The 55180-nt window shown below is 70.1% G+C and carries 55 protein-coding genes and 5 pseudogenes (1 of these 60 cut by a window edge); 29 read left to right on the top strand and 31 right to left on the bottom strand.

Translation table 11 applies throughout. From position 1 onward, the window contains the following. Nucleotides 1-50: 50 nt before the first annotated feature. Complete coding sequence (tnpA, locus tag ACFY0U_RS25995; RefSeq protein ID WP_388639652.1) at nt 51-467, top strand: IS200/IS605 family transposase; 417 nt, start codon at nt 51-53, stop codon at nt 465-467. 105 nt (nt 468-572) lie between these two features. Here the strand turns inward: tnpA and ACFY0U_RS26000 are convergent. After that, a pseudogene (locus tag ACFY0U_RS26000) lies at nt 573-1078 on the bottom strand (aminoglycoside phosphotransferase family protein); the annotation flags it as partial. 97 nt (nt 1079-1175) lie between these two features. On the opposite strand from ACFY0U_RS26000, the pseudogene ACFY0U_RS26005 reads away from it, so the two are divergent. The 4 genes and pseudogenes from ACFY0U_RS26005 to ACFY0U_RS26020 form a co-directional block, all read left to right on the top strand. Next, a pseudogene (locus ACFY0U_RS26005) lies at nt 1176-1289 on the top strand (IS5/IS1182 family transposase); the annotation flags it as partial. 450 nt (nt 1290-1739) lie between these two features. Further along, nucleotides 1740-2327, top strand: coding sequence for a snapalysin family zinc-dependent metalloprotease (locus ACFY0U_RS26010; RefSeq protein ID WP_388639654.1), 588 nt, complete (start codon nt 1740-1742; stop codon nt 2325-2327). A 353-nt stretch (nt 2328-2680) separates the two neighbouring features. Next, nucleotides 2681-2817 (top strand): annotated as a pseudogene (locus ACFY0U_RS26015) (GDP-mannose pyrophosphatase); the annotation flags it as partial. A 32-nt stretch (nt 2818-2849) separates the two neighbouring features. Beyond that, nucleotides 2850-3488: a YybH family protein gene (locus tag ACFY0U_RS26020; RefSeq protein ID WP_388639656.1), complete on the top strand. Its 639-nt coding sequence runs from the start codon at nt 2850-2852 to the stop codon at nt 3486-3488. Nucleotides 3489-3509: 21 nt separating this feature from the next. Here the strand turns inward: ACFY0U_RS26020 and ACFY0U_RS26025 are convergent, their stop codons facing one another. Both ACFY0U_RS26025 and ACFY0U_RS26030 read right to left on the bottom strand, forming a co-directional pair. Continuing rightward, nucleotides 3510-4322, bottom strand: a complete 813-nt coding sequence (locus ACFY0U_RS26025; RefSeq protein WP_388639658.1) for an acyl-CoA thioester hydrolase/BAAT C-terminal domain-containing protein — start codon at nt 4320-4322, stop codon at nt 3510-3512. A gap of 123 nt (nt 4323-4445) precedes the next feature. Next, the gene (locus ACFY0U_RS26030) at nt 4446-4952 is read right to left on the bottom strand and encodes a diadenosine tetraphosphate hydrolase (protein WP_388639659.1); all 507 of its coding nucleotides are present in this window, start codon (nt 4950-4952) and stop codon (nt 4446-4448) included. A gap of 182 nt (nt 4953-5134) precedes the next feature. On the opposite strand from ACFY0U_RS26030, the gene ACFY0U_RS26035 reads away from it, so the two are divergent. Beyond that, nucleotides 5135-5554: a VOC family protein gene (locus ACFY0U_RS26035; protein ID WP_388639661.1), complete on the top strand. Its 420-nt coding sequence runs from the start codon at nt 5135-5137 to the stop codon at nt 5552-5554. Nucleotides 5555-5817: 263 nt separating this feature from the next. After that, a complete protein-coding gene (locus tag ACFY0U_RS26040) occupies nt 5818-6393 on the top strand; it encodes a dihydrofolate reductase family protein (protein WP_388639663.1) in 576 nt (191 codons plus the stop codon). Here ACFY0U_RS26040 and ACFY0U_RS26045 read toward each other — a convergent pair. From ACFY0U_RS26045 to ACFY0U_RS26055, 3 genes are all read right to left on the bottom strand, one after another. Then, entirely contained in the window at nt 6375-7085 is a 711-nt protein-coding gene (locus tag ACFY0U_RS26045) for a helix-turn-helix domain-containing protein (RefSeq protein ID WP_388639664.1), read from the bottom strand. The two genes, ACFY0U_RS26040 and ACFY0U_RS26045, sit on opposite strands and share 19 nt — an antisense overlap. A 31-nt stretch (nt 7086-7116) precedes the next feature. Continuing rightward, a complete protein-coding gene (locus tag ACFY0U_RS26050; protein WP_388639666.1) occupies nt 7117-7542 on the bottom strand; it encodes a DUF6003 family protein in 426 nt (141 codons plus the stop codon). Between the two features lie 363 nt (nt 7543-7905). Then, nucleotides 7906-9132 carry a hypothetical protein gene (locus tag ACFY0U_RS26055; protein WP_388639668.1) on the bottom strand — a complete coding sequence of 409 codons (1227 nt, stop codon included), beginning with the start codon at nt 9130-9132 and terminating at the stop codon, nt 7906-7908. Nucleotides 9133-9384: 252 nt separating this feature from the next. On the opposite strand from ACFY0U_RS26055, the pseudogene ACFY0U_RS26060 reads away from it, so the two are divergent. Then, nucleotides 9385-9786, top strand: a pseudogene (locus tag ACFY0U_RS26060) (formylglycine-generating enzyme family protein); the annotation flags it as partial. A 16-nt stretch (nt 9787-9802) separates the two neighbouring features. Here the strand turns inward: ACFY0U_RS26060 and ACFY0U_RS26065 are convergent. Beyond that, nucleotides 9803-10657 carry a hypothetical protein gene (locus ACFY0U_RS26065; protein ID WP_388639670.1) on the bottom strand — a complete coding sequence of 285 codons (855 nt, stop codon included), beginning with the start codon at nt 10655-10657 and terminating at the stop codon, nt 9803-9805. 217 nt (nt 10658-10874) lie between these two features. Between ACFY0U_RS26065 and ACFY0U_RS26070 the strand changes: the two genes are divergently transcribed. Then, nucleotides 10875-11717, top strand: a complete 843-nt coding sequence (locus tag ACFY0U_RS26070) for a YhjD/YihY/BrkB family envelope integrity protein (protein ID WP_388639672.1) — start codon at nt 10875-10877, stop codon at nt 11715-11717. A 5-nt stretch (nt 11718-11722) separates the two neighbouring features. On the opposite strand, the gene ACFY0U_RS26075 is transcribed toward ACFY0U_RS26070, so the two are convergent. The 3 genes from ACFY0U_RS26075 to ACFY0U_RS26085 are packed head-to-tail and all read right to left on the bottom strand — an operon-like array spanning nt 11723 to nt 12921. Then, nucleotides 11723-12034, bottom strand: coding sequence for an SHOCT domain-containing protein (locus tag ACFY0U_RS26075; RefSeq protein ID WP_388639673.1), 312 nt, complete (start codon nt 12032-12034; stop codon nt 11723-11725). A 37-nt stretch (nt 12035-12071) separates the two neighbouring features. Continuing rightward, nucleotides 12072-12491, bottom strand: coding sequence for a DUF6325 family protein (locus ACFY0U_RS26080; protein WP_388639674.1), 420 nt, complete (start codon nt 12489-12491; stop codon nt 12072-12074). Between the two features lie 25 nt (nt 12492-12516). Beyond that, complete coding sequence (locus ACFY0U_RS26085; RefSeq protein WP_388639676.1) at nt 12517-12921, bottom strand: SHOCT domain-containing protein; 405 nt, start codon at nt 12919-12921, stop codon at nt 12517-12519. A 427-nt stretch (nt 12922-13348) separates the two neighbouring features. Here ACFY0U_RS26085 and ACFY0U_RS26090 point away from each other — a divergent pair, with 427 nt between their 5' ends. Both ACFY0U_RS26090 and ACFY0U_RS26095 read left to right on the top strand, forming a co-directional pair. Beyond that, nucleotides 13349-15925: a LuxR C-terminal-related transcriptional regulator gene (locus ACFY0U_RS26090; protein WP_388639678.1), complete on the top strand. Its 2577-nt coding sequence runs from the start codon at nt 13349-13351 to the stop codon at nt 15923-15925. Nucleotides 15926-16028: 103 nt separating this feature from the next. Continuing rightward, nucleotides 16029-16226, top strand: coding sequence for a hypothetical protein (locus ACFY0U_RS26095; RefSeq protein ID WP_388639680.1), 198 nt, complete (start codon nt 16029-16031; stop codon nt 16224-16226). Between the two features lie 34 nt (nt 16227-16260). Here the strand turns inward: ACFY0U_RS26095 and ACFY0U_RS26100 are convergent, their stop codons facing one another. Then, complete coding sequence (locus ACFY0U_RS26100; RefSeq protein WP_388639681.1) at nt 16261-16665, bottom strand: SHOCT domain-containing protein; 405 nt, start codon at nt 16663-16665, stop codon at nt 16261-16263. A gap of 179 nt (nt 16666-16844) precedes the next feature. On the opposite strand from ACFY0U_RS26100, the gene ACFY0U_RS26105 reads away from it, so the two are divergent. Next, the gene (locus ACFY0U_RS26105; RefSeq protein WP_388639683.1) at nt 16845-18164 is read left to right on the top strand and encodes a DUF2254 family protein; all 1320 of its coding nucleotides are present in this window, start codon (nt 16845-16847) and stop codon (nt 18162-18164) included. Between the two features lie 21 nt (nt 18165-18185). Here ACFY0U_RS26105 and ACFY0U_RS26110 read toward each other — a convergent pair whose 3' ends face one another. From ACFY0U_RS26110 to ACFY0U_RS26120, 3 genes are all read right to left on the bottom strand, one after another. Continuing rightward, nucleotides 18186-18602 (bottom strand): hypothetical protein, encoded by a 417-nt coding sequence (locus ACFY0U_RS26110; RefSeq protein WP_388639685.1) that lies wholly within the window; start codon nt 18600-18602, stop codon nt 18186-18188. 114 nt (nt 18603-18716) lie between these two features. Continuing rightward, complete coding sequence (locus tag ACFY0U_RS26115; protein WP_388639686.1) at nt 18717-20117, bottom strand: DUF2252 domain-containing protein; 1401 nt, start codon at nt 20115-20117, stop codon at nt 18717-18719. After that, nucleotides 20114-20341, bottom strand: coding sequence for a hypothetical protein (locus ACFY0U_RS26120; protein WP_388639688.1), 228 nt, complete (start codon nt 20339-20341; stop codon nt 20114-20116). The genes ACFY0U_RS26115 and ACFY0U_RS26120 overlap by 4 nt, the downstream gene beginning before the upstream one ends. Nucleotides 20342-20538: 197 nt before the next feature. Between ACFY0U_RS26120 and ACFY0U_RS26125 the strand changes: the two genes are divergently transcribed. Further along, entirely contained in the window at nt 20539-22149 is a 1611-nt protein-coding gene (locus tag ACFY0U_RS26125) for an MFS transporter (protein ID WP_388639690.1), read from the top strand. 235 nt (nt 22150-22384) lie between these two features. Here ACFY0U_RS26125 and ACFY0U_RS26130 read toward each other — a convergent pair whose 3' ends face one another. Continuing rightward, nucleotides 22385-23314, bottom strand: a complete 930-nt coding sequence (locus ACFY0U_RS26130; protein WP_388639692.1) for an SDR family NAD(P)-dependent oxidoreductase — start codon at nt 23312-23314, stop codon at nt 22385-22387. Between the two features lie 73 nt (nt 23315-23387). Further along, a complete protein-coding gene (locus tag ACFY0U_RS26135; protein ID WP_388639694.1) occupies nt 23388-24275 on the bottom strand; it encodes an SDR family NAD(P)-dependent oxidoreductase in 888 nt (295 codons plus the stop codon). 70 nt (nt 24276-24345) lie between these two features. Here ACFY0U_RS26135 and ACFY0U_RS26140 point away from each other — a divergent pair, with 70 nt between their 5' ends. Further along, nucleotides 24346-25278: a LysR family transcriptional regulator gene (locus tag ACFY0U_RS26140; RefSeq protein ID WP_388639696.1), complete on the top strand. Its 933-nt coding sequence runs from the start codon at nt 24346-24348 to the stop codon at nt 25276-25278. Between the two features lie 107 nt (nt 25279-25385). Here ACFY0U_RS26140 and ACFY0U_RS26145 read toward each other — a convergent pair. Next, nucleotides 25386-25748 (bottom strand): annotated as a pseudogene (locus tag ACFY0U_RS26145) (VOC family protein); the annotation flags it as partial. Between the two features lie 30 nt (nt 25749-25778). Between ACFY0U_RS26145 and ACFY0U_RS26150 the strand changes: the two are divergent. From ACFY0U_RS26150 to ACFY0U_RS26160, 3 genes are all read left to right on the top strand, one after another. Then, on the top strand, nt 25779-26390 hold the full coding sequence (locus tag ACFY0U_RS26150) for a TetR/AcrR family transcriptional regulator (protein WP_388639698.1): 612 nt from the start codon (nt 25779-25781) through the stop codon (nt 26388-26390). 331 nt (nt 26391-26721) lie between these two features. Further along, nucleotides 26722-28608, top strand: a complete 1887-nt coding sequence (locus ACFY0U_RS26155) for an ABC transporter ATP-binding protein (RefSeq protein ID WP_388639700.1) — start codon at nt 26722-26724, stop codon at nt 28606-28608. Between the two features lie 242 nt (nt 28609-28850). Further along, entirely contained in the window at nt 28851-29873 is a 1023-nt protein-coding gene (locus tag ACFY0U_RS26160) for an LLM class flavin-dependent oxidoreductase (protein WP_388639702.1), read from the top strand. A 288-nt stretch (nt 29874-30161) separates the two neighbouring features. Here the strand turns inward: ACFY0U_RS26160 and ACFY0U_RS26165 are convergent, their stop codons facing one another. The 5 genes from ACFY0U_RS26165 to ACFY0U_RS26185 form a co-directional block, all read right to left on the bottom strand. Next, nucleotides 30162-30329 carry a hypothetical protein gene (locus tag ACFY0U_RS26165; RefSeq protein ID WP_388639704.1) on the bottom strand — a complete coding sequence of 56 codons (168 nt, stop codon included), beginning with the start codon at nt 30327-30329 and terminating at the stop codon, nt 30162-30164. A gap of 419 nt (nt 30330-30748) precedes the next feature. Then, a complete protein-coding gene (locus tag ACFY0U_RS26170; protein ID WP_388639706.1) occupies nt 30749-31801 on the bottom strand; it encodes an LLM class flavin-dependent oxidoreductase in 1053 nt (350 codons plus the stop codon). 153 nt (nt 31802-31954) lie between these two features. Then, entirely contained in the window at nt 31955-32467 is a 513-nt protein-coding gene (locus ACFY0U_RS26175; RefSeq protein ID WP_388639708.1) for a hypothetical protein, read from the bottom strand. Next, nucleotides 32464-34170 (bottom strand): PHP domain-containing protein, encoded by a 1707-nt coding sequence (locus ACFY0U_RS26180; RefSeq protein WP_388639710.1) that lies wholly within the window; start codon nt 34168-34170, stop codon nt 32464-32466. The genes ACFY0U_RS26175 and ACFY0U_RS26180 overlap by 4 nt, the downstream gene beginning before the upstream one ends. 355 nt (nt 34171-34525) lie before the next feature. After that, nucleotides 34526-34816, bottom strand: coding sequence for a hypothetical protein (locus tag ACFY0U_RS26185; protein WP_388639712.1), 291 nt, complete (start codon nt 34814-34816; stop codon nt 34526-34528). 409 nt (nt 34817-35225) lie between these two features. Between ACFY0U_RS26185 and ACFY0U_RS26190 the strand changes: the two genes are divergently transcribed. Together ACFY0U_RS26190 and ACFY0U_RS26195 are read left to right on the top strand one after the other, a co-directional pair. Further along, nucleotides 35226-36446 (top strand): metallophosphoesterase, encoded by a 1221-nt coding sequence (locus ACFY0U_RS26190; protein WP_388639713.1) that lies wholly within the window; start codon nt 35226-35228, stop codon nt 36444-36446. Nucleotides 36447-36821: 375 nt separating this feature from the next. Then, nucleotides 36822-37202 (top strand): NDP-hexose 2,3-dehydratase family protein, encoded by a 381-nt coding sequence (locus ACFY0U_RS26195; RefSeq protein ID WP_388639715.1) that lies wholly within the window; start codon nt 36822-36824, stop codon nt 37200-37202. A 103-nt stretch (nt 37203-37305) separates the two neighbouring features. Here the strand turns inward: ACFY0U_RS26195 and ACFY0U_RS26200 are convergent, their stop codons facing one another. The 5 genes from ACFY0U_RS26200 to ACFY0U_RS26220 all read right to left on the bottom strand — a co-directional run bounded on the left by ACFY0U_RS26200 (nt 37306) and on the right by ACFY0U_RS26220 (nt 40861). Then, on the bottom strand, nt 37306-37905 hold the full coding sequence (locus ACFY0U_RS26200) for a TetR/AcrR family transcriptional regulator (protein WP_388639717.1): 600 nt from the start codon (nt 37903-37905) through the stop codon (nt 37306-37308). A gap of 122 nt (nt 37906-38027) precedes the next feature. Further along, entirely contained in the window at nt 38028-38549 is a 522-nt protein-coding gene (locus tag ACFY0U_RS26205) for a hypothetical protein (protein WP_388639719.1), read from the bottom strand. Nucleotides 38550-38961: 412 nt separating this feature from the next. Further along, on the bottom strand, nt 38962-39771 hold the full coding sequence (locus ACFY0U_RS26210) for a class I SAM-dependent methyltransferase (RefSeq protein WP_388639720.1): 810 nt from the start codon (nt 39769-39771) through the stop codon (nt 38962-38964). 56 nt (nt 39772-39827) lie between these two features. After that, complete coding sequence (locus ACFY0U_RS26215) at nt 39828-40133, bottom strand: cytochrome P450 (RefSeq protein ID WP_388639722.1); 306 nt, start codon at nt 40131-40133, stop codon at nt 39828-39830. A gap of 317 nt (nt 40134-40450) precedes the next feature. After that, the gene (locus tag ACFY0U_RS26220) at nt 40451-40861 is read right to left on the bottom strand and encodes a hypothetical protein (protein ID WP_388639724.1); all 411 of its coding nucleotides are present in this window, start codon (nt 40859-40861) and stop codon (nt 40451-40453) included. A 407-nt stretch (nt 40862-41268) separates the two neighbouring features. On the opposite strand from ACFY0U_RS26220, the gene ACFY0U_RS26225 reads away from it, so the two are divergent. The 3 genes from ACFY0U_RS26225 to ACFY0U_RS26235 are packed head-to-tail and all read left to right on the top strand — an operon-like array spanning nt 41269 to nt 42788. Next, entirely contained in the window at nt 41269-41610 is a 342-nt protein-coding gene (locus tag ACFY0U_RS26225) for an ArsR/SmtB family transcription factor (protein WP_388639726.1), read from the top strand. A gap of 3 nt (nt 41611-41613) precedes the next feature. Then, complete coding sequence (locus tag ACFY0U_RS26230; RefSeq protein ID WP_388639728.1) at nt 41614-42120, top strand: SRPBCC family protein; 507 nt, start codon at nt 41614-41616, stop codon at nt 42118-42120. After that, entirely contained in the window at nt 42120-42788 is a 669-nt protein-coding gene (locus ACFY0U_RS26235) for a dihydrofolate reductase family protein (RefSeq protein WP_388639730.1), read from the top strand. The genes ACFY0U_RS26230 and ACFY0U_RS26235 overlap by 1 nt, the downstream gene beginning before the upstream one ends. Nucleotides 42789-42830: 42 nt before the next feature. Here ACFY0U_RS26235 and ACFY0U_RS26240 read toward each other — a convergent pair whose 3' ends face one another. Then, a complete protein-coding gene (locus ACFY0U_RS26240; protein WP_388639732.1) occupies nt 42831-43196 on the bottom strand; it encodes a DUF4440 domain-containing protein in 366 nt (121 codons plus the stop codon). Between the two features lie 413 nt (nt 43197-43609). Then, nucleotides 43610-45286: an XRE family transcriptional regulator gene (locus tag ACFY0U_RS26245; protein WP_388639734.1), complete on the bottom strand. Its 1677-nt coding sequence runs from the start codon at nt 45284-45286 to the stop codon at nt 43610-43612. Between the two features lie 154 nt (nt 45287-45440). On the opposite strand from ACFY0U_RS26245, the gene ACFY0U_RS26250 reads away from it, so the two are divergent. From ACFY0U_RS26250 to ACFY0U_RS26275, 6 genes are all read left to right on the top strand, one after another. Further along, nucleotides 45441-45707, top strand: coding sequence for a hypothetical protein (locus ACFY0U_RS26250; protein WP_388639736.1), 267 nt, complete (start codon nt 45441-45443; stop codon nt 45705-45707). Continuing rightward, complete coding sequence (locus ACFY0U_RS26255; RefSeq protein WP_388639738.1) at nt 45704-45871, top strand: hypothetical protein; 168 nt, start codon at nt 45704-45706, stop codon at nt 45869-45871. The genes ACFY0U_RS26250 and ACFY0U_RS26255 overlap by 4 nt, the downstream gene beginning before the upstream one ends. Beyond that, the gene (locus tag ACFY0U_RS26260) at nt 45852-46616 is read left to right on the top strand and encodes a hypothetical protein (RefSeq protein WP_388639740.1); all 765 of its coding nucleotides are present in this window, start codon (nt 45852-45854) and stop codon (nt 46614-46616) included. Before ACFY0U_RS26255 ends, ACFY0U_RS26260 begins: the two co-directional genes overlap by 20 nt. A 112-nt stretch (nt 46617-46728) precedes the next feature. Next, nucleotides 46729-50733, top strand: coding sequence for a CHAT domain-containing protein (locus ACFY0U_RS26265; RefSeq protein ID WP_388639742.1), 4005 nt, complete (start codon nt 46729-46731; stop codon nt 50731-50733). 127 nt (nt 50734-50860) lie between these two features. Beyond that, nucleotides 50861-51415, top strand: coding sequence for a hypothetical protein (locus ACFY0U_RS26270; RefSeq protein WP_388639744.1), 555 nt, complete (start codon nt 50861-50863; stop codon nt 51413-51415). A gap of 138 nt (nt 51416-51553) precedes the next feature. Then, complete coding sequence (locus ACFY0U_RS26275) at nt 51554-51802, top strand: carboxypeptidase-like regulatory domain-containing protein (RefSeq protein WP_388639746.1); 249 nt, start codon at nt 51554-51556, stop codon at nt 51800-51802. A gap of 644 nt (nt 51803-52446) precedes the next feature. Here ACFY0U_RS26275 and ACFY0U_RS26280 read toward each other — a convergent pair. Further along, a complete protein-coding gene (locus tag ACFY0U_RS26280) occupies nt 52447-53787 on the bottom strand; it encodes a ferric reductase-like transmembrane domain-containing protein (RefSeq protein ID WP_388639748.1) in 1341 nt (446 codons plus the stop codon). A 288-nt stretch (nt 53788-54075) separates the two neighbouring features. Here ACFY0U_RS26280 and ACFY0U_RS26285 point away from each other — a divergent pair, with 288 nt between their 5' ends. Beyond that, the gene (locus ACFY0U_RS26285; RefSeq protein ID WP_388639750.1) at nt 54076-54864 is read left to right on the top strand and encodes an SAM-dependent methyltransferase; all 789 of its coding nucleotides are present in this window, start codon (nt 54076-54078) and stop codon (nt 54862-54864) included. 140 nt (nt 54865-55004) lie between these two features. Here the strand turns inward: ACFY0U_RS26285 and ACFY0U_RS26290 are convergent, their stop codons facing one another. Then, nucleotides 55005-55180, bottom strand: partial view of an MFS transporter gene (locus ACFY0U_RS26290; protein ID WP_388640306.1) — the 3' portion only. 958 nt of this gene lie beyond the right edge of the window; the window shows 176 of its 1134 coding nt (coding positions 959-1134); the start codon falls outside the window, past its right edge; it ends in the stop codon at nt 55005-55007.

Consider the following 55180-nt stretch of genomic DNA (forward strand, 5'->3'; position numbering starts at 1 on the left):
ACCTGAAGGAGTACCGGAGCTGCATGACCATCACGATACATACTTGGGTTATGGGCGATATGCAGGAGATCAGAACTGGTCGGCACTGCGCTTTCGTGATGCACGTCCACTTGGTCTTCGTGACCAAGTTCCGGCACCAGGTGTTCGCCGATGCCCACTTGAGGCGTATGGAGGAGATCATGCGGTCGGTGTGTACGGACTTCGAATGCGAGCTGGTGGAGTTCAACGGCGAGGCCAACCACGTCCACCTGCTGGTGAACTTCCCGCCGAAAGTCGCCGTGGCCAAACTGGTCAACTCCCTCAAGGGCGTCTCCTCCCGCCGCCTGCGCCAGGAGTTCCCCGACCTGGTACGCCACTACTGGAGGGCCAACAAGCTGTGGTCCGGCTCCTACTTCGCCGGAACCGTCGGCGGCGCCCCGCTCAGCGTGGTCAGGCAGTACATCGAACAGCAGAACAGGCCCGTGTGAGCACCGTCCGGCTCCGCCGGACCTGAATCCGCGACGCTCCGCGTCGCAACCATCAGACTCGCTTCACCACCGGCCTGAAGGCCGATGCACTACGAATGAATTCCGGTAGCGGGCGGTCATGGCGACGTCCCACACCGCTCGGCCGGGAGCCGCCATGTCGAAATCGATCAGGGCTGTGGCACGGCCATCGCGGAAGACGACGTTTTCCGGGCACACATCGTTGTGGCACAGCATCGTTCCTCCCTCCGGGTCGGCCAGTGATCGGGGCCACTCGACGGCCGCGTCAACCGCGATGGCGGTGCTGGCGTCGTGCAGGCGCCGCAGCAGGCTGCCCACCGATCGCAGCGCGGCCTCGGTCATCACCCAGCGCGGGAAAGGCGGCAGAGCAACCTCACCAGGGATGAAGGTCAGTTGCTCTCGGCCGTTCGCGGTGAGCTGGACCGGCCTCGGAGCCGCGTCGAATCCGCGAGAGCGAGGAGATGGGCATGAAGAGCGCGCGCGGTGGGTGGCGCGGGGCGTTCCACCACGGCACCGTGACGGAAGACCCCGCCCGTGTTCACCATGCCGCCGGCCAGGGCTTCGCCCTCAGCCGTCCCACCCTCACCCGTCATGCCGATCACGCTACCGTCAGGTCCGCGGAGTGGGGGACGGTCCCGAAATGCGCTTCGACCTAGGTCACCTGAGCAGTCGTCAGACGCTGAGGAGGGCGGCCAGGCGGGCGACGCCCCAGCCGTCGAGAGCGTCATGGCCGGCATTCGTGTTCCGCGAAGCAAACCCACAAGACCCAGGGCCCGGCCCGTTACCGACCTTGCGGACCGCGCGTAGCACCCTGCCCCGAGCGCGGCCACCACCGTCCAGGCTCGCAATAGGCGCTTGTTCCATCACCACATCACCCCAGGACCCGCCCAGATCAGACTCGCGCCCCCTGAAGCATCACCCTGGGCGATGACGTCCGCACCGCCTCGGCCAGCCTGCCCCGCGGGGTGCACTCACCGGATCATCCGGCTCTGTGAACGCCAGGCCGTCCTGAGCTTTGCCGGCCGTGCCGGCTTACCGAAGGGACGTTGAACCGCTAACACGCCCATGTGGTACGGAGTATGGCGGAAAATAGGTATGGCAGGTACATGACCTCAAAGGCTTCTGAGGCATACCATCGCAAGGCCCCGGAGGGACGGTCGGGGGTGCGGCCGGCCTCAAAGGACATCCCGTGCCGCTCCTTCGCGTACCCGACCCCACCGGGACCGAATTCCCCCCACGGATGAAGGAGCAGCAATGCCCCTCGGTACATGGCTCAAGGCAGGCACCTCAGCAGCGGCACTGGTCCTCGGCATGGCGAACGCCGCGACGGCCGCCCCCGCACCCTCCCCCGCGAGTGAACAGTCCACCGCGCTGGCGGCAGCGGTGACCCTTCGCTACGACGACAGCCGGGCTGGAGGCTGGGAAGCGGCGATCGCAGCCGGAGTCGCCACATGGAACGCGAACGTAAGCAACGTAAAACTGGTTGAAGCGGCTCCCGGCGCTACGGCCGAAATCGTGATCGTCGCCACCACGGGCTGGCCGCAGGCCACGCTCGGCCCCGTTCGTCCGGGGCGTCAGGTCCGCGTCGAGCTTGGCAGCCAAGCCGTGAGCCAGGGCTACGACAAGACCCGCATCGCCGCCCACGAGTTGGGGCACAGCCTCGGCCTGCCGGACACCAAACCCGGCCCCTGCTCACAACTCATGTCAGGGTCGAGCGCCGGCACGGCCTGCACCAACGCCGTACCGAACGCGACCGAGCGGTCCCGCGTGCAGTCCGCCTATGCAAGCGGCGTCGCCGCGCTCGCACCCATTGACGGCCGGACCCTCATCGACGCGCCCTGAGGCACACTGCCACGAAGCGACCGCACCCCGGGGTCCCGACAAGACCCCGGGATGTCGTCCTTCTTCGACGCTTCGCCTCGTCGAAGCGAGTTGTGTCGAACCGTGGCGCAGGAGACGGCGGTGAGGGGGGAAGAGGTCTCACCAGGCCGGGAATCGTGAGTGTCTGGACGCGGTCGTGACCGTGGCAACACCGACCTCGCGTGCCAACAGGTGACCTCACTGCCGTCCGGGCCCATTGAGGAGCCTTCGGCAGCGGCAACGCACGCTCCGGGTCCGTACCACCAGTCGACGCCAGCGCCGAGAAAGGGCCCCCACCCCTCCGAGATCCCCCACCGCGCTCCGCAGGAGATCACATGACTCCTCAGCTCCGCCCCGGCGTCGACACTGCCGACCACCGCGGCCGCACCCGCCTCGATCAGACCGAGCGCGATCTCGACCGCAACCCGAACGTCGTTGTCCGCGACGTCAGCTGACCTCTCAGGGCTGGCACCCGACTGTCTGCTGCCGCGCCATGTCCCGCACGTGGAGGAGGTCTGGCTGAACGGCATTCCGGCCGACTACGCGACCGCGATGCGCAAGACCTGGCGACCCCACGTACGGCAGGGAATCCAGCTCGACGTCCGCGGTGCCTCAAACCCGACTGGGTGGATCGGTGCAGGCCCTCCTGGTTCCGGGTCTTCATCGCCCTGCTTGAAGACGGCCGCGACTGGCGAACTTCCCGCACTTGATCCAGACTTCGCTCTGTCGGCGGCGCCCGGAACAGACATGATGACCGACGTGACGAATCAGGCATCCCTGGAAGCCGAACTCACGTCGTTCATGGGCGAGTACGAGCGGGCCAACAACAGCCATGACATCGAGCGGGTCGTGCCGTTCATCGCTGAGGACGCCACGTACTGGTTCTCGGACGGCTCGTATCAGGGCATCGGAGAGATCCGGTCCGCGATCGAGAACACGTTCGCGAAGATCCTCCACGAGGTGTACGAAGTTCGGGATCTGGAGTGGCCCGTGCTCACCGCGGGCGTCGCCGTGTGCCGTTATCGGTTTGCCTGGACTGGCGTCGTCGATGGTGAACCGCGCTCTGGCCAAGGGCGGGGCACCAATGTCATCGTCCGGCGGGACGGCGGCTGGAGGATGCTGCATGAGCATCTGAGCTCCTGATCCCCTGCCCTCCAGGCAGAGTCAGTTCCCGCCGCAGAGCGCGTCGAGGACATACGGCCAGGCGGCCGCCCCCAACAACGCGTCCGCTTCGGGTGTGCCGCCGTACGCGAAGTGCGGGGATGCCGAGGCCGGGCTCTCGCCGGGAAAACGTGGGCGGTGGCCCGCATCGTGACGGGCGATCAGACGCACCGAGGCCCCGGCTGAACGCCGGCGTTGTGCCAGTTGTTCGGCGAAGGCGAGGGACGGCCACATCGCGTCATCACCACCAGCGACCAAAAGCAGATCAGCCCGCGCCTTATCCACCGGGATCTCCGCCTCAGGAAGCAGATCGGCAAACGTCCGCTCGCTCAGCTCGTACCATCCGCGGATGGCGACCGGCCCACCGTCCCCCTGCGCGGGAGTCCAGGAATCGTCCAGTGGGACGAAAGGCAACGCCTGCCCTCGCCACGTCCAGGACGATCGCCAAGGACGGTGCACTCCATCGCGCCCCGGCCCGACGTTGCACCAGACCCACGACGTCGGCGACACCGCGACGACGACGTCCACGCGCGGGTCGTGCACCGCCGTCAGCAGAGCCGCCTCGGCCCCCTTCGAAGTGCCCAGGATTCCCACACGCTCCGCGCCGTTCAGCCGCAGGAAGTCGACAGCGGCGGTGAACGTCTCCAGGGGGATCTCACAGATCCCCGGCGACTGCCCCGGACCGCCGAACCAGCGGATCGACACCGCCGCCACACCTTGCCGGGCAAGGATGCGTGCTCTCTCCCGCTCGATCCGCCCGCTCGAACCCGCCAACACCAGGACACCAACTTCACTGCCACCGGCGGGAGCCACCACTACGCCCTCCCAAGGATCGGTCAACTCCCGCTCAAGGACATCCACATGGCCCCCCAATAGCTCCAGCGCAATCCGCCCGCCCAGCCCAGTGGTTCGAGATCCCTACGTCATGACCGGGCCCGCCTACCTGACGGTCAACCGGCCCGCACCGTCAGGCCGTCGACCCAGCCGGTCCAGTTCGCCGCCGATCGCGTCCCGCAGCACATCGTGCCGGGAGCCGAGCCTGAAACGCTCATCACTCCACCGCTCACGCGAATACAGCCACACCGGCCTTCCCACCAGCTCGGCCGGCTCCCACTCGAACCTCGGCCAGACGTGGGCATGCAGGAACGGGTCGGTGTTCCCGAGGATCTCCAGGTTGACCCGGCGGAATCCGCTGTCCAGCCGGCGGCAGGCCCGCTCAACCGCTTCCCCCAGCCGGTCCATGTCGGACAGGAACGACAGCCGCTTGGCCCTCGGCAGGTCAGACAGCCGCTCCATACCGAGTTCATCCGCGAGGAGAACCGAGTACCCGGGCAGGAACTGAACGTCGCCGATCACTGCGAAGCCAGCCTGAAGCCGCCGCAGCACGGTCGGGTTCTCGCCCCGCAGCGCAGACCCGATCCGGTCCGCCCGCCAGTCGCCGCTCATGGAACGAGCCTACCCACGAGCGATCAACACGTGTTCGGTACGCGGGTGGTCAGTACTCCGGATCGCCGTGGTCCGCGCGCGCCAGGGCTCCAGTCCACCGATCTGATGCGGCCTCAAGAAGTGTGCACAGCGCCCCCTTTGCCACCCACTCCCCTTCAGGGTCGCGTTACAGTGGGCCAACCATGCCCGGGCTCTTCGGAATCAACCACCTGACGCTGTCCACGACCGACCTCGACCGTCTGGTGACGTACTACACGCAACTGCTCGGCGCAGCGCTCGCGTTCGAGCGCGCCGCGACCTCTGCTGATCCACGCATCGCAGTGCTCGATGTGGGCGGGGACGACCATCTCATGATCGTCGAGACCGCGACCGCCCCCGCGACCGGCCTCGACCCTCTCCGCAAGGCAGGATGGGGGCTGCGCGTGGGATCCCACGCGCAGCTGTGTGAGGTCCGCGCGCACATCCTGGCTGCCGGGTGGCCGGTCGGGCCGATCGAGACGTTGCCCACCCAGTGGACGATGACGGCCCGGGACCCCGACGGACGTCCCGTGGACATCCGGGCCCACCGTCCGCGCACTCCGTCACCACGGCCCACCGGCTGACCACGGCCGGAGCACCGGAAGCACGACCAGCCCTGCTGATCCGGTCGCAGGAGTCGTCGGCCGGTCTCGCCGACGGCCGGCCGTGCTTTTCGCGGAAACGCGGTCCGCAGGGTCGCGGACCTGAGTGCATGCCGCATGCTGCGCGCGTCCCCACCCTCACGATCCGGGCAGTTTCACTCGATGTCGTTTCCGTCCAAGACGCCCGTCCGGCCGCGATCTAGCCTGTTTTCCCAGGAGCTCGGCCTGTGATGAGGAGACAGCAGATGCGTACCTTGGTCTACACCGGATTCTTGTCGCTCGACGGCGTACTGGACTCGCCCGGCGGGCCCGAGGAAGGGCATCGCAGCGGTGGCTGGGTGGTGCGGGACCTGGAGTTCGTCCCGGAGGCCTGGTCGCTGAAGGGCGAGGAGCTTTCCGACACGACGGCGCTGATGTTCGGCCGTCGCAGTTACGAGGCGTTCGCGTCGGTCTGGCCCGCCTCGGAGGACCACGCCGCCTACAAGGAGCTGCCCAAGTACGTGGTGTCGAGCACGCTGTCGGACGACGCCCTCGTCGATGGGTGGGGGCCGACGACGATCCTGCGCACGACGGAGGACATCGCGAAGCTCAAGGAGGGCGAGGGCGGCTCCATCTACATCCACGGAAGCGCGGAGCTGGCGCGGCGGCTGTCGGAGGCGGGTCTGATCGACCAGTACAACCTGCTGGTCTTCCCTGTCCTGCTCGGTGCCGGCAAGAGTCTCTTCCATCGGGCCGACAGTGACAAGCAGATGCTGTCGCTGCGCGAGTCGGAGAGCTACTCCAACGGGATCCTGAAGCTGGTCTACGACGTCAAGCGCTGATCCAGGTCGAGCGCGATCGCGCCGCCGATGCCGTCCCGCAGTTGCCCGACGGTGCGTCCCACGTAGGTGCGCAGCGCCCGGGCGAGGTGCGGCTCGTCGAAGTATTCGAGTTTGGCGACGACGTCGGCGGCCGTGTCGCCGGCCGCCAGCAGCTCAGCCGCCGTACGGGCCCGCTCGATCTGCCGGACGGTGCCCCGTGTCAGACCGGTGGCGGCTCGGAAACGGCGTTCGACGGTCCGTCCCGACACGGCCGGGTCGTGGCCTCGCAGGACCTCGGCGACGAGCGGGTCACGCACCACGATCCCGGCCTTGACCAGTCGTTCCACCAGTGCCTCGGCGTCATCGGCGTCCGGGGTCCGCCAGCGCGCGCCGTCCAGCCGGAACGTACGGCGTGTGGTGTCGGGGAGTTCGACGCCGCCGTCGACCAACTCCGGTGTGGGCAGGGCCCGCAGCGAGGTGCCCACGGCGAATTCGATGCCGGTGAAGGCGGCGCCCTCCGGGACCGGTGCCGTGCTCGTCCGGGTCTCGGGGCCGGTGACGGCCGCGTAGGGCCGACCGTCCTGTTCCCAGAAGACCAGGCCCCAGCGCACCCCCGCAACGGACGTCATCGTCGTGACCTGCTCGCTGGTGCAGGTCCATACGCTGTCGACCCAGGGTGAGTCGGACCGGCGTATCTCGAAGCGCAGCTCCACGAGCGCAGGATACGCCGCGGGGCCCGACAGCTCAGCCCTCCACAGCCTGGACGATGTCCTGCGGGTCCAGACCGGTGAGTTGCGCGATACGCGGCGCCGGAATCCCGGCAGTGAGCGCCCGGTGGATCAGGGACTGCCAGTCCTGGGTGGTGTCCCGGAAGTCGAGCAGCTCGGACTCCATGTCCGTCACGGATCGGGGCGCACAGGCGTGCTCCACCCGCACCGTCTCCTCCTCGGTCAGGGGCACCGGCAGCCGCTCCGCGTCCTCGGGGATGAGCACCTCGGCTCCGGACGGGACGATCCTGACGCACTCTGAGGAAGCGGGAACCCCGTGCGCATGCAACCATCCCAGCACCGCAGGAGTCTCGGCGCACTCCAGATCACCGACAGCGGCCAAGGCCGCACCCAGACGCGGATGACACTCGGGAAGAACGAACAACAAAGCATCGTCGGCCATGGCCGGCACCCACCTCTGCAAAGAAGCTTGAACGCGGACGTGATGCCAATACCCCCGCAAGGCACTCCGACCCCAAGCGCTCGCCAACTCACCCTCGCTGATGACCAGTTCGACGGCATGCACACACGTCACCGGCCAGGCACAAACGGAGTGCGACGTGCGCTGTGGGCCTCCGCGACCGCTGCCACGATCCACGGCCCCGGGCCGGGCCCGTACGACCTTCTGCGGCACCCGATCCGGGTGCCGCAGCGCCGGTTCCGCGTGCGAGGTGTCGCTGGAAGGTTGCTCGTGGTCCGGGAGGCAACGCCTCTCACAGTGCCCGGAGCGCCCTCCTGACCGGTCTTGGCGGCCGACGGGTATCGCTCACTGGTCGGGCCCCGGGGCGGCAGAGGCAGGGGACGCTGACGCTTGTGTTCTGCGGCCTGCCGCCGCCACGAGTGCGATGAGGGCCAACGCGGCCAGCAAAATGACCACCAGCAACACCACCGTCAGGACCGTGGGGTGGTTCCACAGGGCGAACCACAAGGCCAGGACGAGCAGGACGCCGATCGTGAGCCAGCGACGGTTGTCCGCCGTCCACGTCCCCACACGACCCGTTCGGATGTCGTGGGTGTCCGCCCATCGGGCCGCGGAGTCGGCCGCGCGCTCGGAGGTGGATCGTACAGCGCGCGGCAGTCGGCCCGGCCCGACGAGGTACGCACCCAGTGCGACGACCACACCGAGCACGATCACGGTGCGCAGCGTGACCCGCAGGAAGTGCAGGAGATGGTCGAAGACCGCCGCCGCGGCCGCTTCGGACTGCACCTGCGGGGGCAGGTGGTCCAGGTAGTAGCGGCGCGCGACGACCAGGCCGATGGCGACGATCAGGGCGGCTACGGCGGCGCCCAGGGCGGTCTTCACCAGGGCGCGCCTGCGCCGGTAGGCGAGGAGCACACCGGCCGCCCCGATGATCACCGTCAGCACCGGCAGCCAGGTGCCGACCACATCGAGGGCGTGCGCGGCGCCCTGCATGCGCTTGAGCTGGTCGGACTGGAAGAGCACCATCTGCTTGTCGACGTCCGGGATCTTCTCGGCGGGCGTCACACCGGCATCGACGAGTTCCTGTCTGACCCGGTCGACAGCGGTGCCGACATCGAGGGTGACGGTGCCGTCCTCGACGCCGACCGCCCCGCGTCCCTTGCCGGTGAGGGCGTGCACCACCGTCGCGTGGGCGGCCCGGTTGGCCGAGGTCCACACCTTCTCGAACCTGTCGCTCTGGACAAAGCGGGTCGCCACCTTGTCCGCGGCGCTGTTCACGGCCGCGTCCAGCTGAGGAGCCAGTCCCCGCACCGCTCGGGCCGCGGTCGGCGGCAGGCCCTGCGACTGTAGCCAGGCCGCGAGTTCGGCGGTGGCCCGCTTGCCGTCGACCCGTACGTCGACGGCCTCGACGATGCGGTCGCGCGCAGCGTCCTCGATCGCTGCGTCGGAGGCGAGCGGCTTGACGGTTTCGACGTAACGGTCCGTGTCGAGGGCGATGTCGTGCACCCACACGGTCAGTACCGAGACGGGGACCAGGATGCAGGCGAGGACGATCAGAACCGCCGAGGCCACCTTCCGGGCGATCCTGCCCGGGCCGGCCATGTGCGACGTGCCGCCCTCTGGCGAACCCTCCTCAGCAGGCTCGTGGTGCGCTGGTTCCCGCGGGCTGGTCATCCGTCCTCCAGGGCTGAGGCGCGGCAGGTCGTGGCTGCCGTCGGTATCCATTCCTTCCGATCACCGCGGTTGCTGCATCCGGGGTGCGCCATCCGGAGCCCCCGGGGACGCCTGGGGGCTCCGGTGTCGTCCCGAAACAGCTCGTGTCGGCAGGGGCTCGAGTCCGATGTACGCGTGCGTGCCGAGCACCCGGTCGTCCACGTCTCGTGGAACGACGCCGCCGCCTGTGCCGCCTGGGCCGGAAAGCGGCTGCCGGCCGAGGCGGAATGGGAGTACGCGGCCCGCGCTGGCCTCGAACAGCGACGAGTTGGAGCCCGGCGGTGAGCACCGGATGGGAACGGCGCCTGTCGCCACGTACCCCCCGAACGGCTTCGGCCTGCACAACATGTGCGCAACGTCTGGGAATGGTGCGCGGACTGGCACTCCCCCGCCTACTACGCGCGCAGCTCGCGCGGCCCGTCGTCCGGCATGCAGCGGGTGACCCCCGACGTGTCCTGCCCGTGCCACGCCTCCTACTGCCGCCGCTACCGCGTCGCCGCCCGCACACCGTGACCGGCGCGCTGCCGAGTCATCTGCGACGCACGTACCAGACCAACGCGGCGATCGCGGCGACGGAGAAGAACGCGAGCAGCACCGTGCTCCAGTGCGCGTCGGCGATACGGAGGTCGGCGGCCAGTACGACCACCACGATCACGGCCGGGACCAGGCAGGCCAGCAGGGCGCGCACCGTCACCAGGAGGAAGCCTGGGCGCACGGCGGAGCGCCGCCGCCCCGGACCGGTCGGGGGCAGCACCTCGGTACCTCCGTGCTGCGCGAAGTGCCGCGCGGCGGTCGCGGCGAGTTGGGTGGTCGCGCGCCGGTACATCTCGGCGCACACCGGAACCCAGACGAACGGCACGGCGAAGCCGACGAGGACCAGCGCGATCGTGCCCGCCCACACCGCTGCCCTGCGCACCTTTCCGCGCGGCCGGTCCTGAGGCGTGACCAGACCGAGGAGATACGCCTGTCTCCTGACAGTGCTCCACCAACCGTCCTCGGACCCGCCGCCCTCGGCGGCAGGTCGTGCCTCCCGCAGCGCCGCCTGTGCCCGAGCCACGGTCGGATGGACTCCCTGGATCACGAGCAGATCGGCCACGACCGCCTCATCCGCGGGGTCGCGACCGGACAGGGCCGCGAGTTCGAGCACCATCCGGAGCTGGGCGAGCAGCGCACCGCAGAACGCGATCGGCAGCAGTGCCATGAACGGGCCGCCGAGGAACGATCCTTCCGCCACGGATGAGCGAACGCCCCGGCGGACCACCTGGTGTGCCAGGGCGGCCGGATCCGCCGCGTCCTCCGGCGTCGCGGACCGCCGCTGGGCAGTCCGCCGGGCAGCCGACGGGCCGAGGAACTCGACCGCGAACACGGCCATACGCTCCGGCATGTGACGGGGATCCGCACGGACCGTCCGCAGCAGCCGCCTGGCCGCGCCGGGAGTACCGCCGCCCGCTGACTCGCCGTCCCTCACCCGCCGCACGCTAGCCAACCGAGCACGGCATTCCGCCGCGCCGATGACGGACGCCAGCCGATTCACCCGGATGAAGCGCACCTGACGCGAGCCCGTGAAGGCGGGAACGGCTTCTCTGTGCGAGGAATGGACTGTGAATCGCAAGCAGCTCGGGGACTGGACGAGAGCGGCCCGGGAGATGCCCCGGCGGACGCCGGTGATCGGGCGGATGCTGGGCCGGCTGATCAGCGTGAACTGGATGGACGCCAGTGCGCGGCTGGCGGCCCAGACGTTCCTGGCCGCGCTGCCGCTGCTCATCGTCTTCGCCGCGTTCGCGCCGAAGCCCGTCAAGGACGTGCTGACCGACTCCGTCCAGGCCCTGTTCGGCGACAACGCGCCGGTCGACGACATCGAGGAGACGTTCGCCGCCCAGGGCGTGACGAAGGACGCCTACGGAGGGGTCGGGATCCTCGTCACGCTCATCTCGGCGACCGCGATGAGCCGGGCGCTGCAGAGCGTCTGCGAACGCTGCTGGGATCTGCCCAGGGCCGGCGCGCGGATGGTCGCCTGGCGGTGGCTGGTGTGGCTGCTGGGCTGGATGGCCGCGGTGCTGTTCCAGGCTCCGCTGCGCCATGGCTTCGGCGGCGGCGCCTGGCTCGGTGTGCTGCTCTCGCTGGTGATCGCCGTACTGCTGTGGTGGTGGACGCAGCATCTGCTGCTCGGCGCGCGTATCGGGTGGCTGCCTCTGCTGCCCGGAGCCGTTCTGTCGGGTGCGGGCATGGTGACGTTCGTCTATGTGTCGGGATTGGTCATGCCCGTGACCCTGGAGCGGAGCATCGCTCAGTTCGGGTCGCTCGGCTACGTCTTCACTGTGCTGTCCTGGCTGATCGTGGGCTGCTGTGTGATCGTCGCCGGGGTCGCCCTCGGCCAGGTCATCGCCACCTCAGAGCCGTTCCCGCGGTGGCTGGGCACTCCTGTGGCCGAGGACGAGCCGTAGCTCCGTCAGCCCCTGAGGATGCGGTCCTTCTGGACGGCGAACTCCTCGTCCGACAGAACACCCCGCTCGTGGAGTGCGCCGAGACGTTCCAGGTTGCTGATCTCCTCGTCCGTCAGCCCCGAAGAGGGTGGTGGGCCCGAGGGCTCCTGCGCGGCGGCACCCGCGCCCGGCGCGGCCTGCTGAACGGCGGCGCGCTCGGCCTGGTGCCGGGCGACACGGCCGGAGACCGCGCTCGCGGTGCCGGCGGCCACCGCGGCACGGGCGGCCACACCGACGAGGCCGGGACGTCCGCGACGTGCCAAGGGGCGACCCAACATGGCTCTCACCTTCCCTTTCCTGCCCGGCTGCGCCGCTTCACGCGGCGTCCTGGTACGCCCGCTCCACCACTTCGGCCGGGATGCGCTCATGAGCGACGAGCCGGCCCCCGGCGCGACGGACGGCGCCGGCCATCCCGGCGGCCCAGGTGTCCTCCCACAGGAGGATGGCCGCGGAGGAGTCCGGTACGAGTTCTGCGGCGATCAGCTCGAGATCCTCCTGGCTGAACAGCCCGCCGACCTCGCCCTCGATGTCGTCGAACACCGATGCCTCCATGGGGTCGAGAGCATCGAGCTCGATATAGGTGACGACCCCGTCCGCGTCCTTCTTGACGAAGGTCAGATCGAGGATCCGCACCGTGCCGCTCGCCACGAGGGCCCTCAGTTCCGGTGCGATCTCGCCTCGGAAACGATTGCCGGGAAAGGCGACGACGACGTACTCGACAGGTCCCACATCCATGGCAGTTCCCCTTCCTCGCCCGCCGTCAGCCGGCCAGCACCTTCTCCTTGGCGCGCTGGTACTCGGCATCGGTGATGTCCCCGTGATCGTGCAGTCCGGCGAGCTTCGACAGCTCCTCCACATGCCCCGCGGGTGCGCTCTCGGTCGCACCGACGGCCGCGCGCAGGTACTCGCGGTACTCCTCTTCGCTTCTGCGTGCCGCGCTCACCTCTCGCCGGCCCATGCTCCTGCCCCGGGCGATGAGGTACACGAAGCAGCCGAGGAACGGCAGGACGATGCAGAACACCGACCATCCGGCCTTGCCCCAGCCGCTCATCGAATCGTCCCGGAAGATGTCGGCGAAGACGCGGAAGAGCAGCATGAACCACATGACCCAGAGGAAGACCCACATGATGGTCAGGAACGCGTTCAACAGCGGGTAGTCGTCCATGATCCTCTCCTTGGTGCTACGTCGTTCGGCCCGGTGTCGACCTGCACCCGGTGGATGTCGCCGGAGAACGCGCCGCCGTGACGGATCTCGGGCATGAGCCGTGCCTTCTTTCCAGGGCACCCCGGCAAGGCCGCAATCTCCCTGCCCTCACGGTGCGGGGCGGGGCGGCTGGGCACCTCACCCGCCCCGGGTGAAGAACGGCGCGGTGCTCAGCCTCCCGACGGCAGGCGTTGCGGCTCCCTGGGCATCGGGAGACGATCAAAAGGGAAGGCGGTCTCTCGGGACTGCGAGCTGCGGCGTTGTGGTGAGTGTCATGCCCCGTCCGATCTCCGGCGGCCCCCGTAACACTGATACCGAACGCCTCACGCCGAGTGGTGATCCCCTCCTGGCAGCGCGGTTCAGAGTGCCGGCCCCCGCACACACGTTCGTGCGCAGACCACGGCTCATCGAGCGGCTGGCCCTGGGCGCGCAGACGCCCGTGACCCTCGTCAACGGGCCCGCGGGCGCAGGCAAGACACTGCTGGTGGCCGACTGGATCGCCCTGGAACAGACGCCGAGCCAGGTGGCCTGGCTGACCGTGGACGCCGAGGACAACAGTCCCGGTGTCTTCTGGACGTACGTGCTGGAGGCCATGCGGCGCCACGGTTTCGGTCCGCCCGAATCCGTCGGCAGCCCGGCCCGCCCCGGCGAGGTGGACCACTCGCTGCTCGCCAGGCTCGCTGCCCATCTCAGCGAGCTGCGAGAACCCGTCGTCCTGGTGCTCGACGAGTTCGATCGCGTGGCCGGCTCCACGCAGATCGCCGACGAGCTCCAGTTCGTGCTCCGAAGCGTCGGCGACGGACTGCGCCTGGTCATCATCAGCCGTACGGAGCCGCAGCTGCCCTTGCACCGCTACCGCGCCGCCGGCCAGGTCACCGACATCCGCGGCGCCGACCTGGCCTTCCTGCCCGAGGAGACGTCCGAGCTGCTGTGCAGGCACGGCATGCGCCTCTCGGAGGAGGGCGTGGAGGCGCTGACCCGGCGGACCGGGGGCTGGGCCGCAGGGCTCAGGCTCTGTGTCCTGGCGGCGCAGCAGGCCGAGGACGCGGACGCCTTCCTCAAGGACTTCGAAGCGGGCCGGAGCACGCTCGCCGACTTCCTGCTCGCCGAGGTGCTCGACACGCAGCCGGGCGAGACCCAGGACCTGATGCTGCGCAGCAGCGTCCTCGAACAGATCCACCCGGACCTGGCCAACGCCCTCACGGGCCGCCAGGACGCGGAGCCGATCCTCGCCGGGTTGCAGCGCGCGAACGCGTTCGTCGAGTCCCTCGGCCACTCGTGGTACCGGCTGCACCCGCTGTTCGCCGAGATCCTCCGGGTGCATCTGCGGGTCCGGTGCCCGGGGCTCGAGCCCGAGCTGCACCGCAGGGCGGCCCGGTGGCTCAGCGAGGCGGGACTGTTCGCCGAGGCCCTGCCGCATGCGGCGGCCGCGGGAGACTGGGAGCACACCGCGAACCGGTTCGTCGAGGAGCTGGCCATCGGCCGGCTGCTCACGGGCCTGGACGCCGAACGTCTCGACCGGCTCTTCTCCGCGATGCCCCCGGAAACTCCCGGTCCCGCCGCCGATCTGGTGCGCACCGCTCGTCATCTGACCCGCCACGACGTCGGCCGCGGGCTCGACCATCTGCGCCGCGCCCAGGAGAACCTGCACGACGGCGCGTCCTCGTCCGCGGCGAGGCGGTTCAGCTGTGCCCTGCTGCGGGTGCTCGCCGCCCGGATGATCGGCTCGGCCGACCTGGCCGAGGACGCCGCGAGGGACGTGGCGGCGGCGGAGCGGGCCATCCCCGCCGAGCGTCTGGAACCGCATCCCGAACTGCGCGCCCTGATGCTCACCGATCTGGGCTCGGCCCAGCTGTGGGCGGGACGTTTCGACGCCGCCCGCTCGACGCTGTCCGCCTCCGCGCACCTGAGTGACGGTCCGGCCACCGCGTTCCCGCGGCACGAGTCCCTCGGCCGACTGGCCTTGATCGACTTCCTGCGCGGCTGGCCCGACCGCGCCGACCGGCATGCCCGGGAGGCGGTCGCCGAGGCGGAACACAGCGGCCTGCCACCGGCCGCCCGCACCGGAGTGGCCGAGCTCGTGCTGGCCGCCGTCGCCCTCGACCGCGACGAACTCGGCGCCGCGCACGCCCATCTGGAGCAGGTGCACGCCTCGTCCGTGGCACCGCACGACCCCATCGTGCGGGCCGAACTGACGCTCCTGCGCTCGCGCCTGCTCCTGGCCAAGGGCCGTCCGCGAGCGGCCCTCCACGTCCTCGACGAACTGGGCGAACCGCAGGCGGCCGTCGTGCCCTCACCGTGGGTACGGGACCGGACCGCCGTGTCCAAGGCCAACGCCCACCTTGCCGCGGGCCGCCCCGAGACCGCCCTGGAGGTCCTTGCCCAGGGCGGGACCGCCGGGCCGGAAACGGTGGTGGCCGCGGCCCGCGCCCGCCTCGCCGAGGGCAGCGGGCAAGAAGCACAAAGTCTGCTGGACGCGCTCCCGGCAGGACAGGGCGAGGGACCCGCCATCACGGCCAGGACGCAGCTGGCACGGGCGCAGGCCGCCGATGCGCTGGGAGACGGCTCGGCGGCACAGCGGCTGACCGCACGCGCCCTGTCCACGGCCCGGCCCGAAGAACTGCGGCGCCCCTTCATCGAGGCCGGACCCTGGCTGCGGCACCTGGTTCGCCGCTGCCCGGCACTGACCCTGGGCCACGACTGGCTCACGCCGACGCTGGTGGGGCACTCCGCGGCGCGTCGCACGCACGAGCTGAGCCCCGACGCCGTGACCGAGCCGCTCAGCGAGCGCGAGCACGAGGTGCTGGAACGACTGGCCCGGACCATGTCGACGGAGGAGATAGCCGCCGATCTGCATCTGTCGGTCAACACCGTCAAGACGCATCTGAAGAGCGTCTACCGCAAGCTGGCCGCTTCCCGACGGAGCGAGGCGGTGCGTCACGCCCGGGAGCTGCACCTGCTGTGAGAAGGCGCGGTCACCTGAGGCGGGTGATGCCGCGCCCGGCCGACCGGTTCCAGCATGAAGTGCGGGGGTGGGGCCGACGTACGACTGCGAGAGAGGCGCGCTCATGCGATACGAGATCCGTGTCGACGGGCAGATGTCTCACACGATGACCCAGGCGTTCCCGGAGCTGGAGAGCTTCGTCACGGACGGGCAGACGGTGCTGTTCGGCCAGGTCACCGACGAGGCGCAGCTGTACGGCCTGCTGACACGCTTCCAGTCCCTGGGGTTGCCCGTGGTGGAGATGCGCCGGCTGCCCGAGTGACGCGCCCTTCGCAGGTGCTCTCGCCAGGATGCGCTCATCCGGTGAGCACCTTGGCCTTGGCCTTCTCGTACTCGGCGTCGGTGATGTCCCCGTGGTCGTGCAGGCCGGCGAGCTTGGCCAGTTCGTCCGCCTTGTTCGTGCGGGGTTCCGGGGCTTCGGCAGCCGCCTCGCGCACGTAGGAGCGGAACGCCTGTTCCCGCGCCTGGGCGTGTTGCAGCTCGCGCAGGCCCATGCCCTTGCCCCGGACGATCAGGTAGACGAGGACGCCCAGGAAGGGCAGCACGCAGACGGAGAGGGTCCAGCCGGCCTTGCCCCAGCCACTCAGCTGGTCGTCGCGGAAGATGTCGCCGATGACCCTGAACAGGAGCATGAACCACATCACCCACAGGAAGAACCACATCATCGTGAGGAACGCGTTGAGCAGCGGGAAGTCGGACATAGGGTCCTCCGGTTGCCGGTCCCGCCCAGCGATCGCCGCCGCAACGGGGTGGTGCTGACAGCACCACGGTCCGCCGGTACGGAGCGCCGTGGATCACCCGCCACGGGTGACCCCCGGTCGCCCTGCCGCGGGGAGTGACATGACGCGCGCGAACGGCTCCGGGCTCTTACGGTGATCGCGTGGAGGGTGAGCCGTGGCACACACGAGGCCCCGTCGCCGCGCCCCGCTTCAAGCGCCTGGCTGTGTTCCTGAGCCCGGTCATGGCAGTGGCGTTCATGGCGACGGCGGTCGGGCTGGGGCTGGGTCTGCCGCACTGGGAGGACTCGCTTCCCGACGTGGCGTTGGGCTATGACCCGACGACGGCCGCGACGACCCTGGCGGCGATCGCGGGCGGGATGATCACCCTGTCGGGCTTCGTCATCACCTCGGTGACCCTGGTCATCCAGACCGTGCAGAACATGTCCCCTCGGCTGATCGGGGTCATCGCCCACTTCCACCGGTCGCTGGCCGTCGTGGGGCTCGTGACCGGTACCGCCGTGTACGCCCTGGTCGTCCTGGCCCAGATCCGGCCCGACGAGACACCGCGGATGTCGGTGACGCTGGCGGTCGTTCTCGTCGTCGTCGACACGGTGGTGCTGTTGCAGAGCCTGACCGGGCTCCGGCACCTCGTGACGGGCGGAGGGCTCGCCCGGGCGGTGGGCGAGCTCAATGCCGTGGCGATCGACGCCGCGTTCCCGCGGAACGGGGCGGCGGCAGATCCCGGTACGGCGGCCGGGTGGCCGACCGTGGAAGGGATGGCGTTCGTCCACCGGGGGCGGCCCGGCGTCGTGCAGCGCGTCGACGAGCGGCGGCTGCTGGGGATCGCGGCGGCCTGGGGCGTGCGGGTCTCACTCGACATCGTCCCCGGGGACCGCGTCAGCGCCGGCACGGTCCTGGGGCGGGTGCACCGGCCGACGGAGCAGCCCGAAGCACGTCACACCGGGCAGCTTCACCGCCTGGCCTCCTGTGTCCGCGTGGACCGTTTCCGATCCATCGTCCAGGACCCGGCGTACGGCCTCCGGCTGCTGGCCGACATCGCGAGCCGTGCCCTCTCCCCGGCCGTCAACGACCCCACGACCGCCGTGCAGGCGCTGGACCAGATCGAGGAAGTCCTCGCACGACTCGTCACCCGCCCGCTCGGCGTGACCCTGGTGACCGACGACAGCGGCACGGCGCGGCTGCGCCGGCCGGCCCCCGGGTGGCCGGAACTGGTGAGCCTGGCACTGGACGAGATCCTGCACTACGGGGCGACGTCCTTGCAGGTCCTACGGCGTCTGCGGGCGCTGCTGGACGCCGTGGCCGAGGCGGCCCCGGACCATCGGCGGGCCCCGCTGGTCGAGCGCATCGCCCTGGTGGACCGGCTTGCCCTCGCATTCGGGGATCCGCTTCTCAGGGCGGTGGCGCAGGGAGCCGACCGGCAGGGTCTCGGCGGAGCCTCAGCCCCGCCGGACCCGCTCTAGTCGGTCGAATGCCGGACCGCTCTAGTCGCTCAGATCCTGCCGCCGCACCACGCACAGCGCCCAGATGACGAACCCGTTCAGGGCGATCAGCGTCAGCGACCAGACGGGGTAGTACGGGATGGACAGGAAGTTGGCGATGACCAGCAGCCCCGCGATGCCCACTCCGACGACCCGGGCCCACGTGGCCCCGACGAACAGTCCCGCGCTCACGGCCATGGCGATCACCCCGAGCGCCAGCTGGATCCAGCCCCAGCTCGTCAGGTCGAACTGGAAGACGTAATTGGGGGTGTTGACGAAGACGTCGTCCTCGGCGATCGCCATGATGCCCCGCAGAAGGTCGAGCATGCCGGCGATGAACAGCATCACGGCGGCGAAGAGCGTCAGCCCCGTGGCAGCCGCCTGAACGCCCGACGAACGGTGGTGGGTGGTGGTGGCCATTGCAGTATCTCCGTTTCTCGTACGGCCGCGCGGCCGCAGCCACTCATCACCGAGCATCCACGCGGCCGGCCGGTCCGTCGTCACCCGGGAAGGGTGAGCGGCGCAGGGTGGGAGTCAGGCGGCTTCGGCGGTGATCCGGCCGGTCCGCGCGGCCTCGGCGAATACTTCGAAGTCGCGCTCGTTCTGGTCGGCGTACGCCTCGGCGAACTCCGCCAGGGCACGGTCGAAGGAGCCGCCGGTGCCGAGGTAGGCGGCGATGGCGACCGGATCGGCGGAGCGGGCGTGGGCGCGGGCCAGCGAGCCGCCGCACATGCCCGCGTACAGGCGCAGCATGCCGGGCGGCATGGTCTCGGGCCGGGGTGTGCCCTTCCAGTCGCGCAGCTGCCTGACGTAGAAATCGCGCGGTCGCCCGTCCAGTCCGGTGACGCGTTCCCAGCCGAGGAAGATGTCACTGTTCGCCTGCATCAGCCGCTGCCCGGCGACGACGCGCTTTCCCTGGTTGTCGTATCTGCTGGGCCCGCAGTGCGGGGCGAGGACCGATTCCCCGGCCTCCTTGGCCTGCAGCAACAGCGGATCGCCGTCGTCGCGGCCCTGCATGAGGGCGATCCAGCAGCGGGTGCCGACACTCCCGACCCCGACGACCTTGCGCGCCATGTCGACCAGGTGGAAGTGGCCCAGAAGGTGCCGGCATTCGGTGGAGAGGCTGCGCCCGTAGCGTTCGATGAGCGCGCGCAGGCTCTGTTCGAGTTCCTCGCGCTCGGTGCCCGGACTCAGATCGTCGATGGGGGTGATCAGGGGCGGGTCCGGGGCGATGCGTCGTACGCCGTCGACCACATGGGTCAGCTTGTCGAAGGCCTGGAGACTGTCGCGGGTGCGGGCCTTGGCCATGGCACGGGACGTACGACGGCGGGTCTTCGCGTCCGGCAGCATCGCGTTGAGCTGGTCGGCGTCGTCCTGGGCGTACCAGATGTCCAGCGTGCGCATGCCGGAGAAGAGCTGCATCCGCTCCCGGTACGCCCGCACCGCCTTCTTGACGACGGTGGCCCGCTGCCGGTCGTCCAGACCGTTCGCGCGGCCCGCGACGGCGAAACTGGCGGCCAGCCGCTTGATGTCCCATTCGAAGGGACCCGGCAAGGTCTCGTCGAAGTCGTTGATGTCGAAGACGAGGTGCCGTTCGGGAGAGGCGAACAGACCGTAGTTCAACAGGTGGGCGTCTCCGCACAGCTGGGCCGTGATACCTGTGTGCGGTGCCTGGCCGAGGTCGGCGGCCATGATCGCGGCGGCGCCCCGGAAGAACCGGAAGGGCGACTCCAGCATCCGGCCGTACCGGATGGGCACCAGTTCCGGCACCCGCGTGACAGCCTGCCGCTCGAGGATGCCGACGGGATCCTGCCGCTGCCCGGCCGGGACGAATCGTGCGTGGCCCGACCGCGGTGTGGCGGAACGGGCCGCTCTCCCCCGCGTGGTCCGCTCGGCCACGGTGAGGTCGCTGCCGCCCTGGCCCGTCGCTGTCATCGCGGCCTCCTCGCCGCCTGCGCGTCCGCCTCCGGCAGGCGCCGCATCTCGTCGACGCGCAGTCCCAGGTTCCGGAAACGCAGGAGCAGTCCGTACAGATGTGCCTCGTCCGTCACCGAGCCGAAGAACAGCGTCTGCTCGGGGCCGGCCTCCGTCGCCAGCTCCGGGAACGCCTCGGCCGTGGCCACGGAGACGCGACCGCCGACACGGAACTCGTAACGCATGCCGACACCGCCCCTCTCTTGCCGCGCTGGGATCCTCTTGCTCGCATGCTGCCTGCTCCAAGGCCGTGCCGGATCACCCGCTCAAGGTGACTGGAGGACCTCTTCGCGGGCGAGGAGCCGGGGATCTGCCCCGCCAACCGGTCGACCTTCGTGGCGGGTCGGGCGGAGATCGCCTCGACCGCTGGAACGATGCGTCCATGGCATCCCGGGATGGCGGTCTTGAGGATTCGGCAACCGTACGACTCGTTCTGCTGACGCTCGCGTCCGGCCAGTTCCTGATGGCCCTCGACAGCTCCGTCATGAACGTCTCGATCGCGACGGTGGCCGACGACGTGGGCACGACGGTCACCGGGGTCCAGGGCGCGATCACCGCGTACACCCTCGTGATGGCGATGTTCATGATCCCCGGCGGCAAGGTCGGCGCACTGATCGGCCACAGACGCGCGTTCATGATCGGCTGCGCCGTCTACGGATGCGGATCCCTGACCACGGCACTGGCCCCGAACCTGCCGGTGCTCCTTGTCGGCTGGGCGCTCCTGGAGGGCCTCGGGGCGGCGCTCATCCTGCCCGCGATCGTGGCGCTCGTCGCCGGCAACTTCACCGTCGAACGCCGGCCCGCCGCCTATGGACTCGTTGCCGCGGCGGGAGCCGTGGCGATCGCCGCCGGTCCGATCATCGGAGGCGTCGCGACCACCTACTTCTCCTGGCGCTGGGTGTTCGCCGGCGAGGTCGTGATCGTGCTCGGCATCCTGGCCCTCGGCCGCCGGATCTCCGACGCGCCGACCCCCGGCCGCACGCGTATCGATCTCGTCGGAGCGGTCCTTTCCGCCGCCGGGCTCGGGGTCTTCGTCTACGGCGTCCTCCGCTCGGACGAATGGGGCTGGTTCCGGCCGAAGCCCGACACACCCGCCTGGCTCGGGATCTCGGCGGTCATCTGGCTGATGCTGGCGGGGCTGATCCTGATCTGGCTGTTCCTGCGCTGGGAGGCGCGCCTCGTCGAGCAGCGCAGGGAACCGCTCGTGGACCCGGCGTTCCTGCGGAACCGGCAGCTCACCGGCGGGCTGACGATGTTCTTCTTCCAGTACCTCGTGCAGATGGGCGTGTTCTTCGTCGTGCCCCTCTATCTGTCGGTGGCCCTGGGGCTGTCCGCGCTCAAGACCGGCGCACGCATCCTGCCGCTCTCGCTGACGCTGCTGGCCGCGGCGATCCTCATCCCGCGTCTCCTCCCGGATGTCTCGCCACGGCGCGTGGTGCGGCTCGGGATCCTCGCGCTGTTCGCGGGCGCGGTGGTCCTGATGGCCGCGCTCGACGCGGACGCGGGTGCGGAGATCGTCACCATCCCCCTCCTGCTGATCGGGCTCGGCATGGGCGCGCTGGCGTCCCAGCTCGGCGCGGTCACCGTGTCCGCGGTGCCGGACGAGCGGAGCGCCGAGGTCGGCGGTGTCCAGAACGCGGTCACGAACCTCGGTTCCTCGATCGGCACGGCACTCGCCGGGTCGGTTCTGATCGCCGCGCTGACGAGCTCGTTCCTCGTCAACGTCGAGCAGAACCCGGACATCCCGGATCGGGTGAAGAGCACGGCGAGCGTCGAACTCCAAAGCGGTGTGCCGTTCCTGTCGGACGCTCAGCTGGAGGCGGCCCTCGACGAGTCGGGCATGCGCTCGGACGTGACACAGGCCGCGCTCGACGCGAACGCGGACGCGAGGCTCGACGGCCTGCGCGCCGCGCTCGCGATCCTCGCCTTCACCTCGCTCCTCGCGCTGTTCTTCACCCACCGGATCCCGAGGGCTCAACCGAGCTCGACGTAGCTCGGTGTGCTTCGTATCGGCGGGAGCACACCCTCCCGACGCGGCGGGCGAGTTCCACGCGCCATCGTGCGAATCAGCCTCAACTCGCGGTCCGCGAGGCGCGAGGCGCTCGCGAGACCGGAATACCGGCGGGCCCACGACCTGCGCGGGGCCTGGATGCGCGAGGCGTCCACCGGTGTCCGTTCGGCGCTGCCGGCCCGGCAGGTGCAGCTCGTCCGGCCGGGCGCGTCCGGACTCACGCGGCCCCGGCGAGGAGGTGCTGCGACAGGTCCCACAGGCGCCGCGCTCCCGCCGGGTCGAGGGCGTAGCGGGCGACGCCGTGCAGGGTGCCGGAGCGCCGGTCCACGATCTCGGTCTCGTTGCAGTCCACGAAGTAGCGGCCGCCGACGCCTTCGAGCAGCGGCGAGGTGGCGAGGAGCGCCGACGTGGCGGCGCCCTGTTCGACGGTCTTGATCAGCTCGGCGGGGACGCGGCCGCTGCCCCGGCCGCCGGTGTGCCGTTGCAGGTTCGTGTAGATGGCGCCCGGCATGAGGGCGTTGGCGGTGATGTTGTCGCCGGCCCAGCGGCGGGCCGCCTCCACCGCGAACAGGACGTTGGCGGTCTTGGACTGACCGTAGGCGAGCCAGGGATCGTAGGGGCGGAAGGCGAAGTTGACGTCGTCCCACACGATCGGCGACTGCTGGTGGCCGGTGGAACTCACCACCACGATGCGGGCGTTGCCGTCGGCGGCCAGCGCGCCGTGCAGGCCGGTGGCGAGGGCGAAATGGCCCAGGTGGTTGGTGGCGAACTGCCACTCCCAGCCCTGCTCCGTGTACTGCTCGGGACAGGCCATGACGCCCGCGTTGTTGACCAGGACGTGCAGCGGGCCCTGCCAGGCGGCCGTGAAGGCTGTGACGGACGCGGGGTCGGTCAGGTCGAGGTGCACGGCCCGCACGTCCTGGTTACCGGTCGACCCGGTGATGTCCTTGGCGACGCGTTCGCCCGCCGCCACGTCCCGCACGGCGAGGGTGACGGCCGCCCCGGTGGCCGCCAGGGCGCGGGCCGTCTCCGCCCCGATCCCGGAGGAGGCGCCGGTGACCACCGCGCGGCGGCCGGTGAGATCGATTCCTGACACGACCTCACCGGCGGTGGTGGCGAAACCGAACGGGGTGGTGAGGGCACTCATGAGTGGACTCCTTGCTGAATGGCTGGATCTTGAAGCGCCTACGGGCGCTGCGGACGGACGGCGGCTGGTGCGGTCAGGGGACGAGCATGCGGTCCTGCTGGACCGGCGGCGTGCCGCCGTACCAGGGCAGGACCTTGCCGAAGCGCACCAGCTCGCCGTAGAGCGCGGGATCGACGTGCTCGGCGAAGACCAGGTCGAGGACGGCTTCGGCGGCCCGGGCCGGGGACTGGGCCTGGCTGTAGTCGCTGAACCAGGGGCGCGAGGTCGCGGTGTCGACCATGCCGGGGCAGACGGCGGCGACGAGCGTGTCGTCGGCCAGGTCCCGAGCGCGGCGTTCGGCGGCGACGGCGCGAACGGCGGCGACCTGGGCCACCTTCGAGGGGACGTTCAGCCACAGCGGCCAGCCCGCCTGCGCGGCAGTCCTGTGGTGGATGGCGCCGCGCCACGACTCCACGGCGTACTCGACCTGGTCCAGGCTCGCGCCGTCGAACAAGTGGTGCAGCCGGCCGTCGAGGTGTCCGAGAGTGCCCAGGCTGCTGGCCACGACGAGCAGCCGGCCGCCCGGGCGCAGCACGGGGCCGAAGGAGCGCAGGACCGCGTGCGTGGCGGTGTTGGAGACGTCGATGAACTCGTCGGCCCGCTCGGCCTGCGACTCCTCGGGAAGCAGGCGGGCGACCGCGTTGGAGATGACGACGTCCACCCCTCCGTGCCGGGCCCGCAGATCCTCGGCGAGACGGGCGATGGCCTCGGTGTCCGTGACATCCAGGACCCGGCCCTCGACACGGGCACGGGTGGCGGACAGCTGGGTGACGTCCCTGGCGGCGTCCGCCACCCGCTGCCGACTGCGACCGGTGAGCAGGACCAGGTCCCGCGGGTCCATGCGGGCTGCCAGCCCTTCGACGAAGGCCCGGCCCAGCCCCTGGTTGGCCCCCGTGACGAGGGCAATGCGTGAAGTGGTCATGCGTCCACGCTAGAAACGCCTTATCCATGCGTCCAACGAAAGTTCGGCACAGCTATCATGCGTAAACATCATGGACTTCACGGATGTGTCACTGACTGCGCTGCGTGTCCTGCGCGCCGTGGCCGAACAGGGAACCTTCACCGCGGCCGCGGCATCGCTCGGCTACACCCAGTCCGCGGTCTCCCGGCAGATCGCCGCGATCGAGCGCGCGGCGGGCACGGAACTGCTGGAGCGGCGGCGCGACGGGGCCCGGCTCACACCCGCCGGCCGCGTCGTCATGCGCCGCGCGACGGTCGTGCTCGACGAGATCGCCGCGACCGCCAGGGAACTGTCCGGCCTTCCGGAGCAGACCGGGACGGTCCGACTCGGGTGGGTGCCCAGCGCCGGCGCCGTGCTGCTGCCCCGAGCCCTTGCCGCACTGCGAGAAAGCGACCCCGGACTCGAGGTCACCGGCCGCGAGGGCGGCACCCCGGCACTGGTCCGCGCGCTGCGGGCGGGCAGCCTGGACCTGGCCCTGCTCGCCTCGGCACCACCGTTTCGGGCACCGGACACCGAGTCACCCCCGCTGGCGCTGCAGACGCTCTCCGAACGCCCTCTGCGTCTCGCGGTGCCCGCCACGCACCCCCTCGCCCGCGGCGAGTACGTGGACGTGACCGACCTGCGGGGGCAGCGCTGGATCGCCGGGCCCTCATCGGGAGAGGACCGCCTGATGGGCGTATGGCCGGGCCTGGACGAGCGTCCCGAGATCGCCCACACCGCCCGCGACTGGCTGGCCAAGCTCCACCTCGTCGCCGCGGGGTGCGGACTGACCACCGTTCCCGCCTCGCTCGTCTCCGCCGCACCCCCCGGAGTACGCGTCCTTCCGGTCCGCGGCGGCCCGCAAGAACAGCGGCGCCTGCTCCTGGCCCGCCTGCCCGCCCCGCCCACCCAGGCCGTGACCCGTGTGGCCGCGGTCCTCCGCACGGCGGCGCTCGACGCCCAATCGCCCCTTCCCTCCGCGTGAGTGCGGTGGTGCGCCGGCCCGGACCGGGCCTGCTCACGCGTCTCGATCAGCTCCAGCAGATTGCCTTCCGGGTCGGTGACGTACGCGTAGCGCATGCCCTCACTCGCCCCGGGTGCAGGAGGCGACACCGCGGCGGCGCCGCAGTCCTGCGTCAGGCGGGCGAACGCGCCGTCGAGATCCGGGACTTGAAGCGCCAGGTGGGTGAAGGTCTGCACGGCGGTGGCGGCGAAGGCGTCGGTGTGCGAGACGGGGCGCGAGCCCGACCGTTCGACGAACTCCACCCGCAGGCCGGCCGTATCGCTCAGAACGACGGTACGGACTCCCGCTTCGGGCATCTCCAGGCGCTCTTCCACCTGCGTGAGCCCGAGCGCGTCGGCGTACCAGGCTTCCTGCGCGGCGAGGTCCGCGACCGAGAGGCTGATGTGGTGAAAGCGGGCTATGGGCATGGCGACTCCCTTGGTTAATGGCATTTACCTGGTAAGCGATGTTAACCTATTCCCATGACCCCACCCGCTGCCCGACGTCCCGTCGGCCACCACCACGGCGATCTGCGCAACTCCCTCCTGCAGGCGTCCTTGGAACTGGTCGGCGAGCAAGGCCCCCACGGCTTCACCCTGGCCGAGGCCAGCCGTCGGGCCGGGGTGAGCGTCGCGGCGCCGTACAAGCACTTCGCCGACCGGGACACACTGCTGGCGGAACTGGCCACACAGGGCTACCGCGAGCAGCGCAAGCGCTTCGCCGCGGCCGTGAACGGCATCGAGGACCCCGCCGAACAGTTGGCCTCCTTCGCGGCGGCCTACGTCAGATTCGCCGCCGAGGAACCCGCTCTGTTCGATGTGACCTTCCATGCGGGACTCGACAAATCCCGGTTCACCGAACTGGCCTCGGCGGGCGACGAGGTGGCCCACCTCCTGCTGCCCGTGGCCCGACAGCTCGCCTCGACGCCGGACGCCGCGTTCGACCTGCTGCTCCGGATCGCCGCTGCCGCGCACGGCCTGGCGGTGTTCCTGCGGCAGGGGCTGTTCGGTGCGGGAAGCGCGGCCCTGTCGGACACCGAGGAGAGGGCCGCCCGCACGGCCCGGGCCATCACGGCACAGGGCGCCGGCTCCTGATCCCCCGAGGGGCGGGCCCGGGCCGATAGTCACAGGCCCGAGAAGGGCCCCATTCGTGAGACGGATCCACTGGGCCGCGGAGACGGCACCGGTTGAGGTCACGTGGCAAGAAGCGGACCCACCTCCGTCACAGAGCCGCCCGACCTCCTCGCCGCACGGGCGTTCCCCGGTGCTACGCCCGTCGGGCCAGGCACCTCTTCGGCCCGACGAGCGGACAGGTGGAGCCGAACTCCGCGACAGAGTGTCCGATTATCACCGCTCCGCCGTAAATGCATGGACTGAGAACCTTGTTCGACGGGACACTGCCCGCTTCCTCATCCCCGGGAGTGTGATGGGCACCTCTGACACGTACGGTTCCGCGCCGGGCAAGAGTGCGGTCCTGCTGGCTCTGCGCCACTACAACCTCGAACTCCTGCGATTGCGGTGGCTGGCGCTGCCCGCACTGCTGCTTCCGGCCCTGGGCAACATCGGCATCCGTTACATCGCCCCCTTGCTGATCGCCAAGCTGGCGGGGCAGGCCGCCACCGACGGCGGTCTCACCCTCGACTCCGCATCGCCGTACGTGCTGGGCTTCGGAGTGACACTGCTGCTCTCCGAGGCCGTGTGGCGGGTCGGGCAGCACTGTCTGAACCGGGTGGCCGCGCTGGGCATGGAGCACCTCTACGTCGACGGCATGGACGAACTCCTGGCCAAGGACGCGGCGTTCTTCCACGACAACTTCGCCGGCTCCCTCACCAAGCGGGTACTGAGCTACGGCAAGCGTTTCGAGGACTTCATCGACACGATGACGTACCGGATCGTGGGCAGTCTGGTGCCGTTGCTGTTCGGTGCCGCGGTGCTGTGGACCTACTCACCGATGCTGGTCGCCGGCCTGCTCGTGATGATGGCGCTGACCCTGGTGGCGGCGACGCCGCTGATCCGGCGCCGGCAACGGCTGGTCAACGCGCGGGAGGCGGCGATCGCGCGCGTCTCCGGCCATGTCGCCGACAGCCTCATGAACATGGAGACCATCCGGGCGTTCGCAGCCGAACGACGGGAAGGAGCCGAGCACCGCAGCCGTGTCGCGGAGTCCCGACGGCTGACACTGCGGTCGTGGGACTACGGCAATCTGCGCGTCGACACCGTGATCGCGCCGATGTCCGTCGCCACCAATGTGCTGGGGCTGGTGCTGGCGATCACTTTCGGCGGTCCGGGGCTGGGGGTGGAGGGGGTCATCGTCGCCTTCACCTACTACTCCCAGGCGACCGAGATCATGTTCGAGTTCAACCAGATCTACCGGCGCCTCGAGAGCTCCATGACCGAGGCAGCGCAGTTCACGGAGCTGCTGCTGGATCCGCCCACCGTGCTCGACCCGCCGAAGCCGGAGCCGCTCGCCCCCTGTGACTCCGGCGTCCGCTTCGACAACGTCACGTTCGCCCATGCCGGCGCTGCGCCGATCTTCTCGGGGCTCGACCTGGAGGTGCCGGCGGGTGCGCGGATCGGGCTGGTCGGCCGGTCCGGCGGCGGAAAGACCACGCTCACCCGCCTCCTGCTGCGGATGTCGGACATCGACGGCGGACGCATCCTGATCGGCGGCCAGGACATCAGGCGGCTGCGGCAGAGCGATCTGCGGTCGCTCATCGCCTACGTCCCTCAGGAACCCGCCATGTTCCACCGCCCCCTGCGGGACAACATCGCCTTCGCCCGGCCCGGCGCGACGGAGGAGGAGATCCTCGCGGCGGCCGAGGCGGCCCATGTCACGGAGTTCGCCGAACAGCTCCCCGACGGCTTCAGCACTCTGGTGGGCGAACGAGGGGTGAAGCTCTCGGGCGGCCAGCGTCAGCGCGTCGCCCTGGCCCGCGCCATCCTGCGGGACGCACCGGTCCTGCTCCTCGACGAAGCGACCAGCGCGCTGGACTCCGAGAGCGAGATCCTCATCCAGGACGCCTTGTGGCGACTGATGAAGGGGCGCACGGCGCTCGTGGTCGCACACCGGCTCAGCACCGTCGCGGGCATGGACCGTCTCGTCGTACTGGACCGTGGCAGCGTCGTCGAACAGGGAACCCACGAGGAGCTGCTCGCCGGACAGGGCACCTACGCCAGGCTGTGGAGGCACCAGTCGGGCGGCTTCCTCGGCGACAACGCCCGGCAGGACTCCGGCCCTCAGATCCCAGCGGCCGACTCGGCGCCGGAGGGTGACCACACGCTGCCGTCGCCCGCCGGCACGCAATCCGCGTGACCGGGGCACTCCCACGACGTCGCTCGCCCTGGGCGGCCGCCGAGGCCCGGCCGCCGTACGGCTGCGGGGGGGCGGGTGACATCTGCCTGAGCGGGGGACGCGCGCCCCCGCTCAGGCTGTCGCCTGGCAGGTGTCTTCGGGGAAGGCCATCAGCCGCCCCCGTCATCCCAAGCCACACTCGGGCCCACGGTGCCGCGGCGGCTCCCAGGGAATGAATGCCGACCTTGATTGTTGAAAGCGGCATGAAAAGGATCGGGTTCCTGTCCTTCGGGCACTGGACGCCATCACCGCACTCGCAGACGCGCTCCGCGGCGGATTCCCTGCTCCAGGCGATCGACCTCGCGGTCGCCGCCGAGGAGCTGGGCGCCGACGGCGCGTACTTCCGCGTCCATCACTTCGCGCGGCAGTACGCCTCGCCGTTCCCCCTGCTCGCGGCCATCGGCGCGCGGACCAGCCGGATCGAGATCGGCACCGGCGTGATCGACATGCGCTACGAGAACCCGCTGTACATGGCCGAGGACGCGGGCGCCGCGGACCTGATCTCCGGTGGTCGGCTCCAGCTCGGCCTCAGCCGCGGATCCCCGGAGCAGGTCATCGACGGCTGGCGCCACTTCGGGCATCTGCCGTCCGAGGGGATGACCGACGGCGACATGGCACGCGCCCGCACCGAGCGACTCCTCGACGTACTGAAGGGCGAGGGGTTCGCGCAGCCGAACCCCAATCCGATGTTCTCCAACCCGCCGGGGCTGCTGCGCATCGAGCCCCACTCCGAGGGCCTCCGCGACCGCATCTGGTGGGGATCGAGCTCGAACGCCACCGCCGCGTGGGCGGCCACGCTCGGGATGAACCTGCAGAGCTCTACCCTCAAGGACGACGAGAGCGGCGAACCGCTCCACGTCCAGCAGCGCAAGCAGATCGAGGCCTACCGCGACGCCTGGCAAAAGGCGGGTCACACCCGCGAGCCGCGCGTGTCGGTCAGCCGCAGCATCTTCGCCCTGGTCGACGACCGCGACCGCGCCTACTTCGGCCGCGAGTCCAACTCGAAGGACCAGATCGGCTACATCGACGCCAACACCCGCGCCATCTTCGGCCGCTCCTACGCCGCCGAGCCCGACGTGCTGATCAAACAGCTCGCCGAGGACGAGGCGGTCGCCGCCGCCGACACACTGCTCCTCACCGTGCCGAACCAGCTGGGAGTCGCCTACAACGCCCACGTCATCGAGAGCATCCTGACGCACGTCGCTCCGGCACTGGGCTGGCGCTGATCACAGGGGCAGGGGGCGCCGCCACGCGATGACGTGACGGGCCGGTGTCGCCGTACAGGCCCATGCGCCTCATCGACCGGCCTCGCCGCTCGCACAGCTGCCAGGTCAGCGGGTGGCGGCGATGTCTTGGTGCACGTCTCGGCGATCGACATGCCCGGACAACGGTCGTGGGATCGGCCCCGTTTCACGCTCACACCGGAAGCCTCGGCGAAGTTCCCGGCGTGCGCTTCCGTGCGCTGATCCGCTGACAGAAGGCGATCAGGGCGCGGGCTGTCCCGGTGGGGCGTTTCACGTTGGGAGAGTGGTCGGTGCCTTCGATGAGTCGACCCGCTGGAGGATGTCCACCGAGCGGTGTCCGAGGGCCAGGCTCTGTGCGAGGTCTCCGGCCTTGAGGTGGGCGGTGGCGACGACCGCGAGCCGCATGCCCATCGATCGGGTGAAGGCGTTCGGTGCCATCGGCTCCGCCTGCTCGTGCCAGGCGAAGCACGCCCGGGAGTCGCCGAGGTCGCGGTGGATCTCAGCGGCGTCGGCGGCGAGACGCGGATGGGTGACGAAGTCGAGCCACTCCGGTGCGCCATCGGGGCGTGCGGCGTCGAGGAGGCACTCGGCGGCCGCGAGGGCGGTGCCGGCGGCTCGGCCGTCGCTCGCACGGGCGTGCGCACGGGCTTCGATGAGCCTGATGAACGCCAGGACATGGGTGCTCGCACGCTGCCGTCCCTGATGCCGACCCCGCTGCTCAATGTGCTGGCCCTGGTCGCCGGGTTGCTCGCGCTCCTGCCGCTCGACGGCGTCCCCCGCACGGTTCGTGAACGGGATGCCGCGGCCCCCGGCCTGCCGTACCGACTCCGCACGCCGGCTGCGGCGGTCGGGTCCACTCAGGTGAGGAGTTTCGCGAGCTGGGCCATTTCGGCGGACGGGTCGATCACCGGCTGGATGAGGAGTTCGTCGATGCCGGCCTGTTCCAGGGTGCTGATGCGGGCGTCGAGGTCGTCGCGGGTGCCGACCAGGGCGAGGGTGTTCATCAGGGAGGGCAGGACCAGGTCCCGGTCCTGCGGCGCGATGCGTCCGAGGTAGTTGGGGTAGAGCTTGGTGTGCCGGTCCGGTGCGGTGGGGGTGGTGCCGCGTCGGTCGAGAAGCCGCCGTACCGCCTCGCGTTCCTCGGGGCCGAGTTGCTCGGCGAAGGCGGGTGCGTCGGCGGCGTAGGCCAGCAGCGACAGGACGAGGTGGCCCGTCGCATCCCGGGCCGCGTCGCCGTGCGGGTCCTCGTCCTCGGCGAGTAGGTGCAGCGAGGTGACCACGTAGGAGCCTGTGCGGGGGCCGGGTTCGCGCGGTGTGCCCTGGGCGGCCTGGCGGCGGGCGTCGTGCAGCGCGTGCCAGGCGGCGGGGTCCAGCAAGCCGAAGGAGATGAGGCCGGTGCCGCGGCGGCCGGCGACGGCGGCGGCCTGCGGTCCGAGCGCGGCCACGACGAACTCGATCGGGTCGGCGGTGTTCACGTGCGCCCCGGCGTGCAGGAACCGGATGTCGCGGGACAGGTCCCCTTCGCGGTACTCGGTCGAACGACCCGCGCACAGGTCCTGTAGTGCGACGGTGAACTTCTCCAGCCCGGCCGCCGTGGTCGGCCGCATGCCCAGGGTGCGCCGGGCGGTATTCCCCGTGCCGACTCCGCAGATGATCCGGCCCGGTGCCAGGGCGTTGAGGCTGGCGAGCCCGCTCGCGGCGGCCGGGGCCGAGCGCAGGGCCGGTGAGGTCACGCCGATGCCGAGCCTGATGCGGCTGGTGGCCTTCGCACACAGGCTCAAGGCGACGAAGGGGTCGCCATGGACCATCGGGGTGTCGTTGACCCAGATACTGTGCAGGCCCAACTCCTCGGCCTGCACGGCGAGTTCCTCCACACCGGGCTGCGCGGCGACAACGACACCTGCACGCATCAAAACCCCCAGGTGTGAGGATGGAGTCGAACCTCCCGAACCTCCTCAGCATGGCATGTCCCGCCCAAGTCGTCTGCCTGCCAAGGAACTTCGCGGCGGGTGGGCGGTCTGCCATGCCGTGTCTCGTCAAAACCCCGATGAGTGGAGCCCGGTTCAGTGGTCCGCGCAGCACGGGGTCGGTTCCGGTACCTCGAACGGGACGAGGGCTCCCCCAGCCGCCGGCATGGTCGTCAGTACGAGCTCGCCGTCCTGCCATTGCGGGCGTACGTGGTCGCGTGTCACCAGCAACGTGCCGGGGGCCGGCGAGCCGTGGGTGCCCAGTGTCGTCACGCGGTCGATCGCGGAGCGCGAGAGCAGCTCGGCGACCGTCAGTGTGCCGGTGAGGGTGGCGGCCCCCGGGTAGAGCACCGCGCGGCCCGCCGGGTCGGGCAGACCGTCCCGCACCTCGTGTCCCCGGGCCGTGAGCCGCTCCTGGACGGTACGCAGGAGCGGCTCGGACGGCACGGCGAGAGAGAGGGCGACGCGCGGGCGGTCCCCCCGCACCAGGTGTGTACAGCCGAACGCGCCTTCTGGAAGGGCGAGTTCGGCGGCCAGTTCCTGGAGCAGGTGATCGGCCGCACGCAGATCGCGCACCCCGGGGTCCACCGTGAGGGCGTACTGCGTCACGACGGCAGGACCCAGATCGGGTTGGAGTAGAACCACAGGTCGAGCCACGGGTCGGCGTCGCCCACGACGTCGATCGCCGGACCCGCCGGGTCGACCGCCGCGCCCATCGCTCCGACAGCGGTCCGGTTGCCGTCGCTGCCGCGCAGCCGGACGTACAACGGGCGGTCGACGCGGCCGAGCTGGTAGGTGAGCCGGACCACGCCGGAGGACTTGTCCACCTCGTACGAGCGGACCACCTTCGCCGTCGGCGCGGTGAACGTGTCCTTGTCCGCGACCGGACCCGTGACATCGCCCTGGATGACGTCCACGCGCGCCAGCTTGGGCACGTATCCGGCCCAGTTGGGGCCGTCGGCGAGGGACACGTCGACCGTCAGTGTGACGTTCGTGCCCTTCTTCACGTGCAGGGCGCCGCCCAGCGTGGCCCAGCGGCCGCCGCCCGCCACCCGGGCGTCCAGGCCGCTGAGGAGCTGTCCGTGGTCGACCCAGATCCGGCCCGCGCGGATGCCGTCCATGACGGCGGCGTAGGAGAAGCCGTCGGCGCCGACATGCGTACGGCTGTACTGACCGGGCCAGTAGTCGCCCTGGGTGATGTCGATCTTGCCGCCGTAAACGGGGTCCTCGTACCGCCCGTTGGCGTTGAAGTCCCCACCAGGCCCCCGCACGGCGGTGTCGCCGTAGACCTGGTGGCTGTCGCTGTTGGCGGTGATCCACCACGGCTTGCCCTCGGCGAGGAGGCTGTCCCACAGTCCGCCGACCGTGGCGGTCATCCAGTCGAAGCCGCCCCAGGTGCGGTAGCTCTCCAGCGGGTAGCCGGCGAAGGAGGCTGCGCTGGGGCTGTTGTCGTAGATGCCGCGGGCGCGGGCCATGCCGAGCGGCGCGGGCAGGCCGGCGGCCTGGTGGCCGGGGGCGCCCTCGAAGCCGACGGCTATCTGGCGGCCCGAGCCGGTCGCGTCCCGCCAGCCTCGGATCTCGTGCGGGGAGTCGACACCGCGCCGGGCCGGGTGGTTGGCGAGCATCAGCGCGTCCTTGACCTTGCGCCGCTGTACCTGCTCGGCAAGGAAGTTGAGGCCCGCGACGGCCAGCGCCTCGTTGGCGGGCGTGGAGTCGCTCGCGCCCTTCACGCTGCCGTCGTAGTCGGTCTCGAACTGCTTGAGGACGGCGACCTCGTTCTTGCCGGGGTGCACGAAGACGGTGCCGTGCTCGGCGGCCGGGATGTTCCACTCCAGGCCCTGGAAGACGAGCGTGTCCTCGTAGGCGGCGCGGGCCTCCTTGATGTCCGGGTTCACCTTGTCGACGCCGATCTTGGCGTGCGTGGTGCTGCCGTGGTCGGTGATGACCATCCAGTCCAAGCCGTACCGGGCACCCTGGCGGACCTGGTCGACGACGCGGTACTTGCCGTCGCTGCTGTACTGGGTGTGGATGTGGTGGTCGCCGGCCAGCCACAGAAAGCCGTTGGACCGCCGGCCGCCGGAGCCGGCAGCGGGCGCGGCAGCGGCCGGCGTGGCGCCGGCGAGGACATTGCCGGCGGCCAGTCCCGCGCCGAGCAGGCCCGCCCGGCGCAGCAGGGTGCGGCGGGACTGCTCCTCGGGCGGGAGCGCGTCGTCGGGCACGGAGGGGTCGAAGACCGCGGGCAGGGCGGAGGCCGCCTCGTGCGCGTGACCATGATCGTGGTCGTGTCTGTGGTGGTGATGTCCGTGCCCCATGACGCCTCCTGGTTGCCGCTGCCTTCTGCGGCTGCCTTCCGCGGCGCGAACGCGCCGCGTCTGTGGAGGATCAAGGCGACAGATGAACGGTGGACGAGCGGGGAATGGCCGACGGGCGCCCCGCACACGGCGGATCGTCACTGCGCCCGTGACTCAACGGCCTTGCGGGTAAGGCTGGTTGGCCGAGGCTGCCGCGACAACTGCCTTGAGCAGTGGCGCGACCTGACCGGACGAACCGACACGCTCTCGGTCGCCGACCAGGCCGCACTCCACCGCGCGGGCATCATCATCCGGACCCGACGCCGGCCGAAGTGCCGGCAGAAGGGCACGTACGCCCTGCTTCGTACTTGTCGGCTCAGATGCGCCCGCCGGTCAGACGGGTGATCGGGCCGTGCGTGCGGCGACCCGCGCGGCGGCCCGCCAGGTACGACGTGGCACCCAGCGCCGACACGGCCGCACCGACACCGGCGACAAGAGCCCTGCGGTGGGCGATCAACGTCCACGTCGTCTTGGCCACGGCCGCAGCCTGCCCCGAAGCGTCGATGACGGCCTGGCGGCCGGCTTGGACACGCTCGGCCGTGCTGTTCACGAGCGCCGTGCCCTTTCCGGCCGTACGCTCGGCCACGTCCACAGCCGCCGAGGACACCTCACCCGACTTCTCCGCCGCCTTGTCTGCGGCCTGCGATGCAGGGGCAGTCGCCTTCGCTGTGGCCTGCCGGGCTTTGGCAGAAGCACTCTGCTTGGCTTGGGAATCTTGATTCGCGCCGCTGTTCGATTGACTCATGTACTGCGCGTTGCCGCTCGCGCGGATGGCAAACACGCACGGCCGGGGCAACGGACGCCAATACGCCTCGGCTCCGGCCAACTCCCCCCGCGGCACGGGCGTTCAGCGAGCTCGCCGAGGCCTCTCGCAGTTTCACGCCACAGCGGTATCGGGGCATGAGTGACGGATCACGCCAAAGCAACGGGCGGGTCGCCGGTGTGACGACGGCGCCGTCCGCCATACGGCGCCGCAAGGGGCATGATTCAAGAGACAGAGCATCAGGAGGAGCAGCGTGACCAACACCAGCGACACCCGCCCCGCAGACGGTGAGGCGCAAGCGGCTCGACCGAGCCGACTGCACCGCCTGATGCGCTACATCCCCCTGGTCGCACCCGTCCTGCTGTGGGCCGTGCCCTGCTGGGTACTGCTGTACTCCGGGCAGCACTGGCCGCTGCCCGTCACTCTGGTCGGCACCGCCCTGTTCGTCGTCGGTCTGATCGGTATGCCGCTCGCGATGGCGCGCGGCCACGGCCGGCGCCAGCAGGACCGGGCGGCGATAGTCGGTGACACCCTGCTGGGCAGCAGCTGGGTCCTGTTCACCTGGTCCGTTCTGCTCGGCGTCCTGCTGCGGACAGCCCTGATCGTGGCCGGCGTCGGGGACGGACAGGATCGGGCCCGCATCGTGGCCTGGACCGTCCTCGGCGTGACCGTCGTACTGCTCGCCTGGGGGTACGTCGAGGCCCGTCGCGTACCCCGCGTACGCGAACTGGACGTGCGGCTCCCGCGCCTGGGAGCCGGACTGGACGGCACCCGTGTCGCCCTCATCACCGACACGCACTACGGTCCCCTCGACCGCGCCCGCTGGTCGGAGCGGGTCTGCGAGGTGGTGAACTCCCTGGAGGCCGACCTCGTCTGCCACACCGGCGACATCGCGGACGGCACGGCCGACCGCCGTCGCGCCCAGGCCGCCCCGCTCGGCACCGTGCGGGCCACCCGGGCCCGGGTCTACGTCACCGGCAACCACGAGTACTACAGCGAGGCCCAGGGCTGGGTCGACCTGATGGACGAGCTGGGCTGGGAACCCCTGCGCAACCGCCATGTGCTGATCGAACGTGGCGGCGACACCCTCGTGGTCGCCGGCGTGGACGACGTCACCGCCGAGTCCTCCGGCCTGGCCGGCCACCGCGCCCACCTCGCCGGAGCCCTGGACGGCGCCGACCCAGATCTCCCCGTTCTGCTCCTGGCCCACCAGCCGAAGTTCGTCGACCGGGCGGCAGAGGCGGGCATCGACCTGCAACTCTCCGGCCACACCCACGGCGGCCAGATCTGGCCCTTCCACCACCTGGTCCGCATCGACCAGCCCGTCGTCGCCGGTCTCAGCCACCACGGCCCCCGCACCCTCCTCTACACCAGCCGCGGCACCGGCTTCTGGGGCCCGCCGTTCCGCATCTTCGCGCCCAGCGAGATCACCCTGCTCGTGCTCCGCTCCCCCCAGGAACCCACCGCTCGTTAGCTCGGTCGGGAGCGGTCCACAAGCAGGGGTACGTCGTCCGCGGCGGCGATGGTGTCGGCGTCTGCGGACGGGGGCGACGTTCATGACCGGGCGTCCCGGTGTCGAGGACGAGCCACGATCCCTGGCGGACCGGGCACTGGCGGCAAGGGCCACCCGTCCTGAAGTCTGGCCGCACATGCCTGAGCGCGCTCCTTCCAGCAGGGTGTCGACACAACGACGGAGGCAGCAGTCGATGGACCGAGCCGACGACGCACGCAAGATTCGCAGGGATCACACCGGACCCGTCTGCCCGGTCGGCCGCGGGGACGACGGCACGTGGCAGGTACGCGGCTATCACGCGGCACGGGCCGTGCTGCGCAGCACCGACACCGTGCGGTGCCGCACGTCCTGGTCCAGGCCCGCGCGGAAGGCGGCTTCTTCGACGTGGAGTTGGGGCCCACCGTTCAGTGCCAGCCCGAGAGCCACACGCACCTGCCCGCCGCGAGCCAACCTCACTTCCTGCACCTGGCCATGACCGCGCCACGGTCCCGGATCCGCTACTCCGTACTGCACTCCGAGGAGGGCGGCCGCTTCCTGGAATCGGTGAGCCGCTACCTCATCGTGGAAACCGACGAGTGCGACGCACCGCTCGACGCACCGCCCGGGTTCCGCTGGATCTCGCGAGACCAACTGCCCGCGCTGACCCGGTACAGCCACTACGTCAGCGTCCAGGCGCGGACTCTTCTGCTGTGCCTCAACACGATGGAGGGCGCGTGATTCAGACGTCGCCTCAGGCGGTACGGGCGCGGAATGCCGCGTGACATCACGGTCGTGTGAGCTGATCTGAAGCGACCCACTTGTTCCTGACAGCCCGGGTTCTCTAGGCCGGTTGTCGTTCCACGCCGGCGACGACCGCTGTCACAAGTTTGTTGACGGCTGCCGTGGTCGGCGGGCCGGGGTCGCGGTCCGCGAAAAGGAGATGCCCGCCGCCGACCAGGGAGAGGGTGAGCGAGTCGATATCGGCGCCGGCCGTGATGCGGCCCAGCTCACGCTCCTCGCGCAGGTAGGCGGAGATCGCGGTCGTGGCCTGGGCCAGGATCGCGATGCCACCGCCGGGCATGGCTTGCCGCAGCCGTGCGCGCAGCTCGTCCCGGAAGGTGATGAGCGGGATGATCGCCACGGGAATCGGCCCGAACAGGGCGGTCAGCGCACCCGTCAGGTTGTCGGTCACGGTGCCGGTGCCGGCGGACTCGCGCAGCGCACTCGCCTGTGTCTCCAGCTGAGCGGCTCGGTCGACTACGAGGTCGGCGAGGAAGGCGTCGAAGTCGGCGAAGTGCCGATGCAGTACTCCTTTGGCGCAACCCGCCTCGTCGGTGACGGCGCGGGAGGTCAGCCCGTTCGGCCCATCGCGCAGAAGGACGCGTTCAGCAGCGTCGAAAAGTTGCTGCCGCGCGTCGCGGAGGTGCACTCCAGTCGGCACTCACAGATCCTCTCGCGCATCAACCGGCCAGTACCGCTTTGCTTGAGTGGGCATCCACCCACTCAATTCGCTGCCTGCCCAGATTACAGCGCGAGCAACCAGCACCGCCCCCAGCGGATGGCTCAGTCGTTCGACGGGTGCGTGAAGTCGAGGATGCCGGGCCTTACCAACTCGGCACGCCCTGCGGCCGGGTAGGCGCGCAGGGTATCCGTGATCTCCAATTCGCCACGATGGTCGCCCGGGATCTGCTGGACGTCATCGCTGAGCAGGCTTCTTGTACGGGCCTTCCAGAGGTAGCTCCACGGAAGGGCACGACTGTCCCCGACGCAGTCCCAGGCGTCGCCCGGCCGGTAACCGGAGATGAACGCGGGTACTGCGGTCTGCACCGCCGCGCTGTCTTGGATGTCCAGCAACTGTCTGAAAGGCCCGTTCTCCAGTGCCATCTGCACGGCCGCCTGGCCCTGCAAGTAGCCGTCCAGGAGTGGACTCAGGTCGATCGCACGCTCGATGAAGCCGAGCTCGAACGTCGCCTGAAGGTAGTCCATGCACAGCGCCTCACCCTGGCACCGCTCGGTGATCGGGTTGCCGATGTCCCGGTTGGGGGTCCGCTTGATCCTCTCCAGATCCTCCGCGCTCGACTCCATGCCGAGGTGATAGGTCAGGGTCTTCAGATACCGGACCCCGTTGGTCGACGGGCCCCAGAGGGACAGCTTGAAGTTCTCGGGTCGGACTTCAGATTCGTCAGGTCGACAGCAGCGTCCTCGGTGATCCAGCGGTTCTGTATTCGCTCCCACCGACGGCTGGCCTGGAAAATATGATCCATCTCGCTCCGTTCTGGTGTGATGCATGTCCGGTCGAGCCGGGCCGCTTGGTCCACGCACCTCAATATCCGGGCTGCCGCTAAAGCCGTTCTAACCTCGATCTTTCTTGAAGGACCGTCGACCGAGTCGGCCTCCTTTTCGTTGGCAGGTCGCGCAGGCCGGTGCGGCGCACCGCTCGAGCGCGCTGGCGCGCGACGCAGCCGAGTCGCGCCGGCGCGTACGCGGCGGCGTGCCGTCAGGACGTGGGCAGCGCCGCCGTCACCACGACAGCGGTGTATTTCACGCTGAAGCCGCCGCCCATGGCGTCGACGGCGGCAGCGACCCCCGCGAGCACCTTGTCCAGCTTCTCGGGCGGGAACTGGCTGTGATCTCCCTGTGTGGGCAGCTGGTCCAGCCATTCGTCCTTGCTGTAGACGTACTCCCACTCGAACTGCCACTGCTCGGGCTCACCGAAGACGTCCGCCTGGCGGAGCCCGTCGATGGTCTTGGTCAGCAACGGCGAGCTGCTCGGTGGAGGCGTCGGCATGCTGTAGGCGCGAGTGGCCAGGGCGTCCGGCACCACCCCGATATACACCTCACCGAAGGCTTCGCGTGCCTCTGCCGGAAGTTCGGCGACGTTCCAGAAGGCTGCCAGCCGCCCTCCCGGACGCAGGACCGACGCGGCTTTCGCCGCACCCGCTACAGGGTCCACCCAGTGCCACGCCTGGCCCGAGATCACCCCGTCGAACCGACGTCCCGCCGAATCCCATTCCTCGAATCGCGAGATCTCGACTTCGGTTCCACGGCTCCGCGCGAATTCCGCCATCCGTGCATCCGGTTCCACGCCGAGAACCGAACATCCGGCCGCCTGGAACTGTCGCGCCTCAATACCAGTACCTGCGCCCACATCCAACAGCTGAACGCCCGGGCATGCCTGCATGATACGCTTGACCATGGCATTCGGATAACGCGGCCGAGTCCGGTCGTATCGCTCAGAATCCACACCATAGGATTCGGCGACACGCCGCTGCTGATGGAGTTCACTGCCAATCTTCGGATTCGACACGGCACGACCTTAGTGGGCGCTCGCCCACTAAGTCAATCACGGCTACCGAAAAGGGCTCACCAGACGACCGGCAGCGTGTTTTCGCTGTAGACGATCTCGGCGGCGGGCACCGCCAGCCGCAGGCCAGGGATCGCTGCGAACAAAGTGCCGAAAACCGCCTTGAGCTGGATTCGCGCGAGCTGCGCGCCGACACAGCGATGCATCCCGTGCCCGAAGGCGAGGTGCTCCGCGGCACCCTCCCTCGTGACATCGAAGCGGTCCGGGTCAGGGGACGTCGCCGGGTCGAAGTTGGCAGCCGTGTTCCAGGCGATGACCACGCTGTGGGCGGGAATGGCCGTTCCGCCGAGGTCCGACGACGACACCTATGAGTGCGGGCAGCTGGTTCAGAAAGGCAGTCACCCTCACAGCGTGCCCGTCACGGTGTCCGGCCAAGTGGCGCGTCAGAAGGTACCCGGCGAGAGAAGAGGGAGAAGAGCCGCTACGACCTCCCCAGGCTTCGACGGCTCTTCTCCCACAGGCACGTCCGTCTACCCGGAAGATCCGCACTCATGTCCGGCCGGGTTGCCGAGCTTGGACAGCAGTTGCCACATGCATCTACGGCAGCGCCGGCACGGCTCTCCAGGCACAGCCGCCGTGCTCCTCCTCGACGACGTCCCACACCCTGACGTAGGCCAGCCGGTCAGCCGCCCGAGGGCCGGCCGAAGGGGGCGTTGAGAGGCCGACGGCACACCGGGACGACTCTTGGGGCTCGCGCCGACGGCTGACGGCGGGAGTGGCGCGCAGCATTCCCGAGGCTGCGCCCGGCCGTAGCGAGCGGTGCGTGGCCAACGGCTTGCTGGATGGCGGCGGGCGAGTGGTGGAGGGGATAGAGCAGTACGGGAGGCAGGTCGGGATCGGCCAGGGAGACCGGGGTGTTCCGGCAGAAGTACGAGGGGATGAGGAGCAGCCCGCGGCCGTTGAGGTGGATGTCGCACTCGGTCGGGTACTTGCCGAGCTCCAGGACGGGAGGGCGCCAGCGGATGGATGGCGCCAGCCAGTGGGCGCTGCGGGACGACCGCGTGACGGCGGGCGAGTACCGCACCGCGATCACCCGCTTCCTCGCCTGCGTCGAGGACAGCGGCTACCGCACCGGTGATCCGGTGATCAGCCCCATCGACGGACTGAGCCTGCTGTACGACATCACACCGTCGGGAGACCCGACGACGTACAACGACCGGGTCCAGCGCTGCAATCTCCGCCATCTGTCGATGATCGAGCCCTCAGCAGCTCCGCCCCGACCCGCCCGACTTCGCCGTCATACGCATCTGAGCCCCGAGAGGGCCTGCCCCGACGACCGACGGCGACGAGGACGTCGAGCTGGTCATCGGCTGCGGTCAGGGCGTCGACTCGACCACGTACCTGGCGAGGGGTGCCTCCTGGCCTGCCGAAGTCATCCGACAAGACGCACCCGGCTCCCTCCCGCTTTACATATTCCGATATGGGCATACGATGGCTGTCATGGCACGAGCAGCGACGACATCGGACGCGTTCAACGCGATCGCCGAGCCGCAGCGCCGGGACATCCTTGCGCTGTTGCGGGCGGGTGAGTGGCCGGTGAGTGACCTGGCCGAGGAACTGGGGATGAGCCAGCCGCGGGCGTCCAAGCACCTGCGGGTGCTGCGGGAGGTGGGGCTGGTGCGGGTCCGTGAGGCGGGCAAGCAGCGCCTCTACGGTCTGGACGCGCGCGGGCTGCGGCCGATCCACGAGTGGGTCGGCGGATTCGAGCGGTTCTGGAACGAGAGTTTCGACCGGCTGGACACCTACGTTCAGGACCTCAAGCGGACACAGCAGGAGGAATGACCGATGGCAGCGGAACGGCAAGAAACGCGGGCGGAGTCGGCGACCGCCGACCGGGAGATCGTGATCTCCCGGGTCATCAACGCCCCGCGGAAGCTGGTGTTCGAGGCGTTCACCGAGGTCCGGCACCTGTCGCAGTGGTGGGGTCCGGACGGGTTCACCACCACCACGCGGTCCTTCGAGTTCCGCGAGGGCGGCGAGTGGGACTTCGTACTGCACGGGCCGGACGGGACCGACTACCCCGAGTGGATCCGGTGGCTGCGCATCGCCCCGCCGGAACGGATCGTGTTCCTGCACGGGGAGTCCCGCGACGACCCGAACGCCTTCGAGTCGGTCCTGGACTTCACCCAGGACGGTGCGGCGACCCGGGTCGTGATGCGCACGGTGTTCCCCACCCAGGAGCTGCGCGACGAGGCGGTCCACAAGTACCACGCGATCGAGGGCGGCGAGCAGACCTTGAACAGCCTGGCGTCCTACGTCGGAGACCTCGCGCGGAAGGGGGCGCAGGGCTGATGGCCGGGAAGGTGTTCTTCAGCGTGACGATGTCGCTGGACGGGTTCATCGCGCCCGAGCCGGTGCCCGCCGGCGACGAGCTCTTCGCGGCCGACACGCAGGACGGCCCGGACGTTCGGCGCTGGATGGCGCAGTGGTCGGAGCTGCAGGCGTGGGCGTTCCCGCTGCGGTTCTTCCGGGAGAACCTGAAGCTGGGCGAGGGCGGTGAGGAGGGTCTCGACAACGATGTTGCGCGGGCGACGTTCGAGCGCACCGGCGCGAGCGTCATGGGTAGGCGCATGTTCGACCTCGGCGAGCGGTCATGGCCTGAGGAGGCTCCCTTCCACACCCCCGTCTTCGTCGTGACGCACACCAAGCGTGATCCGTGGGAGCGGCCCGGCGGCACCACGTTCCACTTCGTCGCCGACGGCATCGAGCACGCCCTCGACCAGGCCCGCACCGCCGCCGGTGGCCGCGACGTCCGCGTCGCCGGTGGCGGCGCGACGATCCTGGAGTATCTCAACGCCGGTCTGGTCGACGAGTTCTCGGTCACGCTGTCACCGGTGCTTCTCGGCGCCGGCACCCGCCTGTTCGACGGGGTGGACGCGTCCAGGATCAGGTTGGAGCCGGTTCGGTCGGAGTCGTCGCCGCGGGTGACGCACCTGACCTACACCGTGCACCCACGCTAGCCGCACCCGAGCCCAACCCGGGTGCGGTCGGCGGCTCAGCACTCAGCTGGTCAAAGTCCCCTGGTGGAAGTACATCCGCCAACCCGTCTCCGTCAGACGCCACAACGAGCTCCGCCATGCCCGGCGGCCTTGGTTGTCGGCGAAGTACGTCAGGTGGACGATGCCCGGCGCGAGTACGACACCGGACATCTCACTGACCTCGACAGGAGCATCCGCGGACACCGAGCCGCCGCTCGTCACGGTGAGGATCGACTCCACATCCCACCGGCGCCCAGAGGCGCCGATCTCGGTGAACTCCGGATCCAAAAGCTCCAGGACGCTGGCCGGAGACGCCCGCACCTCAGGGTCGAGAAGCCGCAACTCCCCATCAATGGCTGCCTGCACGGCCTGCTCACTCACATCCTCCATGCAGGAACCCTACAAACACCGCCTCCCGAGCCACGGCGAGTTTTTCGCGCGACGCGGCCACAGAACTTCCGTGGTCGCACCGACCACATACCCGCCACGGCAGCACCCTCTCCACCACCCGCTGAGGGTGGCCGACAAGCCCGACCTCAACCTCTGGCCAGAACAGAAATCGAGGTTCTGTGTCCTGCCGCGCAGGCCGACCGTTTCCACCGCCCCGACAGGGCTGGAACGTCCTGCACTGCTCGTCGGATCGGCGTGCAGGAAGAGCTACCTGTTTCGCACTGCCGGCACGTCATCCTCGCGCGGGCTGTTGATGGCGGCTGCGAGCGCCAGGGTCGCTTGGACCTGCGCGATCCTGATCACCCTCTCGGCTGCAAGTCGACGACCGAGCGAGGCCCGCCCATCTGGTGCGTTCAGGTCAATGAGCTCGCCTGGGTGTGGCCGGCTAGGTTCAGCCACCAGGCGGCCGCCTGCCGGGCAGCCAGGGGGTATTCGGAGCGGTCGCGGATGTCGCGTAGAAGTTCGGTGCGCCCGGCGCGGCCGATCGCGTAGACCAGGCCGTTCAGCGTGGTGGCCGCTGCCGGGTCGCGGCGCTGTGCCCACTGACGTGTGTAGTGGGCGAGGGCACGGGTGAAGAACACGTCGTCGCCCTGATCCGTGTCGATGTGTCCGAGGCTGTGTACGGCTGCGGAAGCGGTGGCGCGCGGCAGTCCGGACGTGAGCGCGAGCCTCTCAACGCTCCCGCGGTGACCGGCGTCGCCGATGATCCGCAGGACGCCGAGGACAGGCAGGGCGCAGGACAGAGTCGCGGCGATGCGCGGGCTGGCCAGTTCCGCGACGGCGGCGTCGGCCAGCGCCCGGCGGTAGGGCGTGGCGGCGAGCAGGAGGGAGGTGTGCAGCCGCACATCGAACACGGGGTGGCAGAACATCTCCGTGACCAGAAGGGCGAGCGTGGCGTCGGTGTGGTCGGGCTCGGTCCCGCGCCGGGCGTGCCGGAGGACCCGTCGTGCCACGCCGGCCAGCTCGGTGGGGGGAGCTCCGGCGGGGAGGGCGGCTGCGGGGGGTCGGTGGGTACGGGGACGGTCGGAGCGATGGCCGCCCACACGGGGATCGCCGAGGGGTGAGGCGTACGAGCCTCTGTGGCTCCGACACACCGGGCCCGCTTCGGCGGGTAACTCGTGCAACGCGCCTGACAGCGCCTGCACCTGGCCGAAGAGGTCCCACTCGGGACCGATGTCGTGGACGGCGTGGGCGAGTCGGCGCAGCTGGTGTGCCGTGAAGTGGCCGTACTCGACCTTGCGGATGCACGCCATCACCGCCCCCTCCAAGGCGCGTTGGCTGTTCGGCCGACTGAGCTCGGCCAGGACTCGGGCGGCGGCATCCGGATGCGCTGTGTTGTCGAGGGCGCAAACCACCTCGGTGGCCGCGTAGTTGGAGCCGTCCCGTGCCATGGAGGCACAGACGGCGATCGCGTGCTGGGCACCCCTGGGGTGGTTCAACAGCCGGTTCAGCGCCTCGAACCGCGCCATCCAGGGCACGTCGTCGGCGATGACCATCTCTGCCACGAGCCGCTCGGTGATCTGGGTCCAGGCGGAGCCGGTCAGCAGCGCGAACCGGCCGATCTCGCACAGCGCCTCGGTGAGCTGAGCCCAGTCCTCACCGCGCATCAGATCGCGTGACAGAGCGAGCTCCAGCAATTCCTGGGCGCGGTCGGCCGCGGCGTCAAGCCCCTTGCCGGTCCGCGGCAGCGGGGGCTGGGACAGCGCGGAGGGAGCCAGATACCGCAGGGTGGTCCGTGCCGTGGTGAGCAGCAGATCTCGCGGGAGGCCCAGGAGTTCCTCGTAGCGGCTCAACGCGGCGGCCGGGGCCGGCACCTGCCCGGTCTCCCACCGTGACAACGCGCTGACGCTGACCGCGTGATCGTAGGAGCCGCCGGAGAACGCGCCGGCGAAGGAGGGCAGGGAGGCGTAGCGGCCGTCCGATCCCAGGAGCCGGTTGACTCGTAGAAGCCACGCCACCCGCCCGCGGGCCCCGACAGCTGCCGGGGGGAACGGGGGGCGGGGCGGCGACTGCGGTGTGGTGTGCGCCATACGCATCAGCGTGACAGCCGGCCAGTAGCCGAAGGGAGGCGTTGGAACAAGTCCCGTTGCACAGTCCGATACGGCGTGCAATGTGACCCCGCGGCGGCCGACGTCTGTCGTATCAATGGACACAACCGGCAGAAATCGACGAGGGGGACGAATCATGCTGTTCAAGTCGGCGGGTCAGAAAGAGTTGGAATCTCTCATCGACGGCCTGGCGCGTTCCTACATGCGCGGTCACACGCGCAACTCGCCCGAGGGCCGCGCGGAGCTCTGCGGGGAGATCGCGCAGTTGGCGGACGAGCTGCGCGACGCGGGCAGGGAGCGAGCCGTGCGCGGGGCGCGGGGCTACCAGTCCGCCCTGTACTTCGGGCTGCCTCCGCACGCCCAGAGGGAGATGGAGCGTATGGTCGCGGAGGCCCTGGCGTGACGGCCTCCACTCCCCAGGAGGGCGAGGTCCGCTTCACCGGGGCCGTGCCCGAGGTGTACCTGGACGGGACATGGAATCCGATGGGGGACGAAGGCGTCATCGCCCCGGTGGACGACGTACCAACCGTCTTCTTCAAGGGCCACGGTGACGACCCCGACGACTGATCCCCAGGCAGGCCGAGCGACGACCGCCGGCTCCTCCCCGCTCGACGCGGTCCCGGACATGCGGGCCACGGCGAAATGGATGCTCGCGGCCCTGGCGGCCGTGGGCGCCGTCCTCCTCGCCGGTGTCCCGCTGACCGCCATGCGGTCAGCGGCCTCCACGGGCCGGCTGCTGTTCGCGCTGGGCGGCCTGGCGGTCGCCCTGGCCGGGGTGGGCTGGGCCCTGTGGGTCACGAGCGAGGCCCTCATGCCACGTCTGGTGTCCTACCGGGACCTCAGCACTCCACGGTTCACGGAGATCAAGACCGCGGTCGAGTCGGATCCCGAGCTCTTTCTGGGACCGTCCGCGCGCAAGGGGCCCACCGCGCTGGACGACTTCGACAACACCTTCGTCAAGCACCGGCTGGTGCTCCAGAACGTCACACGGATGCTGGCGGCGGAGAGCGATCCGACACGCCGCCAAGCCCTGGCCGCAGCCCGTCGGCAGGCCGCATCGTGGGTCGCCGACGACTACACCCGGGTAAGTCGCCTGGCGGCCCTGATGTACGCGTGGGATGTTCGCGCCGGCGTCCGCAAGGCCCGCGTCCACACCTTCATCGGATGCGGGGTCACTCTGGTCGGCGCCCTGTGCCTGGTCCTGGCGACCTCCGCGACGGATCCGGCCGAGAAGACACCGGCAACGGTCTCCACCGTCTCGCCCGTCCCCTCGGGGGCCGCCGTCGCCACACCCAGTGCTCCGGCCCGCTGACCATCACGACACCGGGCCGAATAGCCACGCAGGCACGACTGCCTGCGCCATGCCCCTGCCACAACCCCCTTCGGTACGTCTGTCACGACACGTCCGCCCACACGGAGACCCCATGCCGTCGCACCCGCGTCACGCCGCCTCCCCCTCGGCCACCCCGACGGACGCCGTCCTGCACATCGACAACAGTGAGGTCTCCCTTCGGCTGCCCGGTCGTGCGGGCGTGGTGCGCCAGCGGGCCGGCGTGCCCGATCACGCCGCCGACCAGGCCTGGTGGGTGCTGCGCGCCTGGCGCACCCGATCCGCGGCCGAGGCCGCCGCGCCGTTGCGCCCGCTCGACCACGCCGCCGACACGGACCCGTCCCACGCGGATCTCGTCGCCGCGGGCGCCGCCCTCACCCGCACCTACGTCGAGGGTCCGGTAGGGCGAGCCCTCGACGACCTGCTGCGCCACTCCCCCGGCCCGAACGCCGCGCACAGACTCGGACTCCATGTCACGGACGCACGGCTGAAGGATCTGCCGTGGGAGGCCCTGTGCCACCCGGGCACCCGCTCGCCGCTGGCGCTCGACCCGCACGTGGCGCTCTACCGTTCCGCTTCACCGGGGCCCGGCCACGGCCTCGAGAGCGCGGGGCAGGACGTACCGGAAGGACCGCTGCGGACCCTGGCGCTGATCGCCGCGCCAGAGGAGTACGGTTTCGCCCGCCTCGACATCGAGACAGAGCAACGGCGGCTGCTCGACGCCACCGACCGCTCCGGTCGACTGGTGTTGGAACTACTGGGCGAGGGAACCTGGCAGGCGCTGCGCTCCACATTGCACCGCGCCGCGTTCGACATCGTGCACCTGTCGTGTCATGGCTACGAGCAAGGCCTCTGTCTGGAGGACGGTACGGGCGCGGCCGATCTCGTGCCCTTCGACCGCCTCGTCGCCGCGTTTCCCGACGACGCCCCGAAGCCCGGCCTGCTGGTCCTGTCGGCCTGTGCCTCGGCACGCGGCGCGTCCACCGGCCCCTTCACGCCCCGCACCGACCTGTCCGCACCGGGACGACCGCCGCTCACCGGTCAACTGCCCGGCCTGGCGGAGCGTTTCGCTTCCGCGGGCTTCCCGGCGGTGCTCGCGATGACGGCGGAAGTCAGCGACGGCTACGCCACGGACTTCGGCGCCCGCCTCTACGAGCGCCTCGCCGAGGACCCAGTCACCCCACTTCCCCATACGGTCGCCCGAACCCGGCAGGAACTGGAACAACAGCGCCGGCCCGAACCCTTCGGCATGCCGCCGGACCAGCCACCACGCCCTCGGCGTCCGGCGGAGTGGGGTACGCCCACCCTCTACGCCGCCGGACGGCCCGGCGGCCTGCGCAGCGAGGCCGCAACCACAGCCCGCTCCCCGAAACCGCCCTACGGGGCCGGCGGCACCGCGGCGAACGCCGGTGCCGGCTCACAGGTCGCAGTGGGCCGCCGCCGGGAACTGCAGTGGTTGCTGCGCAGGCTCTGGCAGGCCGGTGAGCCAGTGCAGGTAACGGGGCTCGCGGGCACGGGCAAGACGGCGCTCGTCGAGGAATCCCTGGCGCGGCAGGCTGTGCCCCGCCAGCGCGTCGCGCACCTGGACGACCGTACCTCGGCACTGGAAACCCTCACCCGGATGACGCGGGCCCTGACCGGACTCGTCGACCCGCAAGCGGCGCAACGCCTGTGCGACCCGGACCTCCCCGACGCCGAACGGATCCGCCGCGCCCAGGAGTGGTTCGACGCCCACGAGGCCCGCGACGTCAACGCCGACGGCAAGGACACCCGTACATCTCCCCGGTCCGCCCCAGCCCCGGCTGTTGTCCTGTTCGACTTCCCCACCGCGTCGGCGGTCTCGTGCCCGCCCGAGCCGCAGGGCGAGATGAGCGATTGCCTCAAGGCCGCGTTCCTCACGGCGTGGGTGACGTCCGGCGACGGCGGACAGCGGCGACTCGTCGTCACGTCCCGCTCACCCGTGCACTTCAACCTGCGCTCGCACGCGCACCCGCCGTTGGCCACCTTGCGAGTGGAGCCGCTGCCGTTGTCCGAGGCCCGCTATCTGGCGCGGCGTGTTCCCGGGCTGGGCGTTCTGCGCCCTCAGGACCTGGACCGGCTCGTCGACGGTCTCGGCGGCCACCCGCGGGCCCTGGCCTTCGCGGCCTGCCTGCTGCGCGCGACCCCGCAGGCGGCGAGCCCGGACATCTGGCCGCGCCTCATGGACGTACTGCGCGCCCGTGGTCTGAACGTCCCCGAACAGCACGTGCAGTCCGTGTCGGCCGAGGGGCTGAGCGCAGTCCTGCGGGAGGCAGCCGTGCTGACGGCCGAGGACGCGGCCCTGCCCGCTGTCTGGTCTCGACTGTGCGCCGACGCCCGGAGCGCCCTGACGGCGGCCGCGGTCTTCCGTGGCCCGATGTCAGCCCAGGCGTTCCTGCCGCGCGGCGAGTCCTCAGCCGACATGACGGCGGCGCGGAATTCGCCTCCCGCGCCGACTCGGCCGGCCGGACCGCACATCCTCGACGAACTCGTCGCCGCGGGACTGCTGTCCTCCTCTCCGGAGCCGGACGCGCATCCGCGGTTCGCCGTTCCACGGTGGATCGCCACGTACCTGTCGGAACTCGCCCCGCAGGCATGGCGGGCGGCGCACCGCAGGGCCACGGCCCACTGGTTCGCCCGGCTCGGGGCCGGTGACCTCGAACTGCCCGCCGACGTGGCCGCGGCCGACGAGGCCAGGTACCACGCCGGACAGGCGGGCATGGCAGACGAGTTCGTCGGCGTCACCGGTCTGCTGTGTCGCCGTCACCTCGCGGCCGGGCGGTTCAATGAGGTGAGAGCGCTGTCGCGGGAGATCCTCACGGTGGTCCCGCCCGATTCCCTCCTAGCCGCCGACGCCCACGAAGGCATCGGCGACTGCGACCTCGAGACCGGACAGGTCGCCGCAGCCGTTCAGGCCCATGAACGCGCCTTGGCCATCCGACGCCGGGCGGGAGACAAAGCTTCGATCGTGCAGAGCCTGCACCGCCTCGGTGTCACCGAGACCAACCTCTCCCGGTACGACCGTGCCGACGCTCACTTCCAGGAGGCGCTGTCCCTCAGCGAACAGCTCGGTGATCACGAGGAGATGAGCCGCATCCACCATTCGCTCGCCGTGCGCGCCGACCGGCACGGCGACCTCGCGGCCAAGAAGCGGCACCTGGACCGTGCAGACGCGCTGCGCGGCGAAACGGCGAACCGTCGTTCCCTTGCGGCGCGGCTGACCGAGCGAGGCCGACTGGCCATCGACGAGGGCCGCTACGCCGACGCGCTGCGGTGTTTCGAGCAGGCACTTGAACACGACCGCGAGGTGCCCGCCGACCGGCACGGCATCGCCGAGACGACCTTGCTCGTCGCCGACGTCTACCTCCGCCTGGAACAACCGGACGAACTCAAGGCCCACGCACGCGAGGCGCTGCTTCAGACCGAGCGGATCGGCGACACCGACGGAATGCTCCGCGCATACACCTATCTGGTCTACGCGGCCCTCATGGAGAAGGACGTCACCACGGCGCACACCCTCGCGGAGCACCACCTCGCGCTCGCCGAACGCAGCGGCGACGTGGAGGACCTCGAACTGGGCCTGAACCTGATCGCCGCGGTCGCCAGGGACTCCGGAGACCTCGACACGGCCAATAGACGGTGGAGCGAATGCCTGGCCAGTGCCGAACGGCGCGGCGCCAGAGACTCGGAGGGCCGCTACCGCCACCACCTCGGCGTGGTGGCGTACATGGACGGCGATCTGGAAGGCGCCCGGCACCTGCTCGCGGGGGCCGCACGCACCCTCAAGGAGGCCGGCGCGGACGCAGGCGCCGCCGAGAGCCTGGGCGCCCTCGCCCACGTGCTGCTCACGCTCGCCGAACACACGGGCCGACCGCATCTGTGGGACGACTCCCTGCGCGCACTGGCCGACGCCACTCTGCACCTCAATCAACCGGATGTGCAGGACGCCCAGCTCACCAGGAACAGAAACGTCTACGCCGCCCTGGTCCGCCGCCTAGGCCACCAAACGACGATCGCCCGGCTGCACGCGTTCTACGACACAAGCGAAGCAGCGGCCGTTCTTGCGCTGCTTGAGCGGTGATATCCACGTGGCCACGATCCCGCCGACGACAGTGAAGTCGAGGCATGCATCGCAACACACCGCCGTAAGAACACGTCACGCTCACGGGGCCGCTCAGCCCCAAGCGTCCGCCAGAAAGGGTCAGTTCATGGCTTCTCGCCGATCCGGCAAAAGCGGTGCCGACCTGTACGTGCAACTCTACGGTCGTCCCTCGGCCGCTGCCCCGGCCGCGCCACCGCCCACCATCGCCGCCGGCAGCCCAATGCCCGCGGAGACTTCGTCCTACTGGAAGGACGGAGACCGGGACCCCACGAAGCAACGCGACATCCCCCGTCTCTTTCCGTACTTCTATCACTCCGTACTCGCCCGAAACGGAAAGGCGGTACATGGACGCAACATCATGCCGCTCATCGAATACATAGACGCCATGCTGATTTTCCAAGGGAACCTCTGGTTCCAAAAGATCGAGGATCCCCGCACGGGCGAGGTCTTCCGGCAGCGCTTCCTCATCGCCCTGGACGAGTACGAGCTGCCTGAACACCGCCCCGACGATGTGATCGACTTCCTCTGGTCCTGGAGAACGACGGCCCGCCCCGGCCTGAGGCAGTTCGTGGACCAGAAATACACCGACCTGACCAGCCCCTCAAGCAAGCTCCTCGAGTTCGGCGACACGCTGCCCTTCGGCATCTGGCACCGCGACTGACCGATGGAACGGCCATTCCGGTCACCCGCACCGCTCCCGGCACGCCCGACCCATACGCGGGCAGCGGGCTCTCGGAGACCGGGCGTTCGACCGACCGCAGTACACCGCGGGCAAACGGGAGTGGCGAACGCCGATGCAATGATCCAGGCCGGCGGGACCGTCCTGACCGCAGACGGCACCCCACTCCCCGGCGCCTGGGTGAGGGTGGAGACCCCGGCCGGCGACGGGGTCCCCACCACGCACACCACCCGCCAGGGCCGCTTCCTCGTCGACCGCTTCCCCGCCGGCCACTACCGACGCCGAGCCCGCGTCACCGGCCTCGGCGAACGGATACGCAAGTTCGACGTCCCCGGCCCAGCAGGCCGCTACGACATCACCTTCGGCTGACGACCGAGCGCGCGTATCTGCCGAGCGGCCACGCCCACATTTCTGAAGCAACCTGGAACTGCCCACGGACGAGGGGAGGCGCAACGCCCTTGCCAAGCGCCTGGCGACTGGTGCGTCCACGACACACGGCCAACGCTTTGTGAACCGCTGCGGGTGCGTTGGAGGCTCGGACCTGTCCTGAAGCGCGGGTCCTGTTCTCAGGTCGCCGATCCGGTGGTACTTCCGGGACACGGCTGCCGACCGGCTGAACGGCGCACGGCCGCGAGGCAGCCATGCTGTTCGATCCCTCGGCCGATCCGTGGTGGAAGGACGGCCGGTTCTTCCTCTCCGACTTCTCCGACGACATCCTCCACCCGGACACCTGGGCGGCCTTACACCACTGAGTGCGTCCCCCGCTCGCACCCCCGCTGTCACGGGTTGTCACCTCGCCCGCTCCTGGCAACCTTCTCTGTTCGCCGGGCATATCAACGCGCCTCGCCACCCCATCAGTCGGCCATCTTGCCGGTGCTGCAGGCTGCGGAGGACTGTGGGACCGCCAGGCGGCCGCTGCCGTGCGCCAGCACCTCGACTCAGGCCGCGGCGGCAGGGGCGTCCGGCCCAGACACCCGTTGCGTCGGCGTCGACAGAGGTGCGGCCCCCTCCGGTCAGGCCAAGCCGAACTTCTCCGCGTGCACCTGCCGCGCCGGGACGCGCAGGTCTCGTAGGCCGGTCAGGACGGCCGCCGTCATGGCCGGAGGCCCGCACACGTAGACGTCGCGCGTGGTGATGTCCGGGACCAGTTGGTGCAGGTTGCCCGGGCCGAACGGCGGGACGCCGGTCTCACCGGTCCGGCCCGTGAGGAGGTGGAGGCGTCCGCCCCGCAGGGCCAGCAGGCGGCGTACCTCGTTCAGCAGGACGGCGTCGTCCTCACTGCGTGCCCGGTACAGCACGACGACATCGCCGCTCACCTGCTCCTCGAGCATGGCCCGCACGGGTGTGATCCCCACCCCGCCGGCGATCAGCAGGACGCCGGGCCGGGAGCGGTGCAGGGAGGTGAACGCGCCGTAGGGTCCTTCGACGAAGGCGCGGCTGCCGACGGGGAGGTCGCGCAGGCCGGCGCTGGCGCTGCCGACGGCCTTCGCGGTGAGGCGCAGTCCGCGTCCGTCGGGCGCCGCCGACAGCGAGAAGGGGTTGGCGAGCCACCAGTTGTTGTGGCCGGGGAACCGCCAGATGCAGAACTGACCGGCCCGGGCCGGGAGTTTGTCGAGGTGCCGGCCGGTGACGTACACGGAGACCACGTCGTGCGACTCCGGCACCACGGCGGCCACGCTGAAGCGGTGGTAGGCGTTGCGCCACAGCGGCACGACAAGACGCCCGGTCAGCAGCGCGCCGAAGGCGAACAGCCACAGGATCCACCAGTAGGCCGTGGCGAAGGCGGAGGACGTGAACGTCGTCGTCTCCTCCAGCTGGTGCACGAACGCCAGGCCGAGGGCCACGTAGAGCAGCAGGTGCAGACCGTGCCAGACCTCGTACCGCAGCCGCCTGCGCACCGACCGGGTGGAGATGGTGGCGATCGTGACGATGACGGCCGCCGCCAGCATGCCCAGCAGGGAGGCCGGTACCCCGCTCAGCGCGACGAACGTCTTGGCCATGGAGGTGTCGTCGAGTGTCGCGTAGCCGAGGACCACGAGCGTCGCGTGGGTCAGGACGGTCCACAGCAGGGTGAAGCCGACCCAGCGGTGCCACACCGTGAGCCGGTCCATCCCGATGCGGCGATCCAGCCACGGCAGCCGGGCCACCAGCAGCAGTTGCAGCAGCATCAGCAGGGCCGCGTGCAGTCCGAAGAACTTGGCGACCGTGAGCACCTCGTTCTTGCCCGACCCGGCGCTGGCGAACAGCACCTCGACGATCACCACATTGACCAGGACGAATGCCCACATCGCCCAGCGCGCCGCGTCCACCGGACGCACGGTGCCCGTCCGCACCGTTCGACTCTCCGCCACCATGGTTGCCCCTCACTCCCCCGGGGTCGCCGTACGTGGGCGACCCGTGTGCACAAACCCCATGAAGACCGAGGTATTTGGCTGGATCCGCACCTCGATCGCGTAAGAATACGGCCGGTGAGCCGGTTCCGTTCATGCCGGAACCTTCCAATCTGACCGCGAATCGTCCCATTCGACAGCCAGTACCGCCGCGAGGCCTGCCGGAATGGTGAACTGGCGTACATCGCACGGGTGTTGGGCCGTACGTTGTGACGGGTACTTCCCGCTTCGGCAGAAAGACGGATGCTGCGCATGAGCGACCACACGGAGATCGACACCTCGGTGCCGCACTCAGCCCGTATCTGGAACTACTGGCTGGGCGGGAAGGACAACTACCCCGTCGACGAGCAGGCCGGCGACGCGTACACCGCCGTGTTCCCTGGCATCGTGACGATCGCCCGCAGCAGCCGCGCGTTCCTGCGCCGCACCATCACCTACCTGGCCGCCGAAGCGGGCATACGCCAGTTCCTCGACGTCGGAACGGGCCTGCCGACCGCCGACAACACCCATGAGGTCGCCCAGCGAATCGCTCCCGAATCCCGGATCGTGTACGTCGACAACGACCCGTTGGTCCTGACGCACGCCCGTGCCCTGCTCTCCTCCACGCCCGAGGGGGCGACCTCCTACGTCGACGCCGACGCGAATGCCCCGGACCGTGTCCTGGCGGCCGCCGCGAACACCCTGGACCTCGGCCGACCGACGGCACTGATCCTCAGCAACATCCTGGGCCACGTCGCCGACCATGGCCAGGCGCGCGCCATCATCGACCACCTCATGGGGGCACTGCCGTCCGGGAGCCACCTCTCCATCAACGACGGTTCGCGCGGCATCGACCCGGTCTTCGAGCGCGCCCAGGACGCGTACAACGAGAGCGGCGCCGTCCCGTACCACCTGCGCACCGTCGACGAGATCACCTCGTTCTTCGACGGTCTGGAACTCCTGGAGCCTGGCGTCGTCTCAGTCCCCCTGTGGCGACCCGACGCCACGAGTCCGGCCCCACAAGTCATCGCTGAACACGGCGGACTTGCCCGCAAGCCCTGACGTGGATGTTTCCGACCGCAAGCCCGCGGCCCGCGTCATCAGCCACTTCCTGGAGGGCGGTCCGCAGGCAACCCGCCGGGAAGCCGCTCGGACGTGCGGTCGGGTCTGCCAGGGCGGAGCATCGCCGTACCCCACTGATCTCAGTACGGCTCATCGGGCCGCTTCCGGCCGGTGACGCAGCGGCCCCCGACGAGCAGGACCGTGCAGGCCGCGACCGTCAGCAGCCCGCCCGCCAGGAAGGCGGCACGCACATCGGCGAGCGACAGGATCAGTCCGCCGAGCGCGGCCCCCGCCGCGATGCCGGCGTTGTAGGCAC

This window comes from Streptomyces sp. NPDC001536 (assembly GCF_042894505.1).
In the GTDB taxonomy this organism is placed as follows: domain Bacteria; phylum Actinomycetota; class Actinomycetes; order Streptomycetales; family Streptomycetaceae; genus Streptomyces.

Coding starts and splice junctions, on each gene's coding strand:
- tnpA (WP_388639652.1), top strand. CDS start 51: ATGGGCGATATGCAGGAGATCAGAACTGGTCGGCACTGCGCTTTCGTG.
- ACFY0U_RS26010 (WP_388639654.1), top strand. CDS start 1,740: ATGCCCCTCGGTACATGGCTCAAGGCAGGCACCTCAGCAGCGGCACTG.
- ACFY0U_RS26030 (WP_388639659.1), bottom strand. CDS start 4,952: ATGAGCGGCGACTGGCGGGCGGACCGGATCGGGTCTGCGCTGCGGGGC.
- ACFY0U_RS26035 (WP_388639661.1), top strand. CDS start 5,135: ATGCCCGGGCTCTTCGGAATCAACCACCTGACGCTGTCCACGACCGAC.
- ACFY0U_RS26040 (WP_388639663.1), top strand. CDS start 5,818: ATGCGTACCTTGGTCTACACCGGATTCTTGTCGCTCGACGGCGTACTG.
- ACFY0U_RS26050 (WP_388639666.1), bottom strand. CDS start 7,542: ATGGCCGACGATGCTTTGTTGTTCGTTCTTCCCGAGTGTCATCCGCGT.
- ACFY0U_RS26065 (WP_388639670.1), bottom strand. CDS start 10,657: ATGCCGGAGCGTATGGCCGTGTTCGCGGTCGAGTTCCTCGGCCCGTCG.
- ACFY0U_RS26075 (WP_388639673.1), bottom strand. CDS start 12,034: ATGTTGGGTCGCCCCTTGGCACGTCGCGGACGTCCCGGCCTCGTCGGT.
- ACFY0U_RS26080 (WP_388639674.1), bottom strand. CDS start 12,491: ATGGATGTGGGACCTGTCGAGTACGTCGTCGTCGCCTTTCCCGGCAAT.
- ACFY0U_RS26085 (WP_388639676.1), bottom strand. CDS start 12,921: ATGGACGACTACCCGCTGTTGAACGCGTTCCTGACCATCATGTGGGTC.
- ACFY0U_RS26095 (WP_388639680.1), top strand. CDS start 16,029: ATGCGATACGAGATCCGTGTCGACGGGCAGATGTCTCACACGATGACC.
- ACFY0U_RS26100 (WP_388639681.1), bottom strand. CDS start 16,665: ATGTCCGACTTCCCGCTGCTCAACGCGTTCCTCACGATGATGTGGTTC.
- ACFY0U_RS26110 (WP_388639685.1), bottom strand. CDS start 18,602: ATGGCCACCACCACCCACCACCGTTCGTCGGGCGTTCAGGCGGCTGCC.
- ACFY0U_RS26115 (WP_388639686.1), bottom strand. CDS start 20,117: ATGACAGCGACGGGCCAGGGCGGCAGCGACCTCACCGTGGCCGAGCGG.
- ACFY0U_RS26120 (WP_388639688.1), bottom strand. CDS start 20,341: ATGCGTTACGAGTTCCGTGTCGGCGGTCGCGTCTCCGTGGCCACGGCC.
- ACFY0U_RS26125 (WP_388639690.1), top strand. CDS start 20,539: ATGGCATCCCGGGATGGCGGTCTTGAGGATTCGGCAACCGTACGACTC.
- ACFY0U_RS26130 (WP_388639692.1), bottom strand. CDS start 23,314: ATGAGTGCCCTCACCACCCCGTTCGGTTTCGCCACCACCGCCGGTGAG.
- ACFY0U_RS26135 (WP_388639694.1), bottom strand. CDS start 24,275: ATGACCACTTCACGCATTGCCCTCGTCACGGGGGCCAACCAGGGGCTG.
- ACFY0U_RS26140 (WP_388639696.1), top strand. CDS start 24,346: ATGGACTTCACGGATGTGTCACTGACTGCGCTGCGTGTCCTGCGCGCC.
- ACFY0U_RS26150 (WP_388639698.1), top strand. CDS start 25,779: ATGACCCCACCCGCTGCCCGACGTCCCGTCGGCCACCACCACGGCGAT.
- ACFY0U_RS26155 (WP_388639700.1), top strand. CDS start 26,722: ATGGGCACCTCTGACACGTACGGTTCCGCGCCGGGCAAGAGTGCGGTC.
- ACFY0U_RS26160 (WP_388639702.1), top strand. CDS start 28,851: ATGAAAAGGATCGGGTTCCTGTCCTTCGGGCACTGGACGCCATCACCG.
- ACFY0U_RS26165 (WP_388639704.1), bottom strand. CDS start 30,329: ATGGCACCGAACGCCTTCACCCGATCGATGGGCATGCGGCTCGCGGTC.
- ACFY0U_RS26170 (WP_388639706.1), bottom strand. CDS start 31,801: ATGCGTGCAGGTGTCGTTGTCGCCGCGCAGCCCGGTGTGGAGGAACTC.
- ACFY0U_RS26180 (WP_388639710.1), bottom strand. CDS start 34,170: ATGGGGCACGGACATCACCACCACAGACACGACCACGATCATGGTCAC.
- ACFY0U_RS26205 (WP_388639719.1), bottom strand. CDS start 38,549: ATGGAGTCGAGCGCGGAGGATCTGGAGAGGATCAAGCGGACCCCCAAC.
- ACFY0U_RS26225 (WP_388639726.1), top strand. CDS start 41,269: ATGGCACGAGCAGCGACGACATCGGACGCGTTCAACGCGATCGCCGAG.
- ACFY0U_RS26230 (WP_388639728.1), top strand. CDS start 41,614: ATGGCAGCGGAACGGCAAGAAACGCGGGCGGAGTCGGCGACCGCCGAC.
- ACFY0U_RS26235 (WP_388639730.1), top strand. CDS start 42,120: ATGGCCGGGAAGGTGTTCTTCAGCGTGACGATGTCGCTGGACGGGTTC.
- ACFY0U_RS26240 (WP_388639732.1), bottom strand. CDS start 43,196: ATGGAGGATGTGAGTGAGCAGGCCGTGCAGGCAGCCATTGATGGGGAG.
- ACFY0U_RS26245 (WP_388639734.1), bottom strand. CDS start 45,286: ATGGCGCACACCACACCGCAGTCGCCGCCCCGCCCCCCGTTCCCCCCG.
- ACFY0U_RS26250 (WP_388639736.1), top strand. CDS start 45,441: ATGCTGTTCAAGTCGGCGGGTCAGAAAGAGTTGGAATCTCTCATCGAC.
- ACFY0U_RS26265 (WP_388639742.1), top strand. CDS start 46,729: ATGCCGTCGCACCCGCGTCACGCCGCCTCCCCCTCGGCCACCCCGACG.
- ACFY0U_RS26270 (WP_388639744.1), top strand. CDS start 50,861: ATGGCTTCTCGCCGATCCGGCAAAAGCGGTGCCGACCTGTACGTGCAA.
- ACFY0U_RS26275 (WP_388639746.1), top strand. CDS start 51,554: ATGATCCAGGCCGGCGGGACCGTCCTGACCGCAGACGGCACCCCACTC.
- ACFY0U_RS26280 (WP_388639748.1), bottom strand. CDS start 53,787: ATGGTGGCGGAGAGTCGAACGGTGCGGACGGGCACCGTGCGTCCGGTG.
- ACFY0U_RS26285 (WP_388639750.1), top strand. CDS start 54,076: ATGAGCGACCACACGGAGATCGACACCTCGGTGCCGCACTCAGCCCGT.